General features: G+C 71.0%; 45 protein-coding genes (2 of these 45 cut by a window edge). 19 read left to right on the plus strand and 26 right to left on the minus strand.

Features of this window, described 5'->3' with window-relative positions:
* Window positions 1–1,210: the 3' portion of a PH domain-containing protein gene (locus OG568_RS23445; RefSeq protein WP_329365729.1), read on the plus strand. Its footprint begins 125 nt before the window's first position; the window shows 1,210 of its 1,335 coding nt (coding positions 126–1,335); its start codon lies off the left edge, out of view; its stop codon occupies window positions 1,208–1,210.
* 119 nt (window positions 1,211–1,329) lie between these two features.
* Here the strand turns inward: OG568_RS23445 and OG568_RS23450 are convergent, their stop codons facing one another.
* Together OG568_RS23450 and OG568_RS23455 are read right to left on the minus strand one after the other, a co-directional pair.
* Complete coding sequence (locus OG568_RS23450; protein ID WP_329532990.1) at window positions 1,330–2,874, minus strand: hypothetical protein; 1,545 nt, start codon at window positions 2,872–2,874, stop codon at window positions 1,330–1,332.
* A gap of 257 nt (window positions 2,875–3,131) precedes the next feature.
* Complete coding sequence (locus OG568_RS23455) at window positions 3,132–4,262, minus strand: alpha/beta hydrolase (RefSeq protein WP_329532991.1); 1,131 nt, start codon at window positions 4,260–4,262, stop codon at window positions 3,132–3,134.
* Between the two features lie 223 nt (window positions 4,263–4,485).
* Here OG568_RS23455 and OG568_RS23460 point away from each other — a divergent pair, with 223 nt between their 5' ends.
* From OG568_RS23460 to OG568_RS23485, 6 genes are all read left to right on the plus strand, one after another.
* Window positions 4,486–6,291 carry a phosphatidylglycerol lysyltransferase domain-containing protein gene (locus OG568_RS23460; protein WP_329532992.1) on the plus strand — a complete coding sequence of 602 codons (1,806 nt, stop codon included), beginning with the start codon at window positions 4,486–4,488 and terminating at the stop codon, window positions 6,289–6,291.
* A 147-nt stretch (window positions 6,292–6,438) separates the two neighbouring features.
* A complete protein-coding gene (gene folP, locus OG568_RS23465; protein WP_266584531.1) occupies window positions 6,439–7,299 on the plus strand; it encodes a dihydropteroate synthase in 861 nt (286 codons plus the stop codon).
* Window positions 7,296–7,793, plus strand: a complete 498-nt coding sequence (locus tag OG568_RS23470; RefSeq protein ID WP_266437872.1) for a nuclear transport factor 2 family protein — start codon at window positions 7,296–7,298, stop codon at window positions 7,791–7,793. Before folP ends, OG568_RS23470 begins: the two co-directional genes overlap by 4 nt.
* Before the next feature lie 292 nt (window positions 7,794–8,085).
* Entirely contained in the window at window positions 8,086–8,445 is a 360-nt protein-coding gene (gene folB, locus OG568_RS23475; protein WP_266437875.1) for a dihydroneopterin aldolase, read from the plus strand.
* Entirely contained in the window at window positions 8,442–9,053 is a 612-nt protein-coding gene (folK, locus tag OG568_RS23480; RefSeq protein WP_329532993.1) for a 2-amino-4-hydroxy-6-hydroxymethyldihydropteridine diphosphokinase, read from the plus strand. The genes folB and folK overlap by 4 nt, the downstream gene beginning before the upstream one ends.
* A gap of 57 nt (window positions 9,054–9,110) precedes the next feature.
* Entirely contained in the window at window positions 9,111–9,599 is a 489-nt protein-coding gene (locus OG568_RS23485) for a DUF3180 domain-containing protein (RefSeq protein WP_266437880.1), read from the plus strand.
* A gap of 64 nt (window positions 9,600–9,663) precedes the next feature.
* Here the strand turns inward: OG568_RS23485 and folE are convergent, their stop codons facing one another.
* The 6 genes from folE to dacB form a co-directional block, all read right to left on the minus strand.
* A complete protein-coding gene (gene folE / locus OG568_RS23490; RefSeq protein ID WP_266437883.1) occupies window positions 9,664–10,269 on the minus strand; it encodes a GTP cyclohydrolase I FolE in 606 nt (201 codons plus the stop codon).
* Between the two features lie 144 nt (window positions 10,270–10,413).
* Complete coding sequence (gene ftsH, locus OG568_RS23495; RefSeq protein ID WP_266438162.1) at window positions 10,414–12,441, minus strand: ATP-dependent zinc metalloprotease FtsH; 2,028 nt, start codon at window positions 12,439–12,441, stop codon at window positions 10,414–10,416.
* A gap of 198 nt (window positions 12,442–12,639) precedes the next feature.
* The gene (gene hpt / locus OG568_RS23500) at window positions 12,640–13,200 is read right to left on the minus strand and encodes a hypoxanthine phosphoribosyltransferase (protein WP_101399889.1); all 561 of its coding nucleotides are present in this window, start codon (window positions 13,198–13,200) and stop codon (window positions 12,640–12,642) included.
* Window positions 13,201–13,358: 158 nt separating this feature from the next.
* Entirely contained in the window at window positions 13,359–14,366 is a 1,008-nt protein-coding gene (tilS, locus tag OG568_RS23505) for a tRNA lysidine(34) synthetase TilS (protein ID WP_266437886.1), read from the minus strand.
* A gap of 192 nt (window positions 14,367–14,558) precedes the next feature.
* Window positions 14,559–15,683 (minus strand): zinc-dependent metalloprotease, encoded by a 1,125-nt coding sequence (locus tag OG568_RS23510; RefSeq protein ID WP_266584526.1) that lies wholly within the window; start codon window positions 15,681–15,683, stop codon window positions 14,559–14,561.
* Window positions 15,684–15,914: 231 nt separating this feature from the next.
* Complete coding sequence (dacB, locus tag OG568_RS23515) at window positions 15,915–17,528, minus strand: D-alanyl-D-alanine carboxypeptidase/D-alanyl-D-alanine endopeptidase (protein ID WP_443077734.1); 1,614 nt, start codon at window positions 17,526–17,528, stop codon at window positions 15,915–15,917.
* 79 nt (window positions 17,529–17,607) lie between these two features.
* Between dacB and OG568_RS23520 the strand changes: the two genes are divergently transcribed.
* Both OG568_RS23520 and OG568_RS23525 read left to right on the plus strand, forming a co-directional pair.
* Window positions 17,608–18,099: an inorganic diphosphatase gene (locus tag OG568_RS23520; protein ID WP_054237475.1), complete on the plus strand. Its 492-nt coding sequence runs from the start codon at window positions 17,608–17,610 to the stop codon at window positions 18,097–18,099.
* Window positions 18,100–18,217: 118 nt separating this feature from the next.
* Window positions 18,218–19,858, plus strand: a complete 1,641-nt coding sequence (locus tag OG568_RS23525; protein WP_329532994.1) for a threonine/serine ThrE exporter family protein — start codon at window positions 18,218–18,220, stop codon at window positions 19,856–19,858.
* Between the two features lie 62 nt (window positions 19,859–19,920).
* Here OG568_RS23525 and OG568_RS23530 read toward each other — a convergent pair whose 3' ends face one another.
* Together OG568_RS23530 and OG568_RS23535 are read right to left on the minus strand one after the other, a co-directional pair.
* The gene (locus tag OG568_RS23530; protein ID WP_329532995.1) at window positions 19,921–20,922 is read right to left on the minus strand and encodes a VTT domain-containing protein; all 1,002 of its coding nucleotides are present in this window, start codon (window positions 20,920–20,922) and stop codon (window positions 19,921–19,923) included.
* Between the two features lie 267 nt (window positions 20,923–21,189).
* Window positions 21,190–21,957, minus strand: coding sequence for a MerR family transcriptional regulator (locus OG568_RS23535; RefSeq protein ID WP_329532996.1), 768 nt, complete (start codon window positions 21,955–21,957; stop codon window positions 21,190–21,192).
* 130 nt (window positions 21,958–22,087) lie between these two features.
* Between OG568_RS23535 and OG568_RS23540 the strand changes: the two genes are divergently transcribed.
* The gene (locus OG568_RS23540) at window positions 22,088–23,353 is read left to right on the plus strand and encodes an ion channel protein (RefSeq protein ID WP_329532997.1); all 1,266 of its coding nucleotides are present in this window, start codon (window positions 22,088–22,090) and stop codon (window positions 23,351–23,353) included.
* Between the two features lie 133 nt (window positions 23,354–23,486).
* Complete coding sequence (locus tag OG568_RS23545) at window positions 23,487–24,893, plus strand: glutamate decarboxylase (RefSeq protein ID WP_266584514.1); 1,407 nt, start codon at window positions 23,487–23,489, stop codon at window positions 24,891–24,893.
* A 35-nt stretch (window positions 24,894–24,928) separates the two neighbouring features.
* On the opposite strand, the gene OG568_RS23550 is transcribed toward OG568_RS23545, so the two are convergent.
* The 4 genes from OG568_RS23550 to OG568_RS23565 form a co-directional block, all read right to left on the minus strand.
* On the minus strand, window positions 24,929–25,570 hold the full coding sequence (locus tag OG568_RS23550) for a PadR family transcriptional regulator (RefSeq protein WP_266584513.1): 642 nt from the start codon (window positions 25,568–25,570) through the stop codon (window positions 24,929–24,931).
* Window positions 25,571–25,606: 36 nt separating this feature from the next.
* Window positions 25,607–26,143, minus strand: coding sequence for a DinB family protein (locus tag OG568_RS23555; protein ID WP_266584512.1), 537 nt, complete (start codon window positions 26,141–26,143; stop codon window positions 25,607–25,609).
* A gap of 325 nt (window positions 26,144–26,468) precedes the next feature.
* Window positions 26,469–27,929, minus strand: a complete 1,461-nt coding sequence (locus OG568_RS23560; RefSeq protein ID WP_266584510.1) for an aldehyde dehydrogenase family protein — start codon at window positions 27,927–27,929, stop codon at window positions 26,469–26,471.
* A 209-nt stretch (window positions 27,930–28,138) separates the two neighbouring features.
* Window positions 28,139–28,963 carry a helix-turn-helix domain-containing protein gene (locus OG568_RS23565; RefSeq protein ID WP_266438167.1) on the minus strand — a complete coding sequence of 275 codons (825 nt, stop codon included), beginning with the start codon at window positions 28,961–28,963 and terminating at the stop codon, window positions 28,139–28,141.
* Between the two features lie 337 nt (window positions 28,964–29,300).
* On the opposite strand from OG568_RS23565, the gene OG568_RS23570 reads away from it, so the two are divergent.
* On the plus strand, window positions 29,301–29,819 hold the full coding sequence (locus tag OG568_RS23570; RefSeq protein WP_266437920.1) for an ATP-binding protein: 519 nt from the start codon (window positions 29,301–29,303) through the stop codon (window positions 29,817–29,819).
* Window positions 29,820–29,943: 124 nt separating this feature from the next.
* On the opposite strand, the gene OG568_RS23575 is transcribed toward OG568_RS23570, so the two are convergent.
* Window positions 29,944–30,213, minus strand: a complete 270-nt coding sequence (locus OG568_RS23575; RefSeq protein WP_266437923.1) for a DUF397 domain-containing protein — start codon at window positions 30,211–30,213, stop codon at window positions 29,944–29,946.
* Between the two features lie 651 nt (window positions 30,214–30,864).
* On the opposite strand from OG568_RS23575, the gene OG568_RS23580 reads away from it, so the two are divergent.
* Window positions 30,865–31,335 carry a hypothetical protein gene (locus OG568_RS23580; RefSeq protein WP_266695782.1) on the plus strand — a complete coding sequence of 157 codons (471 nt, stop codon included), beginning with the start codon at window positions 30,865–30,867 and terminating at the stop codon, window positions 31,333–31,335.
* A gap of 261 nt (window positions 31,336–31,596) precedes the next feature.
* A complete protein-coding gene (locus OG568_RS23585) occupies window positions 31,597–32,142 on the plus strand; it encodes a DUF4232 domain-containing protein (RefSeq protein ID WP_329532998.1) in 546 nt (181 codons plus the stop codon).
* A 24-nt stretch (window positions 32,143–32,166) separates the two neighbouring features.
* Here OG568_RS23585 and OG568_RS23590 read toward each other — a convergent pair whose 3' ends face one another.
* On the minus strand, window positions 32,167–33,315 hold the full coding sequence (locus OG568_RS23590; protein ID WP_329532999.1) for a DUF2786 domain-containing protein: 1,149 nt from the start codon (window positions 33,313–33,315) through the stop codon (window positions 32,167–32,169).
* A 126-nt stretch (window positions 33,316–33,441) separates the two neighbouring features.
* Between OG568_RS23590 and OG568_RS23595 the strand changes: the two genes are divergently transcribed.
* On the plus strand, window positions 33,442–34,224 hold the full coding sequence (locus tag OG568_RS23595) for a Clp protease N-terminal domain-containing protein (protein ID WP_329533000.1): 783 nt from the start codon (window positions 33,442–33,444) through the stop codon (window positions 34,222–34,224).
* 49 nt (window positions 34,225–34,273) lie between these two features.
* Entirely contained in the window at window positions 34,274–35,965 is a 1,692-nt protein-coding gene (locus OG568_RS23600) for a bifunctional 3'-5' exonuclease/DNA polymerase (RefSeq protein WP_329533001.1), read from the plus strand.
* 34 nt (window positions 35,966–35,999) lie between these two features.
* Here OG568_RS23600 and OG568_RS23605 read toward each other — a convergent pair whose 3' ends face one another.
* From OG568_RS23605 to OG568_RS23625, 5 genes are all read right to left on the minus strand, one after another.
* The gene (locus OG568_RS23605) at window positions 36,000–39,308 is read right to left on the minus strand and encodes an AfsR/SARP family transcriptional regulator (RefSeq protein ID WP_329533002.1); all 3,309 of its coding nucleotides are present in this window, start codon (window positions 39,306–39,308) and stop codon (window positions 36,000–36,002) included.
* 359 nt (window positions 39,309–39,667) lie between these two features.
* Window positions 39,668–40,564 (minus strand): glycosyltransferase family 2 protein, encoded by an 897-nt coding sequence (locus tag OG568_RS23610; protein WP_266437942.1) that lies wholly within the window; start codon window positions 40,562–40,564, stop codon window positions 39,668–39,670.
* A 249-nt stretch (window positions 40,565–40,813) separates the two neighbouring features.
* Complete coding sequence (locus OG568_RS23615; protein WP_266584497.1) at window positions 40,814–41,110, minus strand: hypothetical protein; 297 nt, start codon at window positions 41,108–41,110, stop codon at window positions 40,814–40,816.
* A gap of 154 nt (window positions 41,111–41,264) precedes the next feature.
* Window positions 41,265–42,020: an NPP1 family protein gene (locus OG568_RS23620; RefSeq protein ID WP_329533003.1), complete on the minus strand. Its 756-nt coding sequence runs from the start codon at window positions 42,018–42,020 to the stop codon at window positions 41,265–41,267.
* A 461-nt stretch (window positions 42,021–42,481) separates the two neighbouring features.
* On the minus strand, window positions 42,482–42,940 hold the full coding sequence (locus OG568_RS23625) for a MarR family winged helix-turn-helix transcriptional regulator (protein ID WP_266437951.1): 459 nt from the start codon (window positions 42,938–42,940) through the stop codon (window positions 42,482–42,484).
* A gap of 206 nt (window positions 42,941–43,146) precedes the next feature.
* Here OG568_RS23625 and OG568_RS23630 point away from each other — a divergent pair, with 206 nt between their 5' ends.
* Window positions 43,147–44,610: an MFS transporter gene (locus OG568_RS23630; RefSeq protein WP_329533004.1), complete on the plus strand. Its 1,464-nt coding sequence runs from the start codon at window positions 43,147–43,149 to the stop codon at window positions 44,608–44,610.
* Between the two features lie 124 nt (window positions 44,611–44,734).
* On the opposite strand, the gene OG568_RS23635 is transcribed toward OG568_RS23630, so the two are convergent.
* A complete protein-coding gene (locus OG568_RS23635) occupies window positions 44,735–44,932 on the minus strand; it encodes an MbtH family protein (RefSeq protein ID WP_329533005.1) in 198 nt (65 codons plus the stop codon).
* 257 nt (window positions 44,933–45,189) lie between these two features.
* Between OG568_RS23635 and OG568_RS23640 the strand changes: the two genes are divergently transcribed.
* Window positions 45,190–48,186 carry an AfsR/SARP family transcriptional regulator gene (locus OG568_RS23640; RefSeq protein ID WP_329533006.1) on the plus strand — a complete coding sequence of 999 codons (2,997 nt, stop codon included), beginning with the start codon at window positions 45,190–45,192 and terminating at the stop codon, window positions 48,184–48,186.
* Window positions 48,187–48,274: 88 nt separating this feature from the next.
* Here OG568_RS23640 and OG568_RS23645 read toward each other — a convergent pair whose 3' ends face one another.
* Window positions 48,275–48,457 (minus strand): hypothetical protein, encoded by a 183-nt coding sequence (locus OG568_RS23645; protein WP_329533007.1) that lies wholly within the window; start codon window positions 48,455–48,457, stop codon window positions 48,275–48,277.
* 244 nt (window positions 48,458–48,701) lie between these two features.
* Here OG568_RS23645 and OG568_RS23650 point away from each other — a divergent pair, with 244 nt between their 5' ends.
* On the plus strand, window positions 48,702–50,555 hold the full coding sequence (locus tag OG568_RS23650) for an AfsR/SARP family transcriptional regulator (RefSeq protein ID WP_329533008.1): 1,854 nt from the start codon (window positions 48,702–48,704) through the stop codon (window positions 50,553–50,555).
* A gap of 27 nt (window positions 50,556–50,582) precedes the next feature.
* On the opposite strand, the gene OG568_RS23655 is transcribed toward OG568_RS23650, so the two are convergent.
* From OG568_RS23655 to OG568_RS23665, 3 genes are all read right to left on the minus strand, one after another.
* Complete coding sequence (locus OG568_RS23655) at window positions 50,583–51,158, minus strand: YbaK/EbsC family protein (RefSeq protein WP_329533009.1); 576 nt, start codon at window positions 51,156–51,158, stop codon at window positions 50,583–50,585.
* Window positions 51,155–52,777, minus strand: coding sequence for a phosphoglycerate dehydrogenase (gene serA / locus OG568_RS23660; RefSeq protein WP_323186856.1), 1,623 nt, complete (start codon window positions 52,775–52,777; stop codon window positions 51,155–51,157). Before serA ends, OG568_RS23655 begins: the two co-directional genes overlap by 4 nt.
* Window positions 52,778–52,886: 109 nt before the next feature.
* Window positions 52,887–57,671 carry the 3' portion of a non-ribosomal peptide synthetase gene (locus tag OG568_RS23665; protein WP_329533010.1) on the minus strand. Its footprint extends 1,206 nt past the window's final position, so only the last 4,785 of its 5,991 coding nucleotides appear in the window; its start codon lies beyond the right edge, outside the window; its stop codon occupies window positions 52,887–52,889.

Consider the following 57,671-nt stretch of genomic DNA (forward strand, 5'->3'; position numbering starts at 1 on the left):
GGCCGTCCACGACCCCAACCAGGCGCAGGAGCAGCTGACCAGGCTGACGACGACCGCGCTGCTCATCGGTCTCGCCGTGATCGTCCCGGCGGCCGCCCTCTACGGCTTTCTGAGCTGGTGGTTCACGCACTTCGCGGTGACCGAGACCGAACTGCGCATCCGTACCGGCCTGTTGTTCCGGCGCACCGCGCACATCCGGCTCGACCGGCTGCAGGCCGTCGACGTCACCCAGCCACTGCTGGCCCGCGTCGCGGGCGTCACCAAGCTCAAACTCGACGTCATAGGAACGGACAAGAAGGACGAACTCGCCTTCCTCGGCGAGGACGAGGCCCGCACCCTGCGCGCCGAACTCCTCGCCCGCGCCGCCGGTTTCGCCCCCGAGACGGCTCACGAGGTCGGCGAGGCGCCGGTGCGGCAGCTGCTGCACGTCCCGGCGGGCTTCCTCGCCGTCTCCCTCGTCCTCACCGGCGCCACCTGGGGCTCCCTGGCCGCCGCGCTCGTCGTGCCCCCGTTCCTGTGGTTCACCACCCACAGCGTGTGGACGGTCCTCGCCACCGGGGTGCCGCTGCTCGGCGCCGCGGGCGCGAGCAGCGTGGGGCGGTTCGTCGCCGAGTACGACTGGACGGTGGGCGAGTCCCCGGACGGGCTGCGCATCGACCACGGCCTCCTCGACCGTACGCACGAGACGGTGCCGCCCGGACGCGTGCAGACCGTACGGATCGTCGAACCGCTGCTGTGGCGGCGGCGCGGGTGGGTGCGGGTGGAACTCGACGTGGCGGGGTCCTCGAACTCCGTCCTCGTGCCCGTCGCTCCACGCGAGGTCGCCGAGTCGGTGATCGCGGGGGTGCTCCCCGGCGTGACCGTGCCGTCCGCCCTGTCCCGGCCACCGCGCCGGGCCTGGTGGTGCGTGCCGCTGTGGTGGCGGGGTTACGGGCTCGCCGTCACCGACACCGTCTTCGCGGCGCGTCACGGGCTGCTGCGCCGCCGCCTCTCGCTCGTGCCGCACGCGAAGGTGCAGAGCGTACGGCTGACACAGGGGCCCTGGGAGCGCTTCAAGGGCGTCGCCGACGTCCACGTGGACACGGGAGCCGACAAGACGGTGACGGCGCGGCTGCGGGACGCCTCGGAGGCCGCGGAGCTGCTTCAGTCGCAGGCCGACCGGTCACGGACGGGGCGGCGGGAGGCCCGGCCGGACCGGTGGATGGCCTGAGACCCTGAGACGACGTGCGCCGACATGCGATGGCATGCGCCGGCGTGCGGCCTGGGACGGCGTGAGGGCAGTGGCCTGAGCCACTGCCCTCATCTGCGTGAGCCACGTGCCGGGCGGCTTCAGGAAGCCGCGGTCCGCAGCTCCGCCAGGTCGATCTGCTCGGTCTCGTCGTGCGCGGTCAGGTCGATGACCTGGCCGACACCGCGGGACCCCTCGTCGACGGGCTTGAAGCCGGACTCGGCCTCGGCCTTGTGCAGGGCGAGCGCCTCCTGTCCGACCACGTCCGCGAGGTCCTCGTTCTGCATGGCCTCCATGGCGGCCGAGGACGTCCCCTTCTGCGTACCGAAGAAGTCGAAACCGCCCTCGACCGAGGGGCGCCGCACGGGCGCGGCCGGGGCGACGGCCACCGCCGTCGGCACGGTGAAGTGCCCGGAGGCACGGGCCGGCTTCGTCGGCTTCACAGGGTGGGGTGCCTGCGCGGGGGGCTCCGCCTCGACGGACACCGCGCGCGCGGCGGGAACGGGCAGCGCCGCCGGCTTGGCGTCGGTCAGGGGGCGGCTGCCCTTCGGAGGGCCGTCGGTCGGAGGTTCTCCTTTGACAGACCCTCCTTTGGCGGGCTCGCCTTTGGCGGACTCTCCTTTGGCGTGCTCTCCTTTGGCGTGCTCTCCCTCGTCGGAACCGGAGGCAGCGGCATCGGCATTGGACTCGGCATCGGAATCCGAGGCGGCTTCGGTTTCGACCTCGGCTTCGGAGCCCGCTTGGGAGTCGACGTCGGCTTCGGCCTCGGCGCCGGGCTTCGCGTCGTCGTCCGGATCGGTGTCGGGGTCGGCGTCCGTGTCGGTATCCGGGTCGGTGTCCGATGCGGTGTCCGTGAGGGACACTTCGGCCGCCGCCTCGCCGTTCGTGATCCGGCTCAGCGCGGTGCTGGCGCGCAGGAAGAGCGACGACCCGGCCGGGGAGAAGACCTGGGTGGACGCGGGCGCGTCCGTCGGCTCCTCGGCGGCGTTCTCCGCCTCCGCGGCGGTCGCGTCTTCGGCGGTGCCGCCGTCGTCCGTGTCCTCGCCTGCGCCGTCGCCCGCACCCTCGTTCAAGTCCTCGTCCTCGGCAGCCACGCCCTCCGGAGCCTCCGGCTCCGCCGAGTCGACGGCGTCCAAGGATTCCGCGGACTCCACGGTCTCCGCCCCGGCGGGCAGCGCGCGAGCGGGGGCCACCGTCTCTATCTCGAGCAGCCGGCGTCCCTCCAGGGCGCTCGCCCGCTCCGTCTCCGCCGTGGCGTACCGCCGCAGCAGTGCCGCGTGCTCGTTGCGCAGGCCCGCCAGCTCCGCCCGCTTCGCGCGCAGCTTGTGCTCGAGCTTCGTGCGCAGCTCGCGCGACTCGTCGAGGTCGGTGTCGAGCTCGGCGACGCGCTCCTCGTGACGCCACTCGTCACTCGCACGCGCGCGCGTGAGGTCCGCGACCCGCTTGCCCGCCGCCGTGTCCCAGCGGCGCATGACGACACCGCCCGCGACGGCGGTCACCGCGGCGGCCGCGGCCAAGGCGCGGAGCACCGTTGGTTCCGTGAACAGCCAGGGCCCCACGGCACAGACGAGCGAGACGCCTGCGATCGCCGAAGGAGGCAGCAGCCGGTGCAGAGGTGGGGAATGGCGGTGACGTCCACGTGGCATGGCCAGAAACTTACCGCGCGTAGGCGAATCTTGGAGCCCCGCCCGGTAAAAACACGGCCACCCCAGGGGTTTCACATCGCCACAGCCGCCTATAAGGGCAACTCCTTGTCCGGCAAGGGCTCCCGCTTGCCCCACAAGGCGGCTACTTGTTGATCAATTTCCTTGAGTTCGAGTGATTCGGGAGATTCGAGGGACTCGGGGAATTCCACGAGGGGCGGCACGTATCACGCGGGCCGCCCCGTATTCGGGGACGACGGTCAACGGTCGCTCAGCCGCCCGCTGAACCACTGCAGCGTCGCCGGGATCTCCCGCCGCCACGTGTTGAAGTTGTGGCCGCCGCTGTCGAGGATGATCGACGCGATCCAGGTGCGCTGCTTGGACTGCACGAGGCTGATGAACTTCAGCGTCTCCTTGTAGTTGTGCTCGCCCACCTTGCTGCTGGTGACCAGCAGCGATGTGTCGGGCGCGGGCTTGTGCTGCATGAACCAGCGCAGGTCCGCGTTGTTGCGCAGCTCCTTGTTCCCATGGAAGAGGTCGCCCGTCGTGGGGTCGATCGGCGCCTTGTAGTACGGCGACAGACCCGCCCCGGCGGCGTACGCCTCGGGGTGGTGCAGTGCCAGCTTCAACGCGCAGTAGCCGCCCGTGGAATCGCCGGCGATGCCCCAGCTTCCGGGCTTTTTGCCCACCCTGTAGTGAGCCGATACGGCCTCGGGGAGGTCCTTGGCGAAGAACGTCTCGGTCTGCGGGCCGCCCGGGATGTCCACGCACTCCGTGTCCCGCGGCGGCGCGACCGTCGGCCGCATCATGACGAGGATCATCGGCTGCATCTGCCCGTTCTTCGACAACTCGTGGGCCGTCTGCGGATAGTGCAGTCCCTTGATGAGCGCCGCGGCGGTGCCCGGGTAGCCGGTGAGGACCGTGACCGCCGGGAAAGTGCGGGTGCGGTAGCGCGCCTGGAAGTACTCGGGAGGCAGGTAGACGAACGCGGGCGTGGCGATGTGCGTCGTACGGCCGACGATGTCGACCTTCTGGATCTGGCCGCCGACCGGTGGCCGGGTCCCGCCCGCCACGTTCACCGGCTGGGTACCGACCACCTGGAGAGGCCCGCCGCCGTGGTCGCTCTGGCCGCCGTGGTACATGACCACGCCCTGGCCGCTCTCCTGACCGAAGAGGTCCGCCCAACTGGCGTAGAAACCGAACGCCTGGTTGGCGAACAGGCCGATCGAGACGAAGACCGCCACCTGGGTGGCCAGGAGCATCCCGACCCGCCCGCTGACGGCCCGCCAGTTGCGCCGCGCCAGCCGCGGCCACCACCACACCGTACCGACGAACAGCAGCACGGCGAACAGAACCGCCAGCACCAGCACCTTGTTGCTCGTGAGACCCATGAGCTGTCCTGCCTGCGCTTTCCGCCCCTGGCCGCCCTGCGCTTTCGCGAGGCCTTGCCCTGGACTTTCCTTGCCTTTTGAACCGGCTTTCCGCTGGGGAGTGAACCTGACTCCCCAAGACACCGTCCTAGAGGGCGCAATGTCGCCGGATGCCGGAATGGCACCGGATTCAAGGTCTCTCGCAGAACTACGGGATGCGATGTCTGTCAGGATAGATGGGGAAATGTCGGGTGGGGTTCCAGACCGAACAGGCAGGACGCGACGCATACTCCGCGGTCCACGCCCAGAGGCTGTCCCCACCCTGGTCGCCAGGGCCTGCACCCTCGTAGGGCTCCTGGACATCGCCGCCGGGGTCTTCCCCCGCTTCCGGCGCAGCCGTATGCACGCCATGGCCGAGGTGCTGCCCGGCTCGTTCGGCCCCTTCGCCGCCGCGCTGTCGCTCAGCGCGGGCGTACTCCTGCTGCTGCTCGCTCATGGGCTGCGGCGCCGCAAGCGCCGGGCGTGGCGGGCCTCCGTGGTCCTGCTGCCCGCGGGTGCCGTCGCCCAGTTCGCGTACCGGCATTCGATCATCGGCGTCGTCATCTCCGTCGCGCTGCTCGCGCCGCTGCTGCGCCACCGGAGCGAGTTCGCCGCCCTGCCCGATCCGCGCAGCCGCTGGCGCGCGCTCGCCAACTTCGTCCTCATGGGCGCCGGTTCCCTCGTCCTCGGACTGGTCATCGTCGGCGCCCACCAGAACCGGATGGTCGGCGACCCCAGCCTGGCCGACCGCATCACGCACGTCCTGTACGGCCTGGTCGGCTTCGAGGGCCCCGTCGACTACGCCGGACCCACGTCCTGGACGGTCGCCTTCTCGCTCGGCGCGCTCGGCTGGCTGACCGCCGTCACCACGATCTACCTGGCCTTCCGGCCCGAACACCCGGCCGCCCGGCTCACGGAGGACGACGAGACCCGACTTCGGGCCCTGCTGGACAAACACGGCAGTCGCGACTCGCTCGGCCACTTCGCGCTGCGCCGCGACAAGGCCGTCGTCTTCTCCCCCAGCGGCAAGGCGGCCGTCACCTACCGCGTCGTCTCCGGCGTGATGCTCGCCAGCGGCGACCCCATCGGCGACGTCGAGGCCTGGCCCGGCGCCATCGAACGCTTCATGGACGAGGCCAAGGCCCACTCCTGGACCCCCGCCGTCATGGGCTGCTCGGAGACGGGCGGCGAGGTGTGGACCCGCGAGACCGGCCTCGACGCCCTCGAACTGGGCGACGAGGCGGTGGTGGATGTCGCGGATTTCTCCCTGTCCGGGCGCGCGATGCGCAACGTGCGTCAAATGGTGAAGCGCATCGAACGCGCTGGCTACGAGACCCGGGTGCGGCGCATCCGTGACCTCAGCGAGGGCGAGCTGGAGCGGATACGACGGGCGGCGGAGGCCTGGCGCGGCACGGACACCGAGCGCGGCTTCTCCATGGCGCTCGGCCGCATCGGCGACCCGTCCGACGGCGACTGCCTGATCGCCACCGCGCACAAGGCGGACGACGCGCTCGGCCCGTACGGCGATCTGAAGGCCGTCCTGCACTTCGTCCCGTGGGGCACGGACGGGGTCTCCCTCGACCTCATGCGCCGCGACCGCTCGGCCGACCCCGGCATGAACGAACTCCTCATCGTGGCGGCGCTCGAGGCGTCCCCGCGCCTGGGCATCGAGCGGATCTCGCTCAACTTCGCGATGTTCCGCTCGGCGCTGGCACGCGGCGAGAAGATCGGCGCGGGTCCGGTGCTGCGCGCCTGGCGCGGCCTGCTCGTCTTCCTCTCCCGCTGGTTCCAGATCGAGTCCCTGTACAAGTTCAACGCCAAGTTCCGCCCCCGGTGGGAACCCCGCTTCGTCGTCTACAGCTCCTCCCGCGACCTCCCGCGCATCGGCTTCGCCGCCATGCAGGCCGAGGGCTTCCTGAACCTGGCCCTCCCGAGCCTGCTGCGCCGCCGCGCACCGGCTCCGCGCCCGTGCGCCCACGGCGTGGCGGAACGCGGAGTCAGGGCGGCGTAGCCCCCTTTGAACAGGCCCGGGCGAGGGCCCCTACCCCAGCCCTGGGGACCCTCGCCCGGGCCACGACCCCCTTTGGCTGCCAAAGGACCCCCGCCGGAGCGAACCCGCGGACGATTCGGCCCCCCGCCGGAGGCCTAGGCTGGACGCATGAACTCCGAGCGCCTCCGCGGCCACGTCGCGGGACTGCCGACCTGGGACCGCTGCGCGGTCATGGGAGTCGTCAACGTAACCCCCGATTCCTTCTCCGACGGCGGCCGCTGGTTCGACACGACGGCCGCCGTCAAACACGGCCTCCACCTGGTCACCGAGGGCGCCGACCTCGTGGACGTCGGCGGCGAGTCGACCCGCCCCGGCGCCACCCGCGTCGACGAGGCGGAGGAGCTCAAGCGCGTCATCCCGGTCGTCCGGGGCCTCGCCTCCGAGGGGGTCACCGTCTCCGTCGACACCATGCGCGCGTCCGTGGCGGAGCAGTCGCTCGCCGCGGGCGCCGCCCTCGTCAACGACGTGAGCGGCGGTCTCGCCGACCCCGCGATGATCCCCACCGTCGCCGCGGCCGGCGCGCCCTTCGTGGTCATGCACTGGCGCGGCTTCCTTGAGGGCGGCAACGTGAGGGGAACGTACGCGGACGTCGTCTCCGAAGTCGTCGACGAACTGCACGCACGTGTGGAGGCCGTTCTGGCGGGCGGCATCGCCCCCGACCGCGTCGTCGTCGACCCGGGCCTCGGCTTCTCCAAGGACTCCGAGCACGACCTCTCGCTCCTCGCCCACCTCGACCGGCTGCGCGAACTCGGCCACCCCCTGCTCGTCGCCGCCTCCCGCAAGCGGTTCCTGGGCCACGTACTGGCGGGCCCGGAGGGCGCCCCGCCGCCGGCCCGCGAACGGGACGCCGCCACCGCCGCCGTCTCCGCGCTCGCCGCCCACCAGGGTGCCTGGGCGGTCCGCGTCCACGAGGTACGGGCCACCGCCGACGCCGTACGAGTCGCCCGGGCCGTAGAGGGAGCCCTGTGAGCGCACCCCGCACCGACATCGAGCAGGTCGAACTCGCCAACACCGCCTTCTACGAGGCACTCGAGCGCGGCGACTTCGAAACAGTGTCGTCGCTGTGGCTGGCTCCCCTGGAAACCGCCGCCGACGACATCGAGGGCGAGGGCCCGGTGGTCTCCTGCGTCCACCCCGGCTGGCCGGTCCTCAACGGCCGCGGCGAGGTCCTGCGCTCGTACGCGCTGATCATGGCGAACACCGAGTACATCCAGTTCTTCCTCACGGACGTGCACGTCTCCGTCACGGGCGACACCGCGCTGGTGACCTGCACCGAGAACATCCTCAGCGGCGGCCCCGCCCCCGAGGACAGCGACGAGCTCGGCCCGCTCGTCGGCCAGCTGGTCGTCGCCACGAACGTGTTCCGTCGCACGGTGGACGGCTGGAAGCTCTGGTCGCACCACGCCTCCCCCGTGCTCGCCGAATCCGGCGAGGACGAGGACGACGAGGACACCCCCGGCTGAGGACCGGCCCGCCCTCCGCCGAGCCCGCGGACACCCCCGGTCGGGTGGGCGGACGGTCCACTGGCATCAAGGAGTGGTTGGAATCACGAACCGCTGGGTAGGGGCGGCTACCAACCCGTGAGCCGCGGTGTTCCCCAGGGGAAACGCCCGATGAAGCCTCACGACCATCATGTGGGCGCGTGTCCCCGCGGGTGAGCTCTGTCAGTGCCCGCAGGTAGATTCGTTTGAGGCCGGTGCGCCGACCGCACTCGGTGGACATCGGCCGCTACCGACGATTGCAGGAGTGATTCGCGTGGATCGTGTCGCGCTGCGCGGCCTCAAGGCCCGCGGGCACCACGGTGTCTTCCAGAAGGAACGCGAGGAGGGCCAGACCTTCATCGTGGACCTGACGCTGGGCCTCGACACCCGACCGGCCGCGGCCGAGGACGACCTGTCGAAGACCGTGCACTACGGCATCGTGGCGGAGGAGGTCGTGGCCGTCGTCGAGGGCGAGCCCGTCGACCTCATCGAGACGCTCGCCGAGCGCATCGCCCAGACCTGTCTGAAGCACGACGGGGTCCAGGAGGTGGAGGTCTGCGTGCACAAACCGGACGCGCCGATCACGGTCCCCTTCGACGACGTGACCGTCACGATCACCCGGAGCCGAGTATGACCGCCTACTTCACCGAGGGTCAGAGCGACCCGACCGTACAGCCGGTACCCGCCTCCGTGGTCGAACAGGTGGACGCCGCGGACACGACCCTGCAGAACCCGAAGCGGGCCGTGCTCTCCCTCGGCTCGAACCTGGGCAACCGCCTGGAGACCCTCCAGGGCTCCATCGACGCCCTGGAGGACACCCCTGGCGTCCGCGTCAAGGCGGTCTCCCCCGTCTACGAGACGGAGCCCTGGGGCGTCGAACCGGGCAGCCAGCCGACGTACTTCAACGCGGTCGTGGTCCTCAAGACCACCCTCCCTCCGTCCTCGCTCCTGGAGCGGGCGCACGCGATCGAGGAGGCCTTCCACCGTGTACGGGACGAGCGCTGGGGCCCGCGCACGATCGACGTGGACATCGTGGCGTACGCCGATGTCGTCTCCGGCGACCCGGTCCTGACCCTCCCTCACCCGCACGCCCACGAACGGGGCTTCGTGCTCGCCCCCTGGCACGACGTGGAGCCCGAGGCGCAGCTGCCCGACCGCGGCCCCGTGGCCCACCTGCTCACCGCCGTCACCCGGGAAGGTGTGCTGCCCCGGCCCGACCTGGAACTCCGGCTGCCCGAGTAGTCGTTAAGGTCAGGACGACCAGAGGCGGGCTTACAAGAGGGGCAAAGGGACAACAACGTGAAACAGCTGCGCATCAGGACGCTGGCAGCCGTGTTCGTCGTGGCCGGTGTGCTGTCCTGGGCGGGCGCGCGCCTGTGGGACTCGGTGGGCACCCTCCCGCGGGTCCCCCTGGCCGCCCCCATCGTCCTGGCCCTGATCGCCGTCGTCCTGCTGTCCACGGCGCTCTCGCTGCGCGCCCGCCTCAAGGCCCAGCGCGAACGCCGCCCCGGCGCCAAGGGCGTCGACCCCCTGATGGCGGCCCGGGCGGTCGTCTTCGGTCAGGCGAGCGCGCTGGTCGCCGCCCTGGTGGCGGGCATGTACGGCGGTACGGGCGCGTTCCTGCTCGAGTCCCTGGACGTCCCCGCCCGTCGCGACCAGGCCATCTACGCCGGCTTCTCGGTCCTCGCGGGCATCGCCGTGATAGCGGCCGCCTTCTTCCTCGAGCGCGTCTGCAAGCTCCCGGAGGACGACGACAACGAACACGGCGGCGCGGCACCGGTCGCCTAGCGGCGCGGCACCGGTCGCCCAGGGCGACGCACATCACATATGCCGATGTACGACGCAGGGGGCGCTAACGCGCCATGATCAGGCTCATCGCCTCGTTGCGGGTGGCGGAATCCCGCAGCTGGCCGCGCACGGCCGAGGTGATGGTCTTCGCGCCGGGCTTGCGCACCCCGCGCATCGACATGCACATGTGCTCGCACTCCACGACGACGATCACACCGCGCGGCTCCAGGATCTTCATCAGGGAGTCGGCGATCTGCGTGGTGAGGCGTTCCTGCACCTGCGGCCGCCGGGCGTAGACGTCCACGAGCCGGGCCAGCTTCGACAGACCCGTGATCTTCCCGTCCGTGGACGGGATGTAGCCGACATGGGCCACGCCGACGAACGGCACCAGGTGGTGCTCACAGCTACTGAGGACTTCGATGTCCTTCACGAGCACCATCTCGTCGTGTCCGAGGTCGAAGGTGGTCGTCAGCACGTCCTCGGGCTTCTGCCACAGCCCCGCGAATATCTCCCTGTAGGCCCTGGCGACCCGCCCTGGCGTCTCGCGCAGGCCCTCGCGGTCCGGGTCCTCGCCGACCGCGATGAGGAGCTCTCGTACGGCGTCCTCGGCGCGCTTCTCGTCGAACTCGCCGATCACACCTTCGCCGTCCAGCGTCACGGGGTCGGTCATGTGGTCCTCGTTCCTGTGGATCTTGCGCGTGCTGGTCGACGCGTCCAAAACGTGCGGTCGTGGAAAAATGCCGCGCCCCCCAGGCTAGAACCTGGGGGGCGCGGCATCCATTCCGGGCCTGTTGGGGCCCCGCCGGGAGCCTGGTCAGCTCTCGGAGCGGTCCTCCGGAGCCGCTTCCTTCGCCGGGACGGACTCCGTCACATTGGCGATGGCCGCCGTCGATCCGTTCGCCCCGTTCGTCAGCGACAGCTCCTTGGGGGAGAGCACCGGCGGGCGGGTGGACGGGGTGCGCCGGGAGGAACCGGTCCACGCGGGGCGGGCCGGGCGCTTGACGATGGGAGCGAAGACCTCGGCGATCTGCTCCTTGCTCAGCGTCTCCTTCTCCAGCAGCTGGAGCACCAGCGCGTCGAGGACGTCACGGTTCTCGACCAGGATTTCCCAGGCCTCGTTGTGCGCGTTCTCGATGAGCTTCTTGACCTCTTCGTCGACGAGCGCGGCGACCTCTTCCGAGTAGTCGCGCGGGTGCGACATCTCCCGGCCCAGGAAGGGCTCGGTGTTGTCGCCGCCGAACTTGATCGCGCCGAGACGCTCGGTCATGCCGTACTGCGTGACCATCGCGCGGGCCGTTGCGGTGGCCTTCTCGATGTCGTTCGCAGCACCCGTGGTGGGGTCGTGGAAGACGAGCTCCTCGGCCGCGCGGCCGCCCAGCATGTAAGCCAGCTGGTCCAGCATCTCGTTGCGCGTCGTGGAGTACTTGTCCTCGTCCGGCAGGACCATCGTGTAGCCGAGGGCACGGCCGCGCGACAGGATCGTGATCTTGTGGACCGGGTCGGAGTTCGGAGACGCCGCCGCGACCAGGGCGTGGCCGCCCTCGTGGTACGCGGTGATCTTCTTCTCCTTGTCCGACATGATCCGGGTCCGCTTCTGCGGGCCCGCGACCACGCGGTCGATCGCCTCGTCCAGCATGGAGTTGTCGATCAGCTTCAGGTCGCTGCGGGCCGTCAGAAGCGCGGCCTCGTTCAGCACGTTGGCGAGATCGGCACCCGTGAAGCCGGGAGTGCGGCGGGCGACGGCCGACAGGTCGACGTCCTGCGCGACCGGCTTGCCCTTCTGGTGAACCTTGAGGATCTCCAGACGGCCCTGCATGTCCGGACGGTCGACCGCGATCTGACGGTCGAAGCGGCCGGGACGCAGCAGCGCCGGGTCCAGGATGTCGGGCCGGTTCGTGGCGGCGATGAGGATCACACCGCCCTTCACGTCGAAGCCGTCCATCTCGACGAGCAGCTGGTTCAGCGTCTGCTCCCGCTCGTCGTGACCACCGCCGAGGCCGGCGCCGCGATGGCGGCCGACCGCGTCGATCTCGTCGACGAAGACGATCGCCGGAGCGTTCGCCTTGGCCTGCTCGAAGAGGTCACGCACTCGGGAGGCACCGACACCGACGAACATCTCGACGAAGTCGGAACCCGAGATCGAGTAGAAGGGAACGCCGGCCTCACCCGCGACGGCGCGCGCGAGCAGCGTCTTGCCGGTACCAGGAGGCCCGTACAGGAGCACGCCCTTGGGGATCTTCGCCCCGACCGCCTGGAACTTCGCCGGCTCCTGGAGGAACTCCTTGATCTCCTGGAGCTCCTCGACCGCCTCGTCCGAGCCCGCGACGTCCGAGAACGTCGTCTTCGGGGTGTCCTTGGTGATGAGCTTCGCCTTGGACTTCCCGAAGTTCATGACCCGGGAGCCGCCGCCCTGCATCTGGTTCATCAGGAACAGGAAGACGACGACGATGAGGACGAAGGGAAGCAGCGACAGCAGGATCCCGAGGAACGGGTTCTGCTTGGACGGCGAGACCGTGTAGCCGTCCGGAATCTGCTTGTTCTGGAACTTGTCCTGAAGTGTGTTGGCAAGGTTGACGCCCTGGTCACCGATGTAGCTCGCCTGGATCTTGGAGCTGCCGGAGACCTTCTGGCCGTCCTTGAGCTGCACCTTGATGACCTGCTCGTCACCGGTGGTCAGCTTGGCCTCTTGGACCTTGTTGTCATTGATCGCCTGGACGACCTGGCCGGTGTCCACTGTCTTGTAGCCGCCGGACGAGCCGACGACCTGCATCAACACGACCACGGCAAGGACGGCCAGCACGATCCACATGACCGGCCCACGGAAGTATCGCTTCACGTCCATCCATACGGAGCGGTGCCGCCCCGTCCCTCCTGCCATAGTGAGTTTGATAAAGACTTATAAAGACTGTTCTTCGGACGGTACCCCAGCATTGTCACCCGAAGTCGCAGGGGACGACTGGCAATCCCGCCCACGCATGCTCCAACGGCGCGAAACCCGCTGGGGTTCCCGATCGTCTTACGAGGACTGGGACCCGGAGGTTCAGCCGCCGTAGACGTGAGGCGCGAGCGTACCGACGAACGGGAGGTTGCGGTACTTCTCCGCGTAGTCGAGGCCGTAGCCGATCACGAACTCGTTGGGGATGTCGAAGCCGACCCACTCCACGTCGATCGCGACCTTGGCCGCCTCCGGCTTGCGCAGCAGCGTGCACACCTTGAGGGAGGCCGGCTCGCGGGAGCCGAGGTTGGAGATCAGCCAGGACAGGGTCAGCCCGGAGTCGATGATGTCCTCGACGATCACGACGTGCTTGCCCTTGATGTCGGTGTCGAGGTCCTTGAGGATCCGCACCACGCCCGAGGACTGGGTGCCCGCGCCGTACGACGACACCGCCATCCAGTCCATGGTGACGGGGGTGGACAGCGCACGCGCGAGGTCCGCCATGACCATGACGGCGCCCTTGAGGACACCGACGATCAGCAGGTCCTTGCCCGCGTACTCCGCGTCGATCTTCGCGGCCAGCTCAGCCAGCTTGGCGTCGATCTCTTCCTTGGTGATGAGCACCGACTTGAGGTCGGTGCCCATGTCTTTCGCGTCCACCCGCATCACTTTCGGTCGTCCGTCCCACTTTTTTTGGGCTCGTTCACCTACGGGGTGCTGAGGTCGCTCCCCTTCGGCTCACTCACGCGGCCGCCCGGACCGCCCGTGACCCGAGTGAGGGGTCCCGGAGAGCCGCGTGAGCGGTCCCGCTGGAGGGTCCGGTTTCAGCCTTGCCGAATCACCAGTCTGCCACCCTGCCGCTGAGCGACGACTTTGCCCGGGAGATTGATGGCTCCCTGACCGCGCCAGCCGGTGATCAGCCGGTCGACTTCCTCGATGTGGCGGGCGAACAGCGAACCGGCCGGGGCGCCCGCCTCGATGGCGGCGCGGCGCAGGATGCGGCGGCGCACGGCGGGCGGCAGGGCGTAGAGCTTCGCGCACTCCAGGAGGCCCGCCGTGTCGCGTACGGAGGCCTCGGCCTGGCGGGCCCAGGCGTCGAGGGCGTCGGCGTCGTCGCGGGACAGCTGCGCGGTCCTGGCGAGGGCCTCGACGACTCCCTTGCCGAGCGCCTTCTCCAGGGCGGGCAGGCCCTCGTGGCGCAGCCGGGAGCGGGTGTAGGCCGGGTCGGCGTTGTGCGGGTCGTCCCAGACGGGCAGCGACTGGACCATGCAGGCCTTGCGGGCGGTCTGCCGGTCCAGGTGCAGGAACGGTCGGCGGTAACGGCCGCCGGCCCCCGAGACCGCGGCCATTCCAGACAGGGAGCGGATTCCGGAGCCGCGGGCGAGGCCCAGCAGGACCGTCTCGGCCTGGTCGTCACGGGTGTGGCCGAGCAGGACGGCGGAGGCGCCGTGGCGCTCTGCGGCGGCGTCCAGGGCGCCGTACCGGGCGTCGCGGGCGGCGGCCTCGGGGCCGCCTTCGCGGCCCACGGTCACGGCGAGGGACTCGACGGGGTTCATACCGAGCTCGACGAGGCGGGAGACGACGTCGTCGGCGCGCAGATCGGAGCCGGGCTGCAGACCGTGGTCCACGGTGATGCCACCGGCGCGGATGCCGAGTTTGGGGGCTTCGAAGGCGAGGGCGGAGGCGAGCGCCATGGAGTCGGCGCCGCCTGAGCAGGCGACGAGGACGAGCGGGGAGGACTCGCCTGGGGGACGGGTGTGGTCGGTGAGGACGTCGTGGAGTACGCGGCGGACCGCCAGGCGTATCGCCGCGACCGCAGGATGGGGACCCATGTCCGGTTCCCTTCATGAAGTTTTCGGGGGGTGAGCCCGAGTCTGGTCACTCAGAGTGTGTCGATGGTGACAGAAACGGGCCGTTCCCCGAGCATTGCACGCCTACCGTTGGCTCACGGTCCCTCGGACGGGTGATTGGAGGGGCGTTCTCCTGCCGTCGGCCGAATTCGTTTCACGACCTTGCCGTAGGGTTCACGACTCCGCCTTGCGGTGCACCCGCGCGACCCAGTCCGCCGGTTTGGCGATCTCCGTCTTGGTCGGGAGGGTGTTCGGGGAAGTCCACACACGGTTGAACCCGTCCATGCCGACCTGGCCGACGACCGCGCGCACGAACCGCTCACCGTCCCTGTACTGCCTCAGTTTGGCATCCAGACCGAGCAGCTTGCGCAGGGCGAGGTCCAGACGCGAGGCCCCCTTGGCCCGGCGCTGCTGGAACTTCTCGCGGATCTCGCCCACGGACGGGACCACGTCCGGGCCGACGCCGTCCATCACGAAGTCCGCGTGGCCCTCCAGGAGGGACATCACGGCAGTGAGGCGGCCGAGGATCTCCCGCTGGGCCGGCGTCTGCACGATCTCGACCAGGGACCGGCCCCCGTCGTCCTCCTCGCCCTCGGGGCGGCCTCCGGCGAGGGACTGGGCGGCCTCCCTGATGCGCTCCAGAACCGTCATGGGGTCGACCTCGGTCTCGCCCAAGAAAGACTGGATTTCGCCCTCCAGGTGGTCGCGCAGCCAGGGCACGGCCGTGAACTGCGTACGGTGCGTCTCCTCGTGCAGACACACCCACAGGCGGAAGTCGTGGGGTTCCACGTCGAGTTCGCGCTCCACGTGGACGATGTTCGGTGCGACGAGCAGGAGCCTGCCGCCGCCGTTCTCACCCGCCGGGAGTTCCCGGGTCGCCGGGGCGAAGGTCTCGTACTGCCCGAGGACGCGTGAGGACAGGAACGACAGCAGCATGCCCAGCTCCACGCCGGTGACCTTGCCGCCGACGGCGCCGAGGACGGCTCCGCCCGGGGTGCTCCCCCGCCGCTCCTGCATCTTGTCCAGCAGGGGCTTCAGGAGCTCCCGGAACCCCGCGACATTCGCCCGGACCCAGCCCGGGCGGTCCACCACGAGGATGGGGGTGTCGTGGATGTCCTCCGTGCCCATACGAGTGAAGCCCCGGACGTGCTCCTCCGAGGCCTTCGCATGCCGGCGCAGTTCCGCGACGACCTCTCGGGCCTCGTCGCGGCTCACCTCGGGGCCAGGCCGCACGAGCCGTGTCGCGGTCGCCACCGCGAGATTCCAGTCGACCATCTCGGCACCACCGATGCTCGTCATGCGTCAACCGTACGTGAGCGGGTCCGGGTGCGGTGAGGGGTACGTCGCCGGATATGCCCCGTACTCCGGGGCGCACGGGGCTAGGTCCTGTCGTCAAATTCCCGTCGTCCGCCCGAAGGGCGGGCCCGGCGGCGTCAGGTGCGTGCTCTCGGCGTGCCGGGCTGGGGGCACCTCCCGGCCGAAGGCTGGGGGAGGGAATTTGACGGCAGGGCCTAGAGGTGCGGGCGGTTCCTAACGGCAGCCGCAGCCCGCCAGCGCCGAAGCCGTGCGGTCCAGGGCCGACTGGGCCGCCGACGGGTCGGTCGTGTCGGAGGCCAGGAAGGCGAAGGCCAGCAGACGGCCGTCGGCATCGACCACCGTGCCCGCCAAGGTGTTCACCCCCGTCAACGTGCCGGTCTTGGCGCGTACGAGGCCGGTGCCGGACGACTCGTCGGAGTACCGGTCGCTGAGGGTGCCCGTGAAGCCCGCGATCGGAAGGCCGGTCAGGATGGGCCGGAGTTCGGGGTGCGTGGGGTCACCGGCCTTCACCAGAAGGGCCGTGAGCAGGTCCGCCGTCAGCCTGTCGTCCCGGTTCAGACCGCTGCCGTCCGTGAAGTGCGCGCCGGACAGCGGGAGTCCGAGCTTCTTCAGCTCGGCGTCGATCGCCGCCGCGCCACCCTCGAAGCTGGCCGGTCGGCCGGTGGCGAGGGCGACTTGGCGGGCCATGCCCTCCGCGATGTCGTTGTCGCTGTTCGTCAGCATCCGCTCGATGAGGGCGGACAGGGGCGGCGAGGAGACCGAGGCGAGCGACTGCGCGCGGTTCGTCGCCCTGGAGGGGCCGGAGGCCGTCGTCTTGATGCCCTTGGCCCGCAGCAGCTCCGCGAACTTCCCGGCCGCGTCCGCCGCCGGGTCCGCGGTGCGGGCGACCGGGCCGCTGGACGAGTCGTCGGTGCGGGCCTCGTCGACCATGAGGGCGCTGACCGGCGCCAGGTTGGGGTTGGCGCCGATGGGGTGCAGGGCGGGGCCGGCGTAGAGCGAGGTGTCGTACGAGAGCGTCACCTGGTCCAGATGACGGGCCTTCAGGGCGGTCGCCGTCCTGTCGGCCAGGGTGCGCAGGCTCGCCCAGTCGGCCGCCTCCTTGCGGGCGGTCAGGGTGGGGTCGCCGCCCCCGACGAGCACGACCTCCTTGGTGCCGGGCTTCAGGACCGCGCGGGTCTCGATGCGGTGGTCGGCGCCCGCCGCGGAGAGCGCGGCGACCGCGGTGGCGATCTTCGTGGTGGAGGCCGGCGTCTGCGCGTCGTCGGCGCCCTTGCCGTACAGCCGCTTGCCGGTCGCCACGTCGACGACCACCGCCGTGCGCCGCGCGCCGAGCGCGGGGTCGCCCAGGAGCCGGTCGAGGGTGTTCGTGAGGGCCTTCTCGGTGGGTGCCGGCACCGCCACCGTGGAGCCGCCGAGACCCATCAGCACGGAGGCGGCGCTGGGGGCGGGCTTCGGCTCCCTGGGGGACGTATCGGAACTACGTCCGTGATCTGCGACACCCTCCCCGTCTCGCGATGCGGCCCAGTCACGCTCGGCCGTACGCTGACCGGAGGAGTCCCAGGGACCGGCCAGGGCCACCGCCCCGGCCGCGAGTGCCAGACCCGCGGTGGCGGCGACGGCCGTGAACTGCGGGGTCGTGAACCTCACGGAACGCGGCCGGACGGCTTGAGCAGCCCGCGCCATGTGCGGTCGCACGGACTGCGCAGCCCTCGTCACACGCGGCTGCACGGCCTGCGCGACCCGCGTCACGTGCGGCCGCACGGTCCGCTCGACCCGCTCCACAAGCGGTCTCGCGGCCCGCCAAGCCCTCAGCTCTGGCACGACCACCAGCCCCTTTCGCGATCACACACCTGCGTGAGGGACACTTAACCACCAGAACTATGTGTTGATCATGGAGGAGCCACCGGTGGAGTTCGACGTCACGATCGAGATTCCGAAGGGTTCGCGGAACAAGTACGAGGTGGACCACGAGACCGGTCGGATCCGCTTGGACCGTCGACTCTTCACCTCGACCAGCTACCCGGCCGACTACGGCTTCGTCGAGAACACCCTCGGCGAGGACGGCGACCCGCTGGACGCGCTGGTCATCCTGGACGAGCCGACGTTCCCGGGCTGCCTGATCCAGTGCCGCGCGATCGGCATGTTCCGCATGACGGACGAGGCCGGCGGCGACGACAAGCTGCTGTGCGTCCCGGCGCACGACCCGCGCGTGGAGCACCTGCGGGACATCCACCACGTGTCGGAGTTCGACCGCCTGGAGATCCAGCACTTCTTCGAGGTCTACAAGGACCTCGAGCCGGGCAAGTCCGTCGAGGGCGCCAACTGGGTCGGCCGCGCGGAGGCCGAGGCCGAGATCGAGCGTTCCTACAAGCGCTTGAAGGAGCAGGGCGGTCACTGATCCCCCCTGAACCCCGCGGGCCGCGTGACCCCTCCCGGGGTGGCGCGGCCCGTTCGCGTCTCCGTGCGCATACTGGGGCGTACGGGCGACGCACGGTCTGCAACAGCGGGAGTGGTGGGTGACGGAGGCGGAGGACCGCAAACCGCAGTCGGACGAGGCGAGGAGTGCCTTCGCACAGCCGGACGGCGTGGCACCGGCGGTCGAGGACGAATCGGGGACCACGTCGGAGTTCGCGATCCCCGAGGGGCTCGCGCCGCCCGAGACGACGGGCACCGAGTCCGAGGGGTCCGCGTTCAGCACCCCGCGCACCTACAGCGCGAAGCACGCCCCACCCGCCTTCACACCGGCGTCCGGCATCCCCGTTGTCAGTCTGACCAAGGACGTGCCCTGGCAGGACCGGATGCGCACGATGCTGCGCATGCCCGTGGCCGAGCGGCCGGCACCCGACCTGCCGCACAAGGAGGACGAGGCCGGCCCGGCGGTCCCCCGCGTGCTCGACCTGACGCTGCGCATCGGCGAGCTGCTGCTCGCGGGCGGCGAGGGCGCCGAGGACGTGGAGACGGCGATGTTTGCCGTCTGCCGCTCGTTCGGCCTGGACCGCTGCGAGCCGAACGTCACCTTCACCCTGCTGTCGATCTCGCACCAGCCATCCCTGGTGGACGATCCCGTGACGGCCTCCCGGACCGTACGCCGCCGGGGCACCGACTACACCCGGCTCGCGGCCGTCTACCGGCTCGTCGACGACCTGAGCCACCCGGAGACCACGTTCTCCCTGGAGGAGGCCTACCGGCGCCTCGCGGAGATGCGGCGCAACCGGCACCCGTATCCCGGCTGGGTGCTGACCGGCTCCAGCGGGCTGCTCGCGGGTGCGGCCTCGGTGCTCGTCGGCGGTGACGCGATCGTGTTCGTCGCCGCGGCGCTCGGCGCGATGCTGGGCGACCGGCTGGCCTGGCTGTGCGCGGGGCGCGGGCTGCCGGAGTTCTACCAGTTCACGGTGGCCGCGATGCCGCCGGCCGCGATAGGTGTCGCGCTCCAGCTCGCGCACGTCGACGCGAAGTCGTCCGCGGTGATCACGGGTGGGCTGTTCGCGCTGCTGCCGGGGCGGGCCCTCGTCGCCGGCGTGCAGGACGGACTGACCGGCTTCTACATCACCGCGTCCGCACGCCTCCTGGAGGTCATGTACCTCTTCGTGGGCATCATCGTCGGCGTCCTCATCGTGCTCTATTTCGGCGTGAAGTTCGGCGCCGCGCTCAATCCGGACCAGGCGCTGGGCATCTCCGAGCGGCCCCTGGTGCAGATCGCCGCCGCCATGCTGCTGTCCCTGACCTTCGCGATCCTGCTCCAGCAGGAACGATCCACCGTGCTCGCGGTGACCCTCAACGGAGGCGTCGCCTGGTCGGTGTACGGGGCGATGCACTACCCGGGCGGCATCTCACCGGTCGCCTCCACGGCCGTCGCGGCGGGCCTGGTGGGCCTCTTCGGACAGTTGCTGTCCCGCTACCGGTTCGCGTCCGCGCTGCCGTACACGACCGCCGCGATCGGGCCCCTCTTGCCGGGGTCGGCCACTTACTTCGGGCTGCTGTCGATCGCCCAGAACAACGTCGACAAGGGGTTGGTGTCGCTCTCGAAGGCCGCGGCGCTCGCCATGGCCATCGCCATCGGCGTGAACCTGGGGTCGGAGATCTCGCGGCTGTTCCTGCGGGTGCCGGGGGGCACCGCCGGCGGGCGCAGGGCCGCGAAGCGGACGCGGGGGTTCTGAGCCCGGGGGCCTACGAGCTCGGTGCGTTGTGCCGGGTGGCGAGCGGGGCGCGGCTTCCTGGCTCAGTTCTGCGGGTAACCCTGGTTGTACGGGTTCTGCTGCGCGCCGTACGGCTGTTGCGGGTAGCCCTGCGGCTGCTGCTGGGGCGGGTAGGCCTGGCCCTGGTCGTAGTTCGGGTCGTAGTTCGGGTCGTAGTTCTGACCGTAGTTCTGGTCGTAGCCCTGGCCCTGGTAGTAACCCTGGTCCTGGTTGCCGTACGGCTGCTGCTGCGGGTAGCCCTGGGCGTACTGGTCCTGCTGGTACGCATCCTGCTGGTACGCATCCTGGCTCTGCTGCGGCTGGTGCATGCGCAGCGGGCGCGTCGCGTCGTCCATGACGGGCGCCGTGGGCTGCTGCCGGTAGGCGGCCGGGCCCTGGGGGGCCTCCGGCTCCGGCGGGTTCTTCTTGGCCTTGGAGCGCGCCCGCAGGAACTCGATGGCGATCGGGATCACCGAGACGAGGACGATCAGGATCAGGATCGCCTCGATGTTGCTCTTGACGAAGTCGATCTTGCCGAGCCAGGAGCCGAGCAGTGTGACGCCCGCGCCCCACAGGACGCCACCGATGATGTTGAAGGTGAGGAAGGATCGGTACTTCATGCCGCTGACGCCCGCGATGATCGGCGTGAACGTGCGCACGATCGGCACGAAGCGGGCGAGGACCAGGGACTTGGGCCCGTACTTCTCGAAGAACTCGTGGGCCTTGACCACGTTCTCCTGCTTGAAGAGGCGGGAGTCCGGGCGGCTGAAGAGCGAGGGGCCGACCTTCTTGCCGAAGAGGTAACCCGCTTGGTCGCCGAGGATCGCCGCGACGCAGATCAGGGCGACGGCCGCCCACAGCGGGAAGTCCAGCTTGTTCGACGTGATCAGCAGACCGCAGGTGAAAAGCAGCGAGTCGCCCGGCAGGAAGAAGCCGATGAGCAGGCCGGACTCGGCGAAGACGACGAGCAGCAGACCCCAGATGCCGAAGTTGTCCAGGAGCGTGTTCGGATCCAGCCAGCTTGGACCAAGGGCAAGCGTGTTCACGGTTCCGGGCTCCTGAAGGGGGGAGGAAGAGTACGGCGGTCCTGGGACGGCAGTACGGCAGCACATCAGTACTGTCGGCCAAAGCTATCAACGCACAGTGTCCGTGCCAGGTTCCACCGGTGCCCCCAGGATGCACTGTGTGCCCACTGGGACAAAGCTGTGGGCCATGGGCATCCGTGATCACGGAGGCAGCCGGCGACCCCGGTCGGACATCCACGTCGTGACGACGCACGACGCTCGTGGAGGGTGCCCCTTACCGTCTTGCCGTCAGGCTCCCTGGGAGTGCCGGGCCGCGTTCGCCGTGATCGCGTCCCTGAGGTGCTCGGCGAGACCCGGGCGCATGGAGTCGTAGTACGCCTTGAAGCGCTCGTCGGACACGTACATCGCGCCGAGGCAGCCGTGGAGTTCGTACGAGCAGTCGTAGAACCACTTGCCGATGTGCTGCCGGTGTTCCTCGGCCATGTCCATGGCCCGCTCGCCGGTCGCGGGTTCACCCGCCTCCATGAGGGCGTCGTAGCGCTCGCTCCAGGAGGCGACCTCGGCCTGGACGCGCTGCCAGTCGTCCTTGGTGTAGCGGGCGGCACGGCGCTGCGACTCGGCGTACTCCGCCGTGCCGCCCCACCGCCGTTCGGCCTCCTCCGCGTGCTCCTCGGGATCCTTGTCCCCGAAAACCTCGAACTTCTCCTCGGGCGTGAGATTGATGCCCATCGTGCGTGCCTCCATGGCGTGCTCCACGGCCGCGGCCATCTTCTGCAGCTTCTCGATCCGGGCGGTCAGCAGCTCGTACTGGCGGCGCAGGTGCGCGCGCGGGTCCGCCTCCGGGTCGTCGAGCAGGGCGGCGACCTCGTCGAGCGGGAAGCCCAGCTCCCGGTAGAACAGGATCTGCTGCAGCCGGTCGAGGTCGGCGTCGCTGTAGCGCCGGTGCCCCGCGTGGTTGCGCTCGCTCGGCACGAGCAGGCCGATCTCGTCGTAGTGGTGCAGGGTGCGCACCGTGACCCCGGCGAAACCGGCGACCTGGCCCACTGAGTAGCCCACTTCCGCTCCTTCCTCGGTACGCGTCCCACCATGAGCCCTCACGCCACGTGAGGTGCAAGCCGGAAATCCCGGCATGCCGGGGGCTCCCCCCTGGGGTGTTGTGCGGCTTTTGCCCGCTTAAGGTGTGGCCGTGAGCACCGATGCGTCCACGGCGAGCCCCTTACGGCGTCTGCTGCCGTTGATCGTGCCCTCCGTGGTGGTCGGTGTGGCCGCGGCGCTCATCCTGCTGGGCGTCAGCCTGCTCGCCGACCGGTTCGAGGACGTGCTGTGGGAGACCCTTCCGGACGCACTGGGCGTGGGCCGCTACTCCGTGCTGTGGATGATCGTGATGCTGACGGCGACCGGCATCGCGGTGGGGCTGGTGGTGTGGAAGGTGCCGGGGCACGCGGGGCCCGATCCGTCGACCACGGGCCTGGTCGACGCTCCCCTGCCACCCCGCGTTCTGCCGGGGCTGCTCGTCGCCACCGTCCTGACGCTGGCGGGCGGGGTGAGCCTCGGCCCAGAGAACCCGATCACGGCCGCCAACGTCGCCCTCGCCTACTGGCTCGGCACCCGGGTGATCCCCGGCTCCGCCGTGGGGCTGTGGGTGGGCCTGGCGGTCGCGGGCACGATCGGCGCCCTGTTCGGGACGCCGGTGGCCGCCGCGCTGATCTTCTCCGAGGTGCTGGCCGGACAGCCGGAGCCCGGCGCCCTCTGGGACCGGCTGCTGCCGCCGCTGCTCGCGGGCGGCACGGGCGCGCTGACCATGACGCTGCTGGAGCACCCGAGCTTCGACCTCGCGCTGCCCGCCTACCCGGGTCCCCACTGGGGCGATCTGCTGAGCGCCCTGGTGGTCGCCTCGGTCGCGGCGGCGATCGGGATGACCGCGGTATGCGCCCTCCCGTACGTCCACGGCGCCTTCTCCCGGCTCAAACACCCCCTGCTGGCGCTTCCCGTGGGCGGTCTCGTCCTGGGGCTGCTGGGGGCGCTGGGCGGGCCTCTGACGCTCTTCAAGGGCCTGGACGAGGTGAAGACCCTCGCCGCGAACCCGGAGGGCTGGTCGGCGGGACGGTTCGCGCTGATGTCCATGGTGAAGCTGGCCGCGCTGCTGGTCGCCACCTCGTGCGGCTTCCGAGGCGGCCGGATCTTTCCCTCCGTGTTCGCCGGGGTAGCTCTCGGGCTGTGCGCCCACGCGCTGGTACCGCAGGTGAATCCCACGCTCGCCGTGGTGTGCGCGGTCCTGGGTGTGCTCCTGGCCGTCACCCGGCAGGGCTGGATCAGTCTGTTCACGGCGGCCGTCCTGGTGGCCCAGCCGGGCGTGCTGCCCCTGCTGGTGCTGGCCTCGGTGCCGGCCTGGCTGATCGTCACCGGACGTCCGCAGATGCAGTTGCGCGCCGACGGGAGCTCGATCCGGTGAACCGACAGGCCTCTCCCGTCCGATGAACCAGTGGGGACCCGATCCGATGAACCACCCGGTCCGATGAACCAGTAACACCCCTGATCCAATCGACCCGTAGAACCCTCCGACCGCCGACTCGATAGGATTTCCCATGCCGCTCCACCAAGGTCCCGAGAAGCCCGACGAGCGACCGGTGTCCGTCAACCCCTTCTTCGGGGAGGCGAATCCGGTCGGGGGCATGACCGAGGCCCCGCCCAAACACCGGCTTCCCGACGGCCCGCTGCCGCCCAACACGGCGTATCAGGTCGTCCACGACGATCTGATGCTGGACGGGAACGCGCGGCTGAATCTCGCCACCTTCGTCACCACCTGGATGGAACCGCAGGCCGGCAGGCTGATGGACGAGTGCCAGGACAAGAACATGATCGACAAGGACGAGTACCCGCGCACCGCCGAGCTGGAGCGGCGCTGCGTGGCGATGCTCGCGGATCTGTGGAACGCGCCGGATCCGGCCTCCGCCGTCGGCTGTTCGACGACCGGATCGAGCGAGGCGTGCATGCTCGCCGGCATAGCGCTGAAGCGGCGCTGGATGCGGCGGAACGCGGACCGCTATCCGGGAGCGCGCCCCAACCTCGTGATGGGGGTGAACGTCCAGGTGTGCTGGGAGAAGTTCTGCAACTTCTGGGAGGTCGAGGCACGCCAGGTGCCCATGGAGGGCGACCGGTTCCACCTCGACCCACAGGCGGCGGCCGAGCTGTGCGACGAGAACACCATCGGGGTCGTGGGCATCCTCGGCTCCACCTTCGACGGGTCGTACGAGCCGATCGCCGAGCTGTGCGCGGCCCTCGACCAGCTCCAGGAGCGTACGGGCCTGGACATCCCCGTCCATGTCGACGGCGCGTCAGGCGCGATGATCGCCCCCTTCCTCGACCCGGACCTGGTCTGGGACTTCCGGCTGCCGCGGGTGTCCTCGATCAACACCTCGGGGCACAAGTACGGACTGGTCTACCCGGGTGTCGGCTGGGCGCTGTGGCGGACGGAGGCCGAGCTTCCCGAGGAACTGGTCTTCCGGGTCAACTACTTGGGCGGCAACATGCCGACCTTCGCGCTCAACTTCTCCCGCCCGGGCGCGCAGGTCGTGGCGCAGTACTACACGTTTCTACGGCTGGGCAGGGAAGGCTTCCGAGCCGTTCAGCAGACGACCAGAGATCTGGCCCGCGGGCTCGCCGACCGGATCGAGGCGCTGGAGGACTTCCGACTTCTGACCCGGGGCGACGAGTTGCCCGTCTTCGCGTTCACAACGGCACCTCATGTGAACGCGTACGACGTCTTCGACGTGTCCCGGCGCATGCGGGAGAGCGGCTGGCTGGTGCCCGCGTACACCTTCCCGGCCAACCGGGAGGACCTGTCCGTCCTGCGTGTGGTGTGCCGCAACGGCTTCTCGGTGGATCTCGCCGACCTGTTCATCGAGGACCTGAGCCGGTTGGTGCCCCAACTGCGCAAGCTGCCGCATCCACTGACCCAGGACAAGGAGGCGGCGACCGGCTTCCACCACTAGGGCCTGTCCGGCGGAGGGTGCGGGTGCGGGTGCGGCTACTCCTGGTCGCCGGGGTGCGGTGTTCCCGTCGCGTACGGGTTCTCCTCGCCGTCCACCAGGACGCCGACGAAGGGTTCGCCCTCGCCGGCGAAGGTGTACGCGCCGCCCCGGATCCGCTCGATCAGGCCCCGGGTCCACTGCGCTCCGGAGTCGGCGGAGTGGACCCAGAAGTTCATGATCTCGCCGATGTGGCCGAGCTGCCCGGGGCCGTCCTCGGGGGTGTAGTACCCAGTGACGGACTTGCGCCACTCCTCGATGGCGCGCACCCGCTCCTGGAGGAGTTCGAGGGTCTCCGCACGGCCGAGGTCGACCATGAAACCGAGCGCGGCCGAGAGGATGTCCGGTTTCTGGTCGTACGCGGTCAGCGACCGGCGCAGCAGCGTGAAGTACTCCTCGGTGCCCTGGTCCGTGATCTCGTACTCGGTGCGCGGCGGGCCGCCCGCCGTGGACGGGGCGATCTCGTGGGCGAGCAGCAGTCCCTGCTTCGCCATCTGCTTGAGCGCGTGGTAGATCGAGCCGGGCTTGGCGTTGGACCACTCGTGCGCGCCCCAGTACTCGAGGTCGTTGCGCACCTGGTAGCCGTGGGCCCGCCCGTGCTGGCGGACGGCACCCAGCACCAGGAGACGGATCGCTGACATGCGGTCCAGGTTATGGGGCAGATGAGGGCGCGGAGGTCAACCCTCCTGCGCGCGGGCGACCAGCTCGAAGGCGGTGGCGCCGTCCAGGGACTCGCGGATGATGTCGGCGTGGCCGGCGTGCCGGGCCGTCTCGCGGATCAGGTGGAGCGCCACCCAGCGCATCGAGACCCGTTCCCGGGGGAACCAGGGGGCTTCGGGCAGTGCGAAGGTCTCGTCGAGGCTGGGTACCGAGCGGATGAACGCCTCCGTCTCGGCGGCGACCTTCTCCCAGTACGCGAGCTGCGACTCGACGGTCTCGTCGCCGACGAGCGCGAAGCACTCGTGCCAGGTCGACTCGTCCCGCTCGACGGCGGGCGGCTCGCCCTTGGCGCGGGCGATCCAGGCCTGCTCGGTCTCGGCGACATGTTTGAGCAGCCCGGCCAGGGACAGTTCGCTCGCGCTTGGCCGGCTCGTGGCCTGCTCCGGCGTCAGGCCGATCAGGGCCCGGCGGATCCCGCCGCGCTCGGCCTCCAGGAAGGAGAGCAGTGCTCCACGCTCGTCACCGGGAGTCTCCGCCGAAACGTGAGTAACCATGATCGCCGCCTTTCATCGGTCCACCTGCCTGGCATCCCCTGCCTGACACCGACGAACGTACGGGCCCTTGCGGTCAGCTTCTGTCCGCAAGGGCCCGATGGCGACGAAGAGTCTCTGAGTCTCCGAACGGAAGGAGCCCTAGGGCCTGTCCGGCGGATCATGCCGCAGACGCGGGGCTTGGCACGCCCATCTGCGGCGTTGTCGTCACTCGCCGACGCTCCGCGTCGACTCCTTCCTCCGCCTTGCAGCTGCACGCACCAAGCCCCGCTCACCAGCGTCGATGAGGCACCGCCGCTGCCCTCCGACTTGATCCGCCGGACAGGCCCTAGAACGGGAAGAAGCTGCGGCCGTGCTGGACCGAGATCCACTTCTGGGTGGTGAAGGCGTCGACGGTCGTCTCGCCGTTCAGACGGCCGATGCCGGAGTGCTTCTCGCCGCCGAAGGGGACCAGCGGCTCGTCGTGGACGGTGCCGTCGTTGACGTGGAACATGCCGGTGTCGATCTGCTTGGCGAAGGCGACACCGCGCTCGACGTCGGCGGTGTGCACGGCGCCGCTGAGCCCGTACGGGGTGTCGTTGACGATGCGTACGGCCTCCTCCTCACCGTCGAAGGTGACGAGGAGCGCGACAGGGCCGAAGATCTCCTGCTGGAGGATGGCGGAGTCGGCGGGCAGGTCCGTCAGGACGGTCGGCTCGACGAGGTTGTCGGTGGTGGCGCCGCGCACCAGAGCGGTGGCGCCCTCGGCGATCGCCTGGTCGACCGCGCCGGTGAGCGAGTCCGCCTGGGAGGAGTTGATGACCGGGCCGATGATCGTCTGGGGGTCGCTCGGGTCGCCGACCTTCAGCGTCTTCACCTTGGCGACGAACTTCTCGGTGAACTCGTCCGCGATCGAGCGGTCCACGAGCACGCGGTTGGCGGCCATGCAGACCTGGCCCTGGTGGACGTAGCGGCTGAAGACCGCCGCGTCGACGGCGTAGTCGATGTCCGCGTCCTCCAGGACCACCAGGGCGCTGTTGCCGCCGAGTTCCAGCACCGCGCTCTTGAAGTGCGAGGCGCAGACGGTGGCGACATGGCGGCCGACCTTGTCGGAGCCGGTGAAGGAGATGACCTTCGGGACGGGGTGCTCGATGAAGGCGTCGCCGATCTCGGCGATGTCGGTGATGACGACGTTGAGCAGACCGCCGGGCAGGCCCGCGTCCTCGAAGATCTTCGCCACCAGCGAGCCGCCGACGATCGGGGTGTTCTGGTGCGGCTTGAGGACCACGCCGTTGCCGAGCGCCAGGGCCGGCGCGACGGACTTCAGGGAGAGCAGGAAGGGGAAGTTGAAGGGGCTGATCACGCCGACGACACCGACGGGGACGCGGTAGAGGCGGTTCTCCTTGCCGTCGATCGGCGAGGGGAGGATCTTGCCCTCGGGCCGCAGCGACAGCTGGATCGACTCGCGCAGGAACTCCTTGGCGAGGTGGAGCTCGAAGCCGGCCTTGAGGTGGGTGCCGCCGAGCTCGGCGATGATCACCTCGGTGATCTCGGCCTCGCGCTCCTCGATGAGGCGCAGGGTCTTCTCGAAGACCGCGCGACGGGCGTACGGGTTGGTCGCGGCCCATGCCTTCTGGGCGCGCTGGGCGGCGCGGTAGGCCTCGTCGACCTCATCGACCGTGGCTATGGTGATCGACGCCAGCTTCTCGCCGTTGTACGGGTTGAAATCGATGATGTCCCAGGAGCCGGTGCCCTGGCGCCACTCGCCGTCGATGTACTGCCGGGCCAGGTCGGTGAAGTAGGACGACATGTGCTCCTCAATCCCCTTGCTGCCGAGGCAGACATCCGAGTCTGAGTCAGCAGACACATCCGATCAACGTCTGATCAGACGTCATCGTACTTGCGATCAAAGGGAGTTGGAGAGCACCTCCGAAGAGTCCACGAAGACTCACAGGCGAACAGGCTGTGAAGATTCACGGGAGCGGTCCGTGAAGACTCGCCGGAGGTGATGGGGAGAAGTCAGGAGAGCTGGAGCAGCCCCCTCAGCAGATCCCGGCTCTCGGACGGCCCGGGGCTGTCCTGCTGCAACTGCTTGAGCGCACCCTCGTACTGGGTGACGTCCTCGCGTTTGTCCAGGTAGAGCGCGCTGGTGAGCTGCTCCAGATAGACGACGTCCGACAGATCGGACTCGGGGAAGCTCAGGATGGTGAAGGAACCGCTCTCACCCGAGTGGCCGCCGAAGCTGAACGGCATGACCTGAAGTCGTACGTTCGGGCGTTCCGACACCTCGATCAGATGCTGGAGTTGCCCCCGCATCACCTCGCGGTCGCCGTACGGGCGGCGCAGCGCGGCCTCGTCGAGGACGATGTGGAACTCCGGGGCCTTCTCGGAGACGAGGTACTTCTGCCGCTCCAGGCGCAGCGCGACGCGCCGCTCGATGTCGGCGGGCGAAGCGCCCCGCATGCCGCGCGCGACGACCGCGTGGGCGTAGGCCTCCGTCTGCAACAGGCCGTGTACGAACTGGACTTCGTACGACCGGATCAGGTGGGCCGCGCCCTCCAGGCCGACATAGGTCGGGAACCAGCTGGGCAGGACGTCCGAGTAACTGTGCCACCAGCCGGCGACGTTGGCCTCCTTGGCGAGGGAGACGAGCGACGTGCGCTCGGCCTCGTCATTGATGCCGTACAGCGTCAGCAGGTCCTCGACGTCGCGCGTCTTGAAGCTCACCCGTCCCAACTCCATGCGGCTGATCTTCGATTCGGAGGCGCGGATCGAGTAACCGGCCGCTTCCCGCGTGATTCCACGTGCCTCCCGCAGGCGCCGCAGATGTGATCCGAGCAGCATGCGCCGCACCACCGAGCCGCTCGACTCACCAGCGCTCACGTTCGTCCGCCTCCCCAACCGTCTTCAAGGGCCGAAGTCTGCCACTAAAACACTTCAAGCAGTACTCGTTCAGTTACAGAAACGGAAAGACTCCAAAGGTGCCACACAGGAAAAGATCGGTAGAGGGTCAACAAGGGGGAAGAAGGTGACAGAAGAAATGACCAAGAAAGGGTGGAGGAAGGTCTAATTCGGGCGCGTGCACGTGCATCTGCCCTTGCATCTGCTGTACGCATTCGGAACCATGGTCCCCGCGCCACCGCTGCATCGCAACGACCGCGAACACCCGGGAGTGCCTCGCATGGGGACGAATGGATCGACCATGCTCGAGCCCTTACGGCAGGGACTTCCGCCGCTCGACCCCGCGGCCGTGTCCAACGCCGCTTCCTGTGCGCTGCCCGCACGCTACGAAGCGGTGCGCGAAGCGCGGCAGTTCACCCGCAGAACGCTCGACCAGTGGGACATCGGCGAGCGCTTCGACGATGTCTGCCTGGTGGTCTCCGAGCTCGTGACCAACGCGCTGCGGCACGCACTGCCCTCGGACACGCCCCGCCCGGACGACCAAGGGCCGCCCGTGCGGCTGCACTTGATGCGGTGGACCTCACGTCTGGTGTGCGCGGTACGCGACCCCAGTCACGACAGCCCGGTCGCGGGCGACTCGGAGGACTTCTCGGCGGAGTCGGGCCGCGGCCTGTTCCTGGTCGACTCGTTCGCCGACAGCTGGGGCTGGCACCCGCTCGCGGGGACCCTCAGCGGCAAGGTCGTATGGGCGCTGTTCCGGCTCCCGCAGCCGGCCGCCGGCGGGGTTTCGACCGAATAGAGAACCGCGGCGCCTTTTGGCGCCGCGGTTCTACGCGCGTTACGCATCGCGAGACGGCGGTCGCCGTCAGTTATGCCGGTTGCCCCACCCGGGTACGCGCCCACGCGGGTGGCGTCGGCTCATGTCAGCCGGCGACCAGGTGGTCGAACTCGCCGTCCTTGATGCCCAGGAGCATGGCTTCGATCTCGGCGCGGGTGTAGACGAGCGCGGGTCCTTCCGGGAACCGCGAGTTCCGCACCGCCACGTCCCCTCCGGGCAGTCTCGCGAACTCCACGCAGGAGCCCTGCGAATTGCTGTGCCTGCTCTTCTGCCAGGCCACTCCGGTCAGCCCCGTCGCAGCCATGCCGTTGTACACGTCATCCAGGTCATCCACGTCGTACACGTCGTGGTCCACAGGTCGCTCCCCGGTCGTGCAGTGGCCAATGTGGCCATTGATGCAGTGGCCAACTGCCCCGGATCATAGCTCTGTTCATGTGCAGATGCATGGGCAGATGCACGTGCACGGGGGGTGGCGCCACGGTTACAGCTTTTACCGCCATTTGACTACGGCCTGTTGACCACTTGACTACTGTCTGGTACTCGCCGGGCTGCTCCCGGTCCAGCGTGTGCCCCGAAGATCGCATGACATGCGCTCTCCAGCCCCCGTGCATGATCTTCCGCGCCAACATCTGTGCAGGGTCGTCCGGGTCGAATCCCTCATGCACTAGGAAGAGACGCGTACCGTGCCCTTCGAGTTTCAACGTTCACGTAATGGCCCAATCCGCAGGGTCCGCCGGATCGACGTCGGCCACCGGACGCGCGGCATCCGTTCCGGCTCGTACGCGAGAATCCGCGACGGGGTGACGACTCCCTCGGCACCACGACTCGACGGCTGCCCCAGAACATTCCTAGGTTCTCCCGATGTCTCACTCAGGGTGTTCGTGAATACGGCTGATAGCTTGCTGCGGTCGTTCCGGCGACCCCAGCGACACCATCACCCTTGGGGGCTTCAGTGACATCGGCGACTTCGGCGACCTTTCCGCGTCGGCGGACCCGGGGCGTGGCCATGGCCTTGGCCGCGGGTCTGGCGGGCGCGCTCGTGCTGACCGGCTGTGGCGGCGACTCGGGATCCGACTCCGGGGCCGGGGCCGCGAGCCCCAGCGCGTCCGCCTCGGGGACGGCCGGCACGGGCGGCGACTCGAGTACCCCGTCCACCGCCGCCGGCAAGCTGGAGGGCAGCTGGGCGGCCACGACCGGCGGCAAGGTCGTGGCGCTGGTGATCACCGGCAAGCAGGCCGGGCTCTTCACGACGGGCGGCACCGTGTGCAGCGGGACCGCCGGTGACGAGGCGGGCATGCAGATGATCCACCTCAAGTGCACGGACGGGAACAAGGACCGCACGACCGGCATGGTCGACTCCGTGAACAGCACGACGCTGAAGGTCACCTGGTCGGGGAAGCTCGGCAAGGAGTCGTACACGAAGGCGGAGGGCGGTCAGCTCCCGTCGGGACTGCCGACGGCGAGCCTGGGTTCCTGACCGGCCCGCCCCCTCCCTGACCTGCCCTCACCTGTCCCGACCGGTCTCTGACGGCGGGCCGCGGAGTCCGTCGGACTCCGCGGCCCGTTCGCATGCCCGTCCGCATGTCCGTTCGCGTGTCCGTCGCTCATTCCGTCGGCTCAGGGGAGTTTTCGGGGCATACGCGGCACGGGAGAGGTGCCTGACAGGGGGGTCGCGCAACGCGTGCCCATCGGTCTGCGTGATGATCCATGAGCACCTTCACGAACCCAGGGGGAACCCATGCGCGCCCTTCCGATCGCCGTCGTCGCCGCCGCGGCGGCACTCACCCTCACCGCCTGCGACAGCGGCGGCGACAGCAGCAGTGACAGCGGCAAGAAGGCCTCCACCTCCTCCGCCGCCGCCTCCACGGCCTGCAAGATCGACCAGATCGGCATCCAGGTCGGCCCCGCCAACGCGGCCCCCGCCGCGGGCGACACCGGCAACGTGCCCGTCACGCTCACCAACAAGGGCGCCGAGTGCACCCTCCAGGGCTTCCCCGCCGTCACGGTGCAGGACGGGGGCAAGAGCACGGACGTGCCCGAGGAGAAGGCCCCGAATCCGCCGAAACTGACGCTGGCGAAGAGCGGCACCGCCTCCTTCACGATCACCTACGTGCGGGGTACGGCGGGCGACGGGAAGAGCCTCGACGCGACGGCGCTGAAGATCAGCCTGCCCGGTGCCACCACCGCCCAGAGCTTCAAGTGGTCGTACGGCCCCGTCGCCGGCAAGACCGGTGCGAGCGACCCGAACGCCTCCGTGAGCTCGTTCCAGCCCGCGGGCGACTGAGCGGATCCCGGCGCAAGCCGGGCGTCAGCGAAGCGGCGGACGTGCCCTGACCTGGGCGCGGTCCGCCGCCGCGGCCCCTTCCTGCCATCCGGCCGCGTCGTTGACGCCGCGCAGCCGGGTGGTGACGGTGTCCGGGAACATCTGCTCCATGTGGTCGTTGACCGCCACGTCACGGGCCGCCAGCACGGGCAGCAACTCCCCCGCCGGCGCCGCCGAGGCGACCTCCCCCTCGGCCCCCTCGGCGGCGGTCGCCAGCCGGTCGCCGATCCGGTGCGCGTACGCGGCCAGGAACGACTGCCGGAAGCTCTTCGTACGCTTCCTTCCTCCGGCCCGCTGGGCCGCCTCCGCCTTCGTCATCGCGGCCGTGGCCTGCACGAGCAGCGAGGTGTAGAGGAGCTCGACGGCCTCCAGGTCGGGTTCGAAACCGACGACGGTCGAGAAGCCGAGCGACTCGTTCCACACGGCACGACAGCGGTTCGCGTCGGCCACCGCGTCCAGCAGCACGGCCTTGGCCGTCTCGTACGGCGGCTCGACACCGATGCGGCAGGCGCCGGGCGCGTCCTTGGCGTGCGTACGGGCCGCGAGCAGCGCCTCGTCGATGCTGTGCCGGGCCATCAGCTCCTGCGCCTTGGCGCTCAGTGCCTCCGCCTCCTCGGGGAACCCGGTCGCCTCGGCCTTGGCGAGCAGCGCGCGGATGCGGGAGAGCATGCGGGAGTCCTGCGGGGCGCCCGGGTGCCGTGACGTGCCGTGCGGCCGGTGCGCGTCGAGCGACTCGAGGGCGGGAAGGCGCAGCAGCAGCCGGTACAGCTCCAGCGCCGCGGTCGCCTGCGAGAAGCGGTCGGTGCGCGGGGCCCGGGCGTCCAGCTCTTCGAGCTGTGCCGCCCATCGCGGGCCCCGGGGCCGCCGGTCCCGGCCGGCCTCGGCGCGCACCAGTTCCGACACCAGCCGCAGGTGTACGTCGTCCAGCTCGCGTCGCACGATCCGCACGACGTCGGCGGGCTGCCAGCCGCGACGCCAGGCCGCGGCGACGAACTCCTCGCCACGGCGGGCGAGTTCGGCGTCGGAGGCGGGGTCGGCGGCGAGCAGCGAGGCGCCCGTGTCGAGGGCCCCGTCACTGTCGGCGTAGAGCGCGGCCTCGAAGGCGCGCTCCACGGTGCTGGGCGTACTGCTCATGCGTCGATCGTGTCACGCCCGCCGAACCGGACCGTCCACACCCTGTGGACAGTGAAACGTGGACGACGGCCGGAAGGGTGTCAACTTCGGGTTGACACCCCCTGCCTGTCAACTTACGGTTGACACATGACGACGAACCCACCCGGCAAGGCATCCGTACGTCTCGACGACCTCATCGAGGCCATCAAGAAGGTCCACACCGACGCGCTCGACCAGCTCCAGGACGCGGTGATCGCGGCGGACCACCTCGGCGACGTGGCCGACCACCTGATCGGCCACTTCGTGGACCAGGCCCGGCGTTCGGGCGCGTCCTGGACCGACATCGGAAAGAGCATGGGCGTCACCCGGCAGGCGGCGCAGAAGCGCTTCGTCCCCAAGGCCGAGTCGGACCTCGACCCCAGCCAGGGCTTCACCCGCTACACGCCCCGCGCCCGCAACGCGGTCATGGCCGCGCACAACGAGGCGAAGGCCGCGGGCAACGCGGAGGGACTCACCGAGCACCTCGTCCTCGGCCTCCTCTCCGAGCCCGAGGGGCTCGCCGCGAAGGCGATCACCGCCCAGGGCGTGACCCTGGACGCCGTCCGCGAGGCGGCGACCGCGGCGCTCCCGCCGGCGGCCGCCGAGGTCCCGGAGCTGATCCCGTACGGCCCCGCCGCCAAGAAGGCGCTGGAACTCACCTTCCGCGAGGCCCTCCGCCTCGGCCACAACTACATCGGCACCGAACACATCCTCCTGGCCCTCCTGGAGTACGAGAACGGCAACGGCGTCCTCAGCGACCTCGGCATCGACAAGACAGCGGCGGAGTCCTACCTCGCGCGCGTGCTGGAGCTCATCACGGTGGCGGGACAGCAGAACGACCAGCCGGACCAGCAGGATCAGAAGGATCAGAAGGATCAGAAGGATCAGTAGGACGTCGCGTCCGCGGCCGTTGTCAGACCCGCCTGCGAAACTCGGAATCATGAGCGACCGGTGGGCTCTCGGACCGGCCGAGGACGGTGGCGCGGAGGTCGCCCCCCTCGGCCCCGACGGGCTGCCCGCGGGACCGGTGCGCAGGGAGGCGGACCTGGTCGAGGCCGTGCGGGGGCGGCCCGACGTGGTCCGGTGGGTCTGGCGGTCCACGGCCGACGTCTACCCCCGTCTGCTCGCCGCGGGGGTGCGAGTGGAGCGGTGTTACGACATGGAGGCCGCCGAGACGCTGCTGCTCGGCCACGAGGGCCGGCTCGGCGAACCCCGGTCGGCGGCCGCCGCGCTGGCGAGACTGCGCGGCGGCCCCGTACCGCCGGATCCCCCGCAGCGCTCCGCCGAGCCCGGCTCGCAGTCGTCCCTCTTCGAGCCGCGCCCGGTCCGCGTACCCCTGGAAGACCTCCTGGAGGTGTACGCCGATCAGCGCCGCCGCCACGACACGACGGCGCACCCGGAGCGCATGCACCTGCTGACGACGGCAGAGTCGGCGGGCATGCTGGTGGCCGCCGAGATGAACCGCACCGGTCTGCCGTGGCGCGCGGACGTCCACCGTGAGGTGCTGCACGAGCTGCTCGGCGAGCGGTACGCGGGCGGCGGTGAGCCCAGACGCCTCGCCGAGCTCACGGACGAGGTGTCGGCCGCCTTCGGCAGGCGCGTCCGCCCCGACCTGCCCGCCGACGTCATCAAGGCCTTCGCGCAGGCCGGGATCAAGGTCAAATCCACCCGGCGGTGGGAGATCGAGACCATCGAGCATCCCGCCGTGAAGCCGTTGCTCGAGTACAAGAAGCTGTACCGGATCTGGGTGGCGCACGGCTGGTCCTGGCTGCAGGACTGGGTGCGCGACGGGCGCTTCCGGCCCGAGTACCTGCCCGGCGGGACCGTCACCGGCCGCTGGGTGACCAACGGCGGGGGCGCCCTGCAGATCCCCAAGGTCATCCGGCGTGCCGTCGTCGCCGACCCGGGCTGGCGGCTCGTGGTGGCCGACGCCGACCAGATGGAGCCGCGGGTGCTGGCCGCCATCTCGCGCGACCCGGGCCTGATGGAGGTCGCGGGCCGGGAGAGCGACCTGTACCAGTCGGTGTCGGACCGGGCGTTCGCCGGCGACCGGGCACAGGCCAAGCTCGCCGTGCTCGGCGCGGTGTACGGGCAGACGTCCGGCGACGGTCTGAAGAACCTGGCCGCGCTGAGAAGACGCTTCCCCCGGGCTGTCGCCTACGTGGACGACGCGGCGCGGGCCGGCGAGGAGGGCCGGCTCGTACGGACATGGCTGGGGCGGACCAGTCCCCCGGCGGCCGGCTCTTCCGACGCCGCGTCGGAAGAGGCGGGCATCCCGCAGGACGAGCCCGCCGAGACCCTGGCGGACCAGGGCTGGGTGCCGGGCTACGCCTCCTCCAACTCCCGGGCCCGCGGCCGCTTCGCACGCAACTTCGTCGTCCAGGGCAGCGCCGCCGACTGGGCGCTGCTGCTGCTCGCCGCCCTCCGCCGCACCTGCGGGGACCTCACCGCCGAGCTGGTCTTCTTCCAGCACGACGAGGTGATCGTGCACTGCCCGGCCGAGGAGGCGGACGCCGTCGTGGCCGCGATCCGGGAGGCCGCGGAGCTGGCGGGACGGCTGACGTTCGGCGAGACACCGGTCCGCTTCCCGTTCACGACGGCGGTGGTCGAGTGCTACGCGGACGCGAAGTGACCAGGACGGTGGCCCTGGAGCAGCAGGACGGCCGCTACTCCTCCTCCAGGAGTTTCCTCAGCTCCCCCACCACCGAGCTGTCCGTCCCGTCCAGCGCCGCGAGCGCCGACCTCCACAGCTCGTACGCCTCTGCGGCATCCCCCTGTGCGCGCAGCACCAGACCCAGTTGATGCCGCGCGAGCCCACCGGTGTACCGGTCGGCGCGCTGATCGGCGCGGCGCAGCAGCAGATCGCACTCGCGCGCGGCCCGTTCGACATGCCCCACCCCGCGCAGCGCACGCACCAGCCCGAGCCGCGTCTGCGACTCCCCGTGCCAGTCGCCGTGACCGCCGAGGATGCGCAGGCTCTCCTCGAAGTGCGGCACGGCGGCGGCCGGTTCACCGAGCCTCAGATGGGCGTAGCCGATGTTGGAGTGCGCGGAGTGCCGGATGATCACGTCGTCCATCGCGTCGCCGATCGCGAGGCTGCGCTTGTGGTGGTCGATGGCGGCACGGGCGTCCGTGTGCTCGTACAGATTGCCGAGGTGGCTGTAGGTGATGGCCTCGGTGTGCGGGTCGCCCAGCTCCCGGGAGAGTTCGAGGCTCTGCAGCAGCGCCTCGCTGGACTCGGCGTGGCGGCCCAGCCCCTCGAGGAGCATGCCGCGGTTGTTCAGACCGCGCCGGATCCACGACAGCACCCCGAGCCGCCGCCAGATCGCCAGCGCCTCGTCGTTCAGCGTGAGCGCCTCGCTCGCGCGGCCCGTCATGAAGTGCAGCCCCGCGAGGTCCCCGAGCGCGTACGCCTGCGCGGCCTCGTCACCGAGCCGCCGCGCGGCGCCCAGCGCGGCCCGTAGGAGCACCTCCGACTCCGCGACCCGGCCGCTGCGCTGGAGGTAGGGGTTGAGCAGCCGCACGAGAACGGGAACGTACGCGGATGTGTCCGCGTACCGCTCCACCAGCGCCACCACGTTCTCCAGTTCCAGATCGCCCCAGGTGAAGGCGTCCTTGGCGGTGCAGAACGGCGGGGTGGCCGCGGCGTCCACCGTGTGCGCGGCCGGCTGCGAGGCGGTCGGCCGGCTGCGGTCCTGGCGGTCGAGGCCCGGCTCGACGATCGCTTCGAGGGAGCGGGCGGCGACACCGGCGTACCAGCGCAACGCCCGCTCGGACACGCAGATGCCCGCGCCCCCGTCCGCGGGTTCCCCGTCCGTCGCGCCCGCGATCTCCCTGGCGAAGTCGCGGACCAGGTCGTGGGGTGCGTAGCGGCCGTACGCCGTCTCCTCCAGGAGCGCGACGTCGACGAGGCGGTCGAGCGCGGCCTCGGCGCGGAACTCGGCGATGCCGGAGAGCCGGGCGAGCAGGGGCGCGCCGTATACGGGGAGGTCCAGCGTGCCGATGCCGCGCAGCACGAGCGCCGCGTCCTGGTCGGCCTCCCGCTCCGAGGCACGCAGCGCGTCGAGCGCGACGGCCAGGGATCTGCGGACGCTCAGATCGTCGTATTCCAGATGGTGCAACCGCCCCTCGGTCGCGGCCAGTTGACCGGCGAGGGCGTCCGGCGTGAGCGCGCGGCGCGCGGCGAGGCGCGCCGCGACCACGCGGAGGGCGAGCGGGAGCCGGCCGGTGAGTTCGACGAGGGGGTGCGCGCCGTCGAGGCCGTTCACCCGACCGGAGACCGCGCGCAGCAGCGCCGCGCTGTCCTCGTCCGAGAGCGGCGCGAGCGGGAAGCGCCGGGCGCCGTCCAGCGCGGTGAGCGGCGAACGGCTCGTCACGATCACCGCGCACCCCGCGCCCGCGGGCAGCAGCGGCCGTACCTGTGCGGCGTGCGCGGCGTCGTCGAGCACCATCAGGGTGCGCGTCGGTGCGAGTATCGACCGGAGCAACGCGGCCGCCGCGTCGAGGTGTTCGGGGATGCGGCGCGGCTCGGCACCGAGGTCGCGCAGCAGCGCGGCAAGCGCCTGGCCGGGCGTGAGGGGGGTCATTCCGGGCGTGGCCCCGTGCAGGTTGACGTAGAGCTGGCCGTCGGGGAAACGTTCCCGCAGCCCATGTGCCACATGCAGCGCCAGCGCGCTCTTGCCGACTCCGGCCATTCCGCTGATGACGGCGACAGCCGGGGTGGGGGGTCTGGGGTGCCGGGCCGTGTCGAGAGCCAGGTTCAGTTCCTGGCACAGGTCCCCGCGGCCGGTGAAGTGCGCGGGTGGGGGTGGGAGTTGGGCGGGCCGGGGTGAGGCCGGTTCGGCGGGGGTGGCCCGCCGTGCGTCGGCGGCCTCGTCCCGGTCGCGCTCGGGTCCGTCGCGCTCCCCCGCCCGCTCACGCAGGATCTCCAGATGCGCCTCGCGCACCGCGGGCCCGGGCTCGACACCGAGTTCCTCGACCAGGCGGGCCCGTAGATCCCGGTGGACGGCCAGGGCCTCGGCCTGACGTCCGGTGCGGTGCAGCACCAGCATCAGCAGCCGGTGGAAGGCCTCACGCAAGGGGTACTCGGCGACGAGTGCGGACAACTCGGGTGCGAGGGCCGCGAGTCGGGCGGGGCCGGGAGTGTTGAAGGCACCTGGGGCTGTGGAGGTGTCGGGGGCTATGGAGACGTTCGGGGCTGTGGAGGTACCGGGGGCGCTGGAGGTGCCGGGAGCCGTGGAAGTGCCGAGGACTGTGGAGTTGTCAGGGACGCCGACGTCATCGGAGGCTTCCGTTGCTTTTGCGTCGGCGGACCCCCCGACGTCCCCGAAAACCCAGCCGACCCCGGTACCCCCGGTACCCCCGGTACCCCCGGTACCCCCGGTACCCCCGGCACCATCGGTACCCTCGCCCGCACCACCGGCACCACCGGCACCACCGGCTCCCGGCCCCGCAAGTCGCAGTTCGGCCTCGTACCGCCACTCCAGGACGAGCAGCCGCGCCTCCTCCAGGCGCTGGACGAGCGCGTGTCCGCCGAGTTCGGGCGGGACCCCGCCCAGCGGTGTGCCGCGCCACAGCGCGAGCGCCACCAGGGCCTCGCGCAGCGCCCGCTCCCAGTCGCGCTCGGCGTGCGCGGCGCGTGCGGCCGTGACGTGGGCCTCGAAGACGCGCACGTCCAACTCGCCCTCGTCGACCCGCAGGAGATACCCGGGCGGCATGGCCCGCAGCCGCTCCGGATCGTCGAGGAGCCGACGCAGCCGGGTGACGTGGTTCTGCAGCGAGGCCTGCGCGGAGGCGGGCGGCGCCCCGCCCCACAGCGCGTCCTTGAGCGCGTCCACCGAGACGACCCGGCCCGGCTCGAGGAGCAGCGCGACCAGCAGGGCACGCACTTTGCCGCCGCCGATCGAACGGACCTCGCCGTCGGCGTCGTACAACACCGGCGGCCCCAGCAGCCCGAACCGCAGCTCGTACCGCATAGCCCGCTCCACTGCCTTCCCGCTCGACCGGCCCGACCGGTTCAGTCCGGTACCGACCACATCCATGGCGACTTCGCGCCTTCTTGCGGCGACTTCACGCCGACCGACTTCCGGTTTCCAGGTTTCCGGATGGAAACCCGTTGGCGACATGTTAGCGATCCGTTGGCGCGGCCTGATGGGATCACTCCATCGGATCTGGCCCGACGGTGCGCGCGTACAACGCGTAACTCGGGGGAGTGTCGCCGCCGTGGCCGGATCCGGGGACAGAGAGGGCCCTGGTCGTCGGAGGTGAGCGACCGGGGCCCTCGTCCGCCCCCCGGCCGTCCTGCCGCCTGTCGCCGACCGCCCATCGGCCGCCGTCAGATGACGGGCGGGCGTCCCAGTCGCGTCAGCCGCCACACGGTCCGCCACCGCATCGGCCGCCGCTCGCCGCCCGACTGCCGCAGCCCTTCCGCGAAGCCGCCGAACCAGGCCCGCAGTCCGCCCAGCGACCGTGTCCGCAGGAGCGTCAGCAGCATCCAGATTCCCAGGTGCACGGGGATGAGCGGGAGGGGCAGCCTGCGGCGGGTGAGCCAGACCCGGTTGCGGGCGGTGACCCGGTAGTAGATGGCGTGCCGGGCGGGCGAGGTCTTGGGGTGCTGGAGCAGCAGTCCGGGCTCGTAGAGCACGGTCCATCCGTCGTCGACGGCCCGCCAGGCCATGTCGGTCTCCTCGTGCGCGAAGAAGAACTCGGCGGGCCAGTCCCCGATCCGGGCGAGCATGGGCATGGACAACGCGTGCCCACCGCCGAGGAACCCGGTGACCGGACCGCCCCGCATCGGGTCCTTGGCCCCGACCCGGGGCACGTGCCGGCGCTGGGTCTCCCCGTTCTCGTCGGCGATGCGGAAGCCGACGATGCCCAGGCGCGGATCGGCGGCGTACAGGTCCCGCACCTTGCGCAGCACATCCGCGTCGACCAGCAGCCCGTCGTCGTCCAGCTCGACGACGACGTCCACGTCCGCGAACTCCCTGAGCCGGGCGAGGCCCACGTTGCGCCCGCCCGGGCAGCCGAGGTTCTCGTCGACCTCGATGGCGGTCACCTCACCGGGCAGCCCCAGCCGCTCGGCGAACTCGGGCAGCGGACACCCGTTCCCCACGATCACGATCCGTGCGGGCGCGACGTCCTGCTTGGCCACCGAGGCGAGCAGCGCGTCGACCTCGTCGGGCCGGTTCCCCATGGTCACGACGGCAACGGCGATCCGAGGCCCCTCCGACACGACACCACTCCATCCCAGGCCGACAACTCTGCCCGCGATGCTAGCCGTTTACCGTGCGTCTCCCTCAGGTACGCCGCGTTTCCTCGTGCTCTCCGCATTTACTCACGGCGTACGCGGCTCTTCGCTTGCTTCTGCGCGGTCAGGAGCGAACCTACTCGGCGCGGGGCCACGGCACGGGATGCGCGCCCGGAGTCTCGTCGACTCTCACCGACGCTCGCCGACTCTTACCGAGCGCACACCCGGGCGGCCTCAGGCGGCGTACGCGCCCCGCACCTCGAACCGCTCGGCGGACGGCGGGGCGGCCAGCCAGCCCTTCAAGCCCTCCTGGAACTCCCGGAACTCCTGGATCGCGGTCAGCGGATTCTCGATCCCGTCCGCGAGCTCCAGTTCCGCGAGATACGTGACTCCGTCGGGGAGCCGGTACGAGGCATAGCGCACGCCCTCGGGCCGCGCAGCCTCGATCGCGGCGAACATCTTCCCCAGCGCCGCTTCGAGCGCGTCGACACACTCGGGCTTCACCGTCGCGCGCACCATCAGAACGGCCATGTCGTCATCTCCTTCTCGTCCCTGTCACATATGTCATGCCTTGTGACACCTGCCACACTTGTCACACCGCTACCGGAGCGTGTGGGTGGCGCCATCTCCCTGACGCGCCCGCGGGCGGTTGTGTGACAGGGACGGAGGAGAGATCCCCGGCCCGTCAGGCGTTGGGGTCGAACGAGATGCCCGCCGGCATGGCCTTCGTGAGGTGGGCGGCGAAGTTGGCGTCCTTGAGGCCGAAGTTGGCGCTGCCGAAGTCGTAGGCGCTCAGTTTGTCGCGCAGCCCCGCCGGGTAGCCGTTCCAGCCGACCAGGGCCGGGTACTGCCAGGTGTGGTAGCCGTTCTCCGGCGGCTCGTCGCCCGAGTTCGCGAGCCGGAAGTCGTGGGTGCTCAGACCGTCCTTGTGGTAGACGATCTTGGGGTGCGTGCCGTCCCACAGGACCTGGTCGGCGCTGTAGACGTTGAAGTCGCCGTGCGCGGACGTGGAGACGTACTTGGCCTGGTTGTTCTGCACCCAGACCGCCACGTGCTCCCAGTCGTGGCGGTGCCCGCCGATCGTGGCCTGGTCCTTCTCGAAGTAGAGGCCGTAGAGGATCACGCACCAGCCGTTGTTGCACTTCTCGCGCGAGTAGCCGTTGGTGTTGTCGAGATCCGAGGTGTCGTGGCACTCGCCACTGAGCGAACCGGTCGGCTTGAGGCCCCCGTTGACGGTCCCGTCGGGACCGATGGCGGGCGTGGGGTAGCAGCCGTCCGTGTCGTAGTCGTACGCCGGCTGCCAGGTCTTCTCCAGGTCGTCCGCGTTGGCGGGCAGGGCCTTGGGCGGGGCGGCGAGCGCGCTGCCGGGGAAGGCGACGACGAGCGCGACGGCGCTGCCGAGGATGAGCGAGGCTCTGCGTACGCGCGAGCTCTTCTGCACTGCGTCCTCCTGAGGGACCGCGAGGGGGTGGGGGTGGGGCAAGCGGTTTCATTGACATGCCCGGATCACCCTCACCTGACTCGTTGAGCGCTCAAGCGGTGCGGGATGTCGCAGCGGTGAAAGATCAACCAACAAAGGGGGCAGGCGAGTTGACGCCGAGTGGGGGGCGGGGGCTCCCCCCCCTCAAGGAACCGGAGAACCAGCGGCGCGACCAGCGAGGGACGAGCGACGTGACGAGCTACGTGACGAGAGCGACGTGACGAGCTACGCGCCCCGACGAGCAACGCGCCCTACGGCATGCCCATCACCCCGGCCGAGACCTCGACCGGCATCACGCAGACGGCACCGGAGACGTCCGCGAACGACAACACGGCCCCCTGGAGCACACCAGGGCGGGCCGGACAACCGACCCACCCTTGACCCCCCGCCTTCCCCCCTCCCCCCTTCAACCGCTCAACCGCTCAACCGCGCGGCCAGGGGCGCCCGTCGAGACGTTCGATGTCACGGTTGAAGCGGCTGAGATAGGCGGCGAACTCGGCGACTTCCTCGGGATCCCAGTCGGTCATGATCTTCTCCAGACCGTCCAGGTTCTCGGCGCGATGGGCGTCCAGCCGGCGCCTGCCCTCGGCGGTGATGGCGAACTTGCGGGCGATGCCCCCCTCGGGGTCGGGCATGCGCTCGACGACCCCGGCCCGCAGCATCGCGGCGGTCTGCCGGTTGAGGGTGGACGCGTCCAGGCCGAAGGCCTCTCTGAGTCCACCGATGGACATCGGGCCTTCCACCTGAATGCGGCTGAGCAGGACGTACGCACTGCGGTCCAGCCGCTCCTCACTCATCCCGCGCCCCCGCGGGTTGAGCATGTGCATGTGACGCCCGAGCAGCATGGTCTCGAATTCCAGCAGGTCAAGTGGCTTGTCCACGCGAGGCATCCTTCGGCTCCCGGCTCGCTTCCCCTACAGGAAAGCTACCTCCCGCCAGGTATACCATCGCAATGTGTATGATGCATGAGGCATGCATGATGCACACTACGTGCACCATGCAATTCGCGTGCATCTTGCAGCTCGTACGCGACAGGCCCGGATGCGCAGCACGGCAACAAGCCCGGAAAGAGCAACAGGGAGTACCCGTGGACAGTTCCCAGCCCGCAGCCCGCTCCGGCGGTGTTGTCGGCATCCTCGCCTTCGGCGGCATCGTGGCCGCGATCACCCAGACGCTGGTGGTGCCACTGATCGGGGAACTCCCGACCCTCTTCGACACCACCGCCTCGAACGCCTCCTGGGTCGTCACCGCCACGCTGCTCGCGGCTGCCGTGATCACCCCCGTCGCCGGCCGCCTCGGTGACATGTACGGCAAGAAGCGCATGCTTCTGGCCTCGCTGATCCCGCTGGTCCTCGGTTCCGTGGTCTGCGCCCTGTCCTCCTCGGTCGTCCCGATGATCGCCGGACGCGGTCTGCAGGGCCTCGGCATGGGCGTGGTGCCGCTCGGCATCAGCCTGCTGCGCGACGTCGTACCGGCGGAGAAGCTCGGCTCGTCCATCGCGCTGATGAGCGCGTCCATGGGTGTGGGCGGCGCGCTCGGCCTGCCGTTCTCCGCGGCGATCGCCGAGAACGCCAGCTGGCGCGTGCTGTTCTGGGTCGTCGCCGCGCTGACCCTCGCGGTCGCCACGCTGATCTGGTTCTTCGTGCCCGCGGGCCGCGAGAGCACCGCCGCGGGCAGCTTCGACCTGCTCGGCGCGATCGGCCTGGGCATCGCGCTGGTCTGCCTGCTCCTCGGTGTCTCCAAGGGCGCGGACTGGGGCTGGGGCAGCGGCACCACGCTCGGCCTGCTCGCCACCGCGGTCGTCCTGCTGCTGGCCTGGGGCTGGTGGGAGCTGCGCACCGCCGAGCCGCTGGTCGACCTGCGTGTGACCGCCCGCCCGCAGGTACTGATGACGAACGCCGCCTCGATCCTGGTCGGCTTCGCGATGTACGCCCAGTCCCTCGTGATCCCCCAGCTGCTGCAGCTGCCCAAGGAGACCGGCTACGGCCTCGGCGAGTCGATGCTGGCCATGGGCCTGTGGATGGCCCCGGCCGGCCTGATGATGATGATCATCTCCCCGGTCGGTGCCAAGCTCTCCGCCGCCAAGGGCCCCCGGATCACCCTGACCGTCGGCGCCCTGGTCATCGCCCTCGGCTACGGCATCTCCCTGCCGCTCATCGGAAACGGCTCCGCCCTGGGCCTGCTCGCCGTGACCATCGTCTGCAGCACGGGCGTCGGTTTCGCCTACGGTGCGATGCCCGCCCTCATCATGGGTGCGGTACCCCAGTCGGAGACCGCCTCGGCCAACAGCTTCAACACACTGATGCGCTCGATCGGCAGCTCCGTCTCGGCCGCCGTGATGGCCGTGGTCCTGGCCCAGATGACCACGAAGTTCGGCCCGGTCTCCCTGCCCTCCGAGAGCGGGTTCCGCGTCGCCATGCTGATCGGCTCCGGCGTCGGCATCGCCGCCGCGATCGTCGCCTTCCTCATCCCGGTCCGCGCGACGGCCGCCCAGCCGCAGGTCGAACCCACCCCGGACGCGGCCCCCGAGGCGGTCGAGGCGAAGGCCTGACCCCACCCGCGCACCCGAGCCACGCTCTCGCAACATTAAAGAAACCGCAGGTCAGATCCCTGGCCTGCGGTTCTCTGGTGTTTGGCGCCGCCTGTTTCCTGCGACTTGATCCGCCGGACAGGCCCTAGCGCAGCGAGGCCGGGCGCATGTCCGTCCAGGTGGCGTCGACATGGGCCAGGCACTCCTGGCGGGTGGCGTCCGTCAGGGTCGGCTCCCAGCCCGCCGGTACCTCCGCGAAGGACGGCCAGAGCGAGTGCTGGCCCTCGGAGTTGACCAGGACGGAGAAGGTGCCGTCGGCATCCTCGAAGGGGTTCGTTGCCATGTCAGCTTCCTCTGCTCGGCGGTGCCTCGCCCCTGTGCGGCGGCGAGCGAACGTCACAATCCACTCTCCGCGATGACCTATATTCCCTCTCCATCGGTCCTGCATATGGTGATTTGGATCAGAAAGGAGGCACATGATCACCCGATGCGTGGGTGCCTTGTGAACGCTTTATGGATCTTGGTTGATTATGCGACGCGGCAAGGCCCACAATGTCTCGGCGACTCCGGGTGGGGGACTCGGGGGAAGTGGAGGGCGTCTTGCACCGGATCGACTTCAGGCTGCTCGGACCGCTGGACGTACGGGTGGACGGGGAGCCCGTCAGACTTGGTGGTGGCCGTCAGCGCACCGTGCTGACGATGCTCCTCATCGCTCTGAACAGAGTGGTCTCCGTGGACGCCCTCATCGAGGCCGTCTGGGGCGAGGAGCCACCGGCCACCGCGCGGAACCAGGTCGCCATCTGTGTCACCGCGCTGCGCAAGACCTTCCGCACCTCGGCCGGCGTCGACGATCTGATCGTCACCTCCCACCCCGGCTACATCCTCGACCTCGGCGAGCATCGGATCGACATCCACGAGGTCGAGACCCGGGTGCGCAAGGCCCGGGAGCTGGCCCGGGCCGGCGACACCGTCCAGGCGTGCACCCTGTTCACCGAGGCGCTCTCGCTGTGGCGCGGATCCGCGCTCGACGGGGCTGCGGGCGGACCCATCGACCACGAGGCCTCCCGGCTCGCCGAGTTCCGGCTGGAGCTGCGCGAGGAGCAGGCGGGACTGCAACTGCAGCTCGGCCAGCACCGTTCACTCATCTCCGACTTGGCCGCGCTGGTCCGCGAGCACCCGCTGCGGGAACAGGCCCGGGCCCATCTGATGCTGGCCCAGTACCGTTCGGGGCGGCGGGCCGAGGCGCTGGAGATCTTCCGCGAGGGACGCCAGGTGCTCGTGGAGGAGCTGGGCATCGAGCCCGGCGCCGAGCTGCAGGAGCTGCACGAACTGATCCTGCGGGACGACCCCGAGCTGACCCTGCCGCCGGAGCCCCAGGTCGCCCCGGAGCCGCGTACCGTGCCCGCGCAACTCCCCTCGTCGGCCGCCGCGTTCACCGGGCGCAGCCGGGAACTCGCGCTGCTCGACCGGCTGCTCGACGGGGAGGGCCAGGAGTCGCCGCTCGCCGTGGCGGCCGTCTCCGGCATCGCCGGGGTCGGCAAGAGCGCGCTCACGGTGCACTGGGCCCACCAGGTCGCCGGGCGGTTCCCGGACGGCCAGCTCTTCGCCGACCTGCGCGGCTACGACGAGTCGGACTCGCCGCAGGCGCCGACCGCCGTGCTCGACCGGTTCCTGCGCGCGCTCGGCGTACCGGGGCCCCAGATACCGGGCGACCAGCACGAGCGGGCCGCGCTGTACCGCTCGATCCTGGACGGCAAACGGATCCTGGTGGTGCTCGACAACGCCCGGTCGTTCGCGCAGATCCGGCCGCTGCTGCCGGGCGGCCGCCACTGCTGTGTACTGATCACCAGCCGGGACGCCATCGACGACCTCACCGGCGACTACGACGTACACCGCATCGAGTTGAACGTGCTCGGCCAGGCGGAGGCGACCGCCATGCTCGGTGCGGTGGCCGGACCGGAGCGGATCGCCGCCGACCCGGAGGCCGCCGCCCGGCTCGGCACGCTCTGCGACCGGCTGCCGCTGGCACTGCGGATCGCGGGCGCCCGGTTGGCCGCCAAGCCCCACTGGTCGGTCCGGCACCTGGTGCGACGCCTGGAGGACCAGCGACGCCGGCTCGACGAACTCAGCCCCAACGAGGGCGGCGTGCGAGCCGGTTTCCGGCTCAGCTACCGCGATCTGCCGCCCGCGGCGGCCCGCATGTACCGGCGGCTCGGGCTGCTGACCATGCCCGACTTCGCGGCATGGGTCGGCGCTGCGGTACTCGACACCGACCCGATCGAGGCCGAGGACCTCATCGAGCAACTGGTCGACGCCCAGCTCCTGGAGGTCGCCTCGGGCCGCCCCGGCGAGCCGCCCCGCTACCGCTTTCAGGCCCTGCTGCGCCTGTTCGCCTGGGAGTGCGCCCAGGAGGAGGACACCCCGGAGGAGCGCGAGGGCGTCCTCGACCGGGCCCTGGACGGCTGGCTCTCGCTGTGCTGGGTCGCCTACCAGCGGTTGTACGGCGCCGAGTTCGCGTCCCTGGACGGGATCCCGGAGCCGAACCTTCCGCAGTCGCTGGTGGAGGAGCTGCTCACGGATCCGATGGAGTGGATGGAGGCGGAGCACAGCGCCCTGGTCGACGCGGTCCGGCAGGCCGCCGAGACCGGCCGGGCCGCCCATGCCTGGAAGTTGGCGCTGCTCAGCAACCCACTGCAGGAGTCCCGCAACTATCTGGAGGAGTGGGAGATCTGCTCCGAGCGCGCGTTGGCGGCCGCTCAGCGGTGCTTCGACCGCCAGGGCGAGGCCAGCATGCAGCGGCTGCTCGGCGGGGTCGCGCTGCACACCCAGCGTTACGAGATCGCCGAGGGGCGGCTCAGGGCGGCCCTGCGGATCTTCGACGAGATCGGCGACGTGGCGGGCGCCGCCCTCACCCGGCGCATGCTCACCCACAACGCGCGGGTACGCGGCGACCTCGACCAGGCGCTGCGGGACGGCGAGGCCTCGCTACTCGGTTTCCGGGAGATCGGGGACGCCCGCGGCGAGTCGCACGGGCTCGGCGCCCTGGCGCAGATAGAGCTGGAGCGCGGAAACCTGGAGCGCAGCCTGCGGCTGTCCACCGAGGCCATCGCCCTGAGCCGGGCGACGGGGCTGGTGCGCGGCCTCGCACAGTCCATCCTCCGCCTGGCCGAGGCACTGACGCGGCACGGCCGGCTCGACGAGGCGGCGAGCGAGTGCGACGAAGCCCTGAGGATCGTCCGGGAGCACGGCGACCGGACCGGCGAGGCCCACATCCTGCGGCTCGCGGGCGAGATTCTCTGGCGGCAGGGGAATCTGACCGAGGCGGAGGTGACCCTGCAGGAGGCGTTCACGATCGCCGACGACATCAACGACCATCTGCTGCGGGCCCGGGCCGAGGCCAATCTGGGCTGCCTGGACCTGCTGGCCGGGCGGGACGGGGCGGTGGGCCGGCTGCGCCGGGCCAGGAACACCTTCGCCGAGTACGGCGCCAGACCACAGGGCGAACGGATCACCCTGGTCATGGACTCGTTGACCGCGGAGCATCCCCCGTACGGGCCGTCGCCCGAGGAGCTCCGGCAGTTGCTCTCCGCACACTGACTCTCTCGCCGAAACAGAGCGCCTGAACAGAGCGCCTGAACAGAGCGAGCCCCGCACCTGCGCCAGGTGCGGGGCTGCGTCACTCGGGTCAGCTCCAGGGGTTGTTCTCGTCGAAGACCGCCGGGGTGTCGGCGATGACGACGACCGCCGGGGCCTCGGCGGCCCGGACGGACGGCATCTCCACCGCGCCTGTGCCGCCGACCAGCAGGACACCGCCCAGAGCGGGCGCGCCGAGAACCGAGGCCAGGAAAGTGCGGGTGCTGCTGCGCATTACTTCTCCCCCATATAAAAACAGTCATTCGTACGCCATGTGCGGGTCAATGTTTCGGTGATCGCCCCTACCGCTCACCTTGTCCGCGGTGTGCCCGGTGCGACAGGAGAAACGTTATGGATCGCACCTGTCGACCCGATGTTGTTTCGATTTCGCCCCTCACGAAATCGAGCCGAAAAGACGTCAAAAATGAGCCGTCCTATCCTCCAAGAGTGTTCATCCAGAACTCACAACGGGGGCCCACATGGAATTTCGACTGCTAGGACCGGTCGAGGCGAGCCGGGGCGGCACCGTCGCCGCACTGTCGGGATCGAAGATCCACACGGTGCTGGCGGCGCTGCTGCTGGCCCGCGGCCGGGTCGTGTCCGACGCCCGCCTCAGCCACCTGCTGTGGGGCTGGTCGCCTCCCGCGACGCTGAACTCGCAGATCTACACCTACGTCTCGCGGCTGCGCAAACAGCTCGGCCCCGATGTCGAGATCGCGCGGCAGCAGCCAGGATATGTACTGCACCCCGGAAACAGCAGCATCGACTTTCTCGAATTCGAGCGGTTCGACCGGCTCGGCCGGGAGGCGTTGCGGCAGCGAGACTACGAAACGGCCGGCAACTTCCTGAGGGACGCACTCGGACTCTGGCGGGGTCCCGCGCTCGCGAACGTCACCGAATTCCTTTCGGAAGTCGAGATTCCGCAATTGGACGACGCCCGCGCGGCGACCCTGGAAAACCGGATCGAGGCCGATCTCGCCCTCGGCCGGCACCAGGAGATCACCGCCGAGCTGACCGGTCTGGTGACCCGCCACCCCACGCGCGAGAAGCTCCGCTCGCAGCTGATGCTGGCCCTGCACCGCTCGGGCCGGCAGTCCGACGCCCTGCATGCCTACCACCACGGCCGCCGCATCCTCGCCGACGAGCTCGGTGTCGACCCCGGCGCCGAGCTCGAAGCGGCGTACCACATCGTGCTGCGCGGCGAGCGGACCCCGCCGCCCGCCACCGCGGCGCCCGCGACGCTGCCCGCCGACACCGTCGCCTTCACCGGCCGGGAAGACCAACTCGCCTCCCTCTGCGAGCTGGTGAGGCCCGCGCCGGGCCGCGACGCCTGGCGCCCCCGGCGCTTGTTGATCACCGGCATGCCCGGCATCGGCAAGACCGCGCTCGCCGTGCGGGCCGCGCACGCCAGCACCGAGCACTTCCCCGACGGGCAGCTCTACGCCGATCTGCGCGGCCCCGACGGCACCCCGAAGGACCCCTGCGACGTCCTGCTGCGGCTGCTGCGGGCGCTCGGCGAGACCGGTCTCGACCGGGAGAGCCACATCGCCGACGACCTCGACGAGCTGGTACGCCGCTACCGCACCCGCACCGCGGGCAAGCGCCTCCTGCTGGTGCTCGACAACGCCTCCGGCGACCTCCAGCTGGGCCCACTGCTGCCCGGCAGCCCCGACATCGCGGTCATCGTCACCGCGCGGACCCCTCTCACCGAGACGGTCGGCGCGCACACCACGGTGCTCGGCCCGCTGGACGACGCCGCCGCGCACGAGCTGCTGCGCACGGCGGCCGGTCCCGGCCGGATCGACGCCGCACCCCAAGCGGCCCGGGAGATAGTGGCGCACTGCGCGGGGCTCCCGCTGGCGCTGCGGATCGCGGGAGCCCGGCTCGCCGCCCGGCCGCACTGGTCGCCGGACCGGCTCGCCCGGCGGCTCGCCGACCCGCGCACCCGGCTGCTCGAACTCCGCCTCGGCGACCTCGATGTACAGCGTTCCCTGGGCCGGCCGCTGGAGGGGCTCGACCGGCCGAGCCGGGCGCTGCTCGGCCGGCTGCCGCTGCTTGGTCGAGAGCCCTTCCACGCAGCGGCAGCCGGGGTGGCGTTCGGCACCGGTGAGGCCGCGGCCGAAGAAGTCCTGGAGCAGCTGGTGGACCTCTCGATGCTCGACCTGTGCGGCATCGACCGCCGCGGCCTGCCGCTGTACCAGCTGCACCCTCTGGTGCGACTGCTCTTCCAAGGGCCGCTGGAGGACGCCGTCGGGTCCGGATCCCTGCCCGGTTCCGCCCCGCGCTCCACCCCGCTCCCCGCGCCCGGCCTCGGTCTCGTCAAGGCGGGCTGACACTGGACAGGAGCTCGGCGGGGCGGCTCAGGCCGGCATCGGGGCGGGGGTCGCGACGCGGGCGACGCGCGGGCGGGCGAGCGCCCGGTACGGCTCGACGCCGAGCGCCAGGGACAGGTCGAGGCGAGCCGCGTTGAAGAAGATCTCCTCCCCGGCGAGCAGGTCCGGGTCGACCACCAGCTCCAGCTCCGGGTGGAAGCTGAACGGCACGATCGAGCCGCTGACGCAGCCCGAGAGCCTCTCGGCGATCTCGCGGGACGCGAAGGCGGTGTCGGTACCCCCGAACAGCTCCTGGACGCAGGCCATGTCGACGCGGCGGTCGCCGGGCACCACCGCCAGCACGTAGCGGCGTCTTCGACGGCTCGTGCCCACCCTCACCACCAGGCACTTGGCAGCCTGTTCCAGGGGGTGGCCACGCAGCTGAGAGGCGAGGTCGGTACGACCCTCGGGGGCGTGCCGGATCAGCCGGTACGGGACGTGGGCGCCGTTCAGCAGGGAGAGCAGGCGACGCGAGGTGTCGGTGCGCGGGACTTCGGCGCGGGAGGTCCCGATACGCGGGACCTCGGCGCGCGGGACTTCGGCACGCAGGACTTCGGTGCTCATGCGCGGCCCGTCGGGCCGGTTCGGGCGGTGGCCGCCGGCACGGTCCAGCTCTGGTCGGCGCCGACGGAGGCGGCGGCGCGGCCGAGCGCGGTGGGCGGTACGGGCGAGTCCACGACGAGGCCGGCCAGGGCGGTGGTGCCGGCGGCGTCCCTGGCGACCTGCATGGCCGCGATGTTCACGCCCTCGTCGGCGAACTCGCAGCCGATCAGACCGACCGCGCCCGGCCGGTCCGGGTAGCGCAGGAAGGCGAGGTCGCCGGAGAGCGGCAGCTCCAGCTCGTGGCCGAGCACCTCGACGAGCTTCTCCTGGAGGCGGACACCGGCCAGGGTGCCGCTCACGGTGACGACCCGGCCGTCGGGAAAGATGCCGCGCAGGGTGACGGTGGAGCGGTGGCTCCCGCCCCCCTGGTGGGTGGTGAGCCGCGAGGTCAGGCCGCGCTCCAGGGCGACCAGCGGGGCGTTCACATGACTGACCGCGCCCCCGGCAACGGTCTCCAGCAGGCCCTTGAGCGCCCCGAGTTCGAGCACGCCGGCGTCCAGCTCGGCGATCTCGCCGTGCAGCTGGATCTCCAGCTGGGCGGGGACGCCGCCCACGGCCCGGGTGAAGACCCGGCCGAGCCGCTCGGTCAGCGGCAGCCACGGGCGTACCGCGTCGGGGACCGGGCCGCCCTGCACGTTCACCCCGTCCGGCACGTGATCGCCGGCCAGCGCGAGCCGCACCGAGTGGGCGGCGGCGATGCCCGCCTTCTCCTGCGCCTCGTCGGTGGAGGCACCCAGGTGCGGGGTCACGACGACGTTGTCGAGGCCGAACAGCGGCGATTCAACGCACGGTTCGGCGGCGTACACGTCGAGTCCGGCGCCCGCGACGCGGCCCTCCTTGAGCGCGGCGTACAGCTCGTTCTCGTCGACGATGCCGCCGCGCGCGGCGTTGACGATGCGCACGGTGGGCTTGACCTTGCGCAGCGCCTCGAAGCCGATCAGGCCGGTGGTCTCCGGGGTGCGCGGCAGGTGGACGGTGAGGAAGTCGGCCTGGGCGAGCAGCTCGTCGAGCGAGAGCAGCCGCACACCGACGGCGGCCGCGCCCGCGGCGGTCACGTAGGGGTCGTACGCCGCCACGTCCATCCCGAAGGCGGCCATCCGCTGGGCGACGAGGGTGCCGATGCGGCCGAGGCCGACGACGCCGAGGACCTTGCCGGCCAGCTCGACGCCGGACCACCGGCTGCGCTGCCAGGCGCCGGTCTTCAGGGCCGCGTCGGCCTGCGGGATGTTGCGGGCGACGGCCAGCAGCAGGCCGACGGCCATTTCCGCGGCGCTGGTGATGTTGGACGTCGGGGCGTTGGCGACGAGGACGCCGGCCTCGGTGGCGGCCGGGATGTCGACGTTGTCGAGGCCGACGCCGGCCCGGGCGATGACCTTGAGACGGGGCGCGGCGGCGATCGCCTCCCGGTCCATCCGGGTGGCGCTGCGCACGAGGACGGCGTCGGCCTCGGCGAGCGCGGGCAGCAGGGCCGCACGGTCGGCGCCGTCGACACGGCGGATGTCGACGTCCCAGCCGAGCGCCTCCACGGTGGCCGGGGAGAGCTCTTCGGCGAGCAGGACGACGGGGCGCGGGGAGCGCACGTTGGCACGGTGACGGATCACGGTCTGGCCTCTCGGTGAGTGCTGTCTGCTGACGTGCTCGGGCACAGGGGCAGCCGCCCCTCCGGGGGCCTGGCGGGCCCGGGATGATCTAGTAGCCGCCCCACTGGACGAGCAGTCGGGCGCGCTCCGCCTCGTCCATCAGGTCGATGCGGTGCACGGGCGTCGCCGGGTCGTCGGCGAAGGCCCGCAGCACCTTCGCGGTGCGGCCGAGGAACTTCGCCGCCTCGCCGGCCCCGTGGGTGTCGGGGCGGTGGCCGAGGCGCAGGGTGAGTGCGCCGCCGGGCCCTGGGACGGCGACCAGGCGCAGTGGATAGTGCGTGGCGTCGTCGACCCCGATGCCGGTGAGCCTGGGGCTCGCGAGGCCGCCGGAGAGGCCGTCGAGGTCGAGCGGGTAGTTGACGAGCATGGTGGTGGTGTCGAACAGCTGGCCGGTGTGGGCGAGTTGCTGGATGCGGCCGAGCCCAAGGTGGTGGTGGTCGATGAGTTCGGCCTGTTCGCTCTGGAGGCGGGCGAACACCTCGAGGAGGCTCGCCCCGCCGGGCACCCGGAGCCGTACGGGCAGGGTGTTGACGAAGAGGCCCACCATGCGTTCCATGCCCGCGAGTTCGGAGGGACGCCCGGAGACGGTGGTGCCGAACACGACGTCGTCGCGTCCGGTGGCGCGGGCCAGGACCAGCGCCCAGGCGCCCTGGAGCAGGGTGTTGAGGGTGAGCCCGTGCCGCCGCGCCTCGTCGGTGAGGCGGCCGAGCAACTCGGCGGGGAGCTCCTCGATGACGGTCTCCTGCGGGACGGGGTCGCGGTCGGCCGCCTCGGGGGCGACCAGCAGCGGGCCCTCGAGTCCGTCGAGGTGTGCCGCCCAGGCGGCCTCGGCGGCGGCGGTGTCCTGTCCGGCGAGCCATTCCAGGTGAGCCACGTGCGGGACGGGCCGGGGCAGGCCTTCGGCGCTGCCGCGCGCCCACAGGGTGAACAGCTCCTCCACGAGGACCGGCGTCGACCAGCCGTCCCAGGCGATGTGGTGCCCGGTGATGATCAACTGGTGTCGTTCGGCGCCGAGCCGCAGCAGTACGAGCCGGAGCAGCGGTGGCCGGGTGAGGTCGAAGCGACGGGCCCGCTCACGGGCGGCCACCGACGCGGCTTCAGCGGCCCGGTCCCGCTCGGGGAGCGCGCCGAGGTCCACCTCGGCCCAGGGCAGGGCCACTTCGCGGTGGACCACCTGGGCCGGGACGGTCAGGCCCTCGTGGTGGAAGCCGGCCCGCAGTGCGGTGTGCCGGGCGACCAGGCGTTCCCCGGCCCGCAGCAGCGCGGCCGTGTCGAGCGGGCCTTCCAGGTCGAGGCGTACCTGCGTGGTGTAGACGTCGAGCCCCTCCCGCGCCTCGGCGGCGTGGAAGAGGAAGCCCTCCTGGAGCGGGGTGAGGGGCAGGATGTCGGCGGGGCTCGGGGCGATGGCCTCCAACTGCTCGATGTCGTCCTGAGTGAGCCTGATCAGCGGCAGGTCGGACGGGGTGCGCCCGCCCGCGCCCGGCCGGTCGGCGAGGAGGGCGAGGGCGTCCAGTTCGGCGAGCCACAGGTGGGTGAGTTCGGCGGTCTCCTCGGGGGTGAAGAGCTCCCCGGGAGTGGTCCACACGGCGTGCAGTTCGGGGCCGGAGGGGGTCTCCTGGGCCAGTACGTGCACTTCGAGGGCGTACGGCGTGGGCATGCCGGGGTCGGCTCCGTGCGGCAGCGCCGCGGACGGCAGGATCCGCCAGCCGCCGCCGGTGGCCGCGGGGTCGTCGCCGATCCTGCCGAGGTAGTTGAACAGGATCTGGGCTCGCGGCAGTCGGGCGTCCGCAGGGTGTGCGCGCAGTTGTTCCTTGACCCGCTTGACCGCGCCGGGCAGGTCGGCGCCCGCGGGGGTGAGCAGGGCCGGGCGGACCTCGGTGAACCAGCCGACCGTGCGGGACAGGTCGCGGGCGTCATCGGTGTCCCGGCCGTGCCCCTCGATGTCGACGGCCACAGACCCCGAGGGGCCGCCCCGCTTGACCCGCCAGGCGTCGACGGCCCGGGCGAGCGCGGTGACCAGGAGATCGTCGGGGCGGCCGTGGAAGGCGGCCGGCACCGCGCCGAGCAGGTCATCGGCGAGGTCGGCCGGGACGACGAGCCGGGTGTGCCGGGCGGAGGCGAAGGTGTCCCGCCCGGGGTCCACGGCGCGCGCGCCGAGCGGCGCCCCGCGGGGGCTCTCCACGGTCAAGGCGTCCTCGGCCGCCCGGCCGCGAGCCCATGTCCGGTAGGAGGCCGGGACCGGGGCGAGGGCAACCGGGCGGCCCTCGATGAGGGCGGCCGTGGCGGCGGCCAGATCCGGCAGGACGATCCGCCAGGACACCCCGTCGATCACCAGGTGGTGTGCGCAGAGCAGGAGTTGGTCCGGTTCGCCGTCGGGGGTGATCAGGCGTACGGCGCGCAGCATCACGCCGCGCTCGGGGGCGAGCCCGGCACGGGCCGCCTCGGCGGCGGCGGTGACGGCGGCCGTACGCTCCGGGGCGCCCTGGTCCGGGAGCTCGGCGCGGGCCAGGCGGATCGGGGTGGCGCCCGGGGCGCCCGGGGCGGGGATCGCGAAGTGCGGCTCGCCGTCGCCGCGCACCAGCGTGGCGCGCAACAGGTCGTGCCGGTCGGCCACGGCCTGTAGGGCAGCGGTGAGGGTACGGTCGTCGAGTCCGGCGGGCAGCTCCACCAGGACGGCCTGATGGAATCCGTCGAACTGACCGCCCCTGGCGAGGAGTTCTTGGCCGAGTGGGCTCAGCGGGGCCGAGCCGAGGCCGGCGTCCGGGGCTTCGGCTGCCGGCTCCGCGGCGGCGTCCCGCGCGGCTTCGGCGAGCGCGGCGGCGGTGCGCAGCCGGAAGACCTCGCGGGCCGTGACGACCAGTCCGGCCTCGCGGGCCCGGGAGACGACCTGCATCGCCATGATGGAGTCGCCGCCCAGGTCGAAGAACGAGTCGTCGGCGCCGATCTCGCAGAGGCCGAGCAGCTCGGCGAAGGCGGCGGTGAAGACCCTCTCGCGGCCACCCGCGGCGCCGCGCCCTGAGCCGGTCGGCGTCTCGGGGGCGGGCAGTGCCTTGCGGTCGGCCTTCCCGTTCGGCGTCAGCGGCAGCTCGTCGAGCACGACGATCGCCGAGGGCATCATGAACTCCGGGAGGACCGCGGCCAGTTCGCCGCGTACCGCTTCCTCGTCGAAGCCGGTGGCCACGACGTACGCGACGATGCGCCGCGCGCCGGGCCGGTCCTCGCGGACGACGACGACCGCCTGGGCGACGTACTCGCAGGCGGTCAGGGCGTTCTCGATCTCGCCGAGCTCGATGCGCAGGCCGCGCACCTTCACCTGGTGGTCGGTGCGGCCCACGTAGTCCAGTACGCCGTCGGCGCGCCAGCGCACCAGGTCACCCGTGCGGTACATGCGTGAGCCGGGCGCCCCGAACGGGTTGGCCACGAATCGCTCGGCGGTCAGGCCCGGGCGGCCCGCGTAGCCGCGCGCGAGGCCGGTGCCCGCCAGATACAGCTCGCCCGCGACCCCGGCCGGGACCGGGCGCAGGCCGCCGTCCAGGACGTACACCTGGGTGTTGGTGATCGGCGCGCCGATCGGCACCGAGCGGGCGTCCGGCTCGGGGCGGCACTCCCAGGAGGTGACGTCGACGGAGGCCTCGGTCGGCCCGTACAGATTGTGCAGCCCGACGTCCGGCAGCACCTCGTGGAAGCGGAGCTGCTGGTCGAGCGGGAGCGCCTCGCCGCTGCACACCACGCGCAGCAGGCCGGTGCAGCGCGCGGCGGCGGGTTCGCGCAGGAACGCGGCGAGCATCGACGGCACGAAGTGCACGGTGGTGACCCGGTGCCGGACGATCAGCTCGGCGAGCTGCTCGGCGTCCTTGTGGGCGTCCGGTGGCGCGACGACGAGGGTGGCGCCTTCGAGCAGCGGCCAGAAGAACTCCCACACGGAGACGTCGAAGCCCGCCGGGGTCTTCTGGAGCACCCGGTCCCGGGCGGTGAGACGGTAGCGCTCCTGCATCCAGCCGAGCCGGTTGACGATCCCCCGGTGCGGCACCGCGACGCCCTTGGGGCGGCCGGTCGAGCCCGAGGTGAAGATCGTGTACGCCGTGTCGTCGAGGGACGCGGCCGGGTGGCCGTGTGCGGTGGGCCGGGTCCGGGGCAGCCCCGACAGGTCGAGGGTGTCGAGGTGGCGGACCGGGACGTCGGTGGCGGGCAGCCGGACGGCCGTGCCGGTGGTGGTGAGCACGGCGACCGGGGCGCCGTCCTCGAGGAGCTGGGCGATGCGGCCCGCCGGGTAGTCCGGATCGACGGGCAGATAGGCGGCGCCCGCCTTCAGCACGGCGTACAGGGCGACGACCAGTTCGAGGGAGCGCCGCACGGCGACCGCGACGAGCCGGTCGGGGCCCGCCCCGTCGGCGATCAGCTGCCGGGCCAGCTGGTTGGCCCGGACGTCGAGTTCGCGGTAGGTGAGCGAGGTGTCGCCGAAGACGACGGCGGTGGCGTCGGGCGTGCGGTCGGCCTGTGCCTCGAAGCGCTCGATAAGCGTGGCGGTGGGCCGCGGGCCCTCGGTGGCGTTCCAGGTGGTGAGCAGCCGGTGCCGCTCCTCCTCGGACAGTACGTCGATGGCGCCGACCGGGCGGGTGGGCTCGGCGGCGATGGCCTCCAGGACGCGGATGAGCCGGTCGAGCAGGGTCGTCGCCTCGGCGGCGCCGACGACGTCGGTGCGGTGGCCGAGGCGGAGGTCGAGCCCGTCGCCGGGGGTGACGGCGAGCCGCAGCGGGTAGTGCGTGGCGTCACCGACGCCGTAACCGGTGAGGCGGAGCCCGCCGCGCGAGAGCAGGCCGTCGAGGGCCGTGTG

The sequence above is a fragment of the Streptomyces sp. NBC_01450 genome (assembly GCF_036227505.1).
In the GTDB taxonomy this organism is placed as follows: Bacteria; Actinomycetota; Actinomycetes; order Streptomycetales; family Streptomycetaceae; genus Streptomyces.

Bases quoted from the DNA above. Each gene is read 5' to 3' on its own strand.
- OG568_RS23650 (WP_329533008.1), top strand. From the start codon at position 48,702: ATGGAATTTCGACTGCTAGGACCGGTCGAGGCGAGCCGGGGCGGCACC.
- OG568_RS23550 (WP_266584513.1), bottom strand. From the start codon at position 25,570: ATGTCAGCGATCCGTCTCCTGGTGCTGGGTGCCGTCCGCCAGCACGGG.
- tilS (WP_266437886.1), bottom strand. From the start codon at position 14,366: ATGGGTCCCCATCCTGCGGTCGCGGCGATACGCCTGGCGGTCCGCCGC.
- OG568_RS23590 (WP_329532999.1), bottom strand. From the start codon at position 33,315: ATGAGCAGTACGCCCAGCACCGTGGAGCGCGCCTTCGAGGCCGCGCTC.
- OG568_RS23455 (WP_329532991.1), bottom strand. From the start codon at position 4,262: ATGGGTCTCACGAGCAACAAGGTGCTGGTGCTGGCGGTTCTGTTCGCC.
- OG568_RS23570 (WP_266437920.1), top strand. From the start codon at position 29,301: ATGGGGACGAATGGATCGACCATGCTCGAGCCCTTACGGCAGGGACTT.
- OG568_RS23565 (WP_266438167.1), bottom strand. From the start codon at position 28,963: ATGCTGCTCGGATCACATCTGCGGCGCCTGCGGGAGGCACGTGGAATC.
- OG568_RS23585 (WP_329532998.1), top strand. From the start codon at position 31,597: ATGCGCGCCCTTCCGATCGCCGTCGTCGCCGCCGCGGCGGCACTCACC.
- OG568_RS23600 (WP_329533001.1), top strand. From the start codon at position 34,274: ATGAGCGACCGGTGGGCTCTCGGACCGGCCGAGGACGGTGGCGCGGAG.
- OG568_RS23595 (WP_329533000.1), top strand. From the start codon at position 33,442: ATGACGACGAACCCACCCGGCAAGGCATCCGTACGTCTCGACGACCTC.
- OG568_RS23645 (WP_329533007.1), bottom strand. From the start codon at position 48,457: ATGCGCAGCAGCACCCGCACTTTCCTGGCCTCGGTTCTCGGCGCGCCC.
- OG568_RS23460 (WP_329532992.1), top strand. From the start codon at position 4,486: ATGTCGGGTGGGGTTCCAGACCGAACAGGCAGGACGCGACGCATACTC.
- OG568_RS23605 (WP_329533002.1), bottom strand. From the start codon at position 39,308: ATGCGGTACGAGCTGCGGTTCGGGCTGCTGGGGCCGCCGGTGTTGTAC.
- OG568_RS23510 (WP_266584526.1), bottom strand. From the start codon at position 15,683: ATGACGAGCATCGGTGGTGCCGAGATGGTCGACTGGAATCTCGCGGTG.
- OG568_RS23635 (WP_329533005.1), bottom strand. From the start codon at position 44,932: ATGGCAACGAACCCCTTCGAGGATGCCGACGGCACCTTCTCCGTCCTG.
- OG568_RS23545 (WP_266584514.1), top strand. From the start codon at position 23,487: ATGCCGCTCCACCAAGGTCCCGAGAAGCCCGACGAGCGACCGGTGTCC.
- OG568_RS23655 (WP_329533009.1), bottom strand. From the start codon at position 51,158: ATGAGCACCGAAGTCCTGCGTGCCGAAGTCCCGCGCGCCGAGGTCCCG.
- OG568_RS23560 (WP_266584510.1), bottom strand. From the start codon at position 27,929: ATGTCGTCCTACTTCACCGACCTGGCCCGGCAGTACATCGACGGCGAG.
- OG568_RS23615 (WP_266584497.1), bottom strand. From the start codon at position 41,110: ATGGCCGTTCTGATGGTGCGCGCGACGGTGAAGCCCGAGTGTGTCGAC.
- folK (WP_329532993.1), top strand. From the start codon at position 8,442: ATGACCGCCTACTTCACCGAGGGTCAGAGCGACCCGACCGTACAGCCG.
- folE (WP_266437883.1), bottom strand. From the start codon at position 10,269: ATGACCGACCCCGTGACGCTGGACGGCGAAGGTGTGATCGGCGAGTTC.
- ftsH (WP_266438162.1), bottom strand. From the start codon at position 12,441: ATGGACGTGAAGCGATACTTCCGTGGGCCGGTCATGTGGATCGTGCTG.
- folP (WP_266584531.1), top strand. From the start codon at position 6,439: ATGAACTCCGAGCGCCTCCGCGGCCACGTCGCGGGACTGCCGACCTGG.
- OG568_RS23580 (WP_266695782.1), top strand. From the start codon at position 30,865: ATGGCCTTGGCCGCGGGTCTGGCGGGCGCGCTCGTGCTGACCGGCTGT.
- hpt (WP_101399889.1), bottom strand. From the start codon at position 13,200: ATGCGGGTGGACGCGAAAGACATGGGCACCGACCTCAAGTCGGTGCTC.
- OG568_RS23555 (WP_266584512.1), bottom strand. From the start codon at position 26,143: ATGGTTACTCACGTTTCGGCGGAGACTCCCGGTGACGAGCGTGGAGCA.
- OG568_RS23450 (WP_329532990.1), bottom strand. From the start codon at position 2,874: ATGCCACGTGGACGTCACCGCCATTCCCCACCTCTGCACCGGCTGCTG.